We start from the raw sequence: 56,878 nt of genomic DNA, 5'->3' as shown, positions 1-56,878 counted from the left end.
GTCAGGATCTGCAGCAGCACATCCTCAACCACATGTGGGAGCCGGTCTATCTGCCCTACCGCCGGGTATGACGGGCGTAAGCTTGCACTTGCAATAGTTGCAATAGAAGAGGGGTGGCCATGGCCACCCCTCTTTGTTTTGTCACCTGAGCGGTCAGCTATCTTGTCAGCCGCGCAGCGGCAGCCAGTGCCCCGCCTTGCTGCGGCAGGCGGTGTCCTGCCACTGCTGGCTGGCCTGGCCTATATAGAGCTGCTCGCGATAGCCGCGACACCAGAGACCGTTGGGATGGCGAAAGGTGCGCAGCGGCGTGACGCTGCCCGAGTGGCGGCTGGCGGGGTTGAACCAGGTGAGGCTCTGACCCTTGGGACGGGTTTGCAGCGCCTCGGCCAGCGCCTGGTTGGCCAGCGCCACGTCCTGCTTGTCCATCTGGTGGTAGAGCGGGGCGGCGCTTTGGCTGGCGCAGGCGGACAACCACAGCGCCAGGCAGATCAGCAGATAACGGCTCATGGTTGCTCCTTGCTGTTGAACCCCTGCTGGATCAGGGCCTGCTCCTGTGCATCGGTCAGGGTCTGGCCGCGATCGTCGACCGTACCATCCCCCCGCAGCTTGTTACCGTCAGCATCGACGGCATCCATGCCGTTGTCGTCGACCGTGCCGTCGCCCCGGATCTCGTTGCCATTGGCATCGACGGCATCCATGCCGTTGTCATCGACCGTACCATCGCCCCGGATCTCGTTGCCGTTGGCATCGACGGCGTCTACCCCGTTGTCGTCGACCGTGCCGTCACCCCGGATCTCGTTGCCGCTGGCATCGACGGCGTCCACTCCGTTGTCATCGAGGCCGTTGCCCAGGCCTCGTCCACCACCGTGACGATCGCCGCCAGCGTGACGTTCCCCGCCGCCATGCTGTTCGCCACCGGCATGGCGATCCCCTCCGGCATGTTGCTCGCCGCCGGCGTGCTCCCCACCGCCGTTGTCGTCACTGCCATGGCTGCCGCCGTCGCTGTCACTGCCGCCGCCACCGCTGCTGCCGCCGTCGCTGTCACTGCCACCACCGCCACTGTTGCTGCCGCCGTCGCTGTCACTGCCACCTCCACCGCTGCTGCTTCCACCTCCACTGCTACTACCGCCGCCACCACTGCTGCTTCCACCACCACTGTCACCCCCACCGCTATTGCCGTCGCCATCCTTGTTGTGAACGATCAGCCCATTGGCGATATAGCTGTGGCTGCCATCCAGGATCAGGTTGAACAGTGCCGTGGTGGGCGAGGCATCAATCCAGCAGAGGGACTCCACCAGCAGCAGGGCGGGCTGCGGAGCCAGCGCCAGGTTGCCTGCGCTGCCGTGCTCAGACCAGCCCAGCAGGTGCATGCCGGTAAAGAGCGGCAGCACGGCTAGGGTCGGGTTTTCGGTGCGGGTCATGGCCGGCGCGATGGCCGCCCAGCCGCGGGTGGTCAGGAAGGGGTGCTCGGCAGTGAAGAAGGGAGCCAGCCGGTTGATTCCATAGAGACGGCGCTCTCCCAGCAGCACCCGCTCGACCGCGAGGATGAGGTTGCTGCGGCCATATTGATCCCGCACCCGTTCACCGGCCTGCAGGGTCTCGATGGGGCGCTCCTCTCCGTCGGCCATCAGGATGCGGGTGCCGGTCACGAAACAGGACTTGGCATAGGCCTGATTCACCTGCCACTGATGGTGGCTGAAGTCATAGCTCAGCGGGGTGGCAAACAGGGCCAGGGCGATGGCCGAACCCACCAGCAGTCGGCGCTGGCTGGGCTTGAAAGCGGGCAGTGACATGGGGGACTCCTTGTCCGGCTGGGTTCACGTCATCAAGTATAGGGCGGGCTGATGGAGGGGCAGGGGAGCCATTGACAAACAAAACAGCATGGAAAAACGATTGGCGCCGGCCATAAAAGTGCGTAAAATCGCTTCCTCGATGCTTGTAGCAACGAATCCCGCCTAAAAAGCCAGTTTCATGCCCTCCCCAAGCAGTAAGAGGCAACAAATGATGCCGAATGGCTCATTCAGTGCCTTGAAAAAGTCTTGTGATAACTGAAAAGTGTCAAATATCCCTGTCAGTTATCAAAAAATTAAGGACATCCATGTTTTCCTTAGTCAAGCAAAGCGTCGCCGGGCTGCAAATCCTGTTTGTCGCCTTCGGTGCCATGGTGCTGGTGCCCCTGCTCACCGGACTGAACCCCTCCATGGCCCTGCTTGGTGCCGGTGTAGGCACCCTGCTGTTCCAGCTCTGCACCCGCCGCCAGGTCCCGATTTTCCTCGGTTCCAGCTTTGCCTTCATCGCCCCCATCATTTACGCCACTCAGACCTGGGGACTGCCCTCCACCATGTTCGGTCTGTTTGCCGCCGGTTTCATGTACTTCATCCTGGCCGCGCTCATTCGTGCCCGCGGCATGGGCTTTGTGCACAAGCTGCTGCCGCCTGTGGTGATCGGCCCGGTGATCATGGTGATCGGCCTGTCGGTGGCCCAGGTGGCCTGCAACATGGCCATGGGTCGTGCCGGCGGTGAGCAGGTGATGCCTGCCTCGACGGCGCTGACCCTGGCCGGCATCTCGCTGGCGGTCACCCTGATTGCGGCGGTGTTCTGCAAGGGCTGGATCAAGCTCATCCCCATCCTGTGTGGCGTGATTGCGGGCTATGTCTCTGCCGTGCTGATGGGGCAGGTGAGTTTCGACGGCATGGTCAACGCCCCCTGGCTGGCGCTGCCCCACTTCGTGACCCCGGAGATCAACTGGGCTGCGGCACTGTTCATGCTGCCGGTAGCCATCGCCCCCTGTATCGAACACATCGGCGGCGTGCTGGCCATCGGTGGCGTGACCGGCAAGGATTACACCAAGAACCCGGGTCTGCACCGTACCCTGGCCGGTGACGGCATCGGCGTCTGCTTCGCCGGCTTCATCGGTGGTCCTCCCGTCACCACCTATGCCGAAGTGACCGGCGCCGTGATGATCACCCGCAACTTCAACCCGGTCACCATGACCTGGGCCGCGGTGTTCGCCATCATTCTGGCCTTCTTCGGCAAGTTCAACGCCCTGCTCACCTCCATCCCGATGCCGGTGATGGGCGGCATCATGTTGCTGCTGTTCGGATCCATCGCCGCCATCGGTCTCAAGACCCTGGTGGAGTCCAAGGTCGATCTGGGGCTGTCGCGCAACATCGCCATCGTGGCGGTGACCCTGACCGTGGGTGTCGGCGCGCTGGAGATGAAGATCGGTGACTTCGCCCTGGCGGGCGTGGGTCTGGCCTCGGTGGCCGCCATCCTGCTCAACCTCATCCTGCCCCAGCACTCCGAAGAGGGTGCCATGGAAAGCGCCAAGGATTGAGTCAACGGACGGCGTATCCCTGTCTTGCAGAGGCCACCTCAGGGTGGCCTCTCTCTTTTCCGCCATCTGATACATCGCTGGGCCGGTGGAGTTTTAATACGTATAAAGTCAATAACTTGCTCACCGGCAGGCGTTGTCGTCCGAGAGTATCCGCCAGCCTCAAAATGGGGGTTGATTGAAGCCTGTCTGGCCAGGGCACCATTTGACGGATCCCTGTTCCTGACCTTTGCTAAAGGTCAGGTTTGACACTGTGCTGTGCGGATCAGTATGAAAAAAGAGGCGTTTACGCCCCCCATCATGGGATGCATCTTCCTCTCTTCTTATGATGCTGTTCTTGCCGTTGCACCCTGCGAAACCACCCCATCTGCTTGCCGCCGACATGACGAAGGCGCGGCAAACCGTGCAAGCCGGCACGATCCGATAAGGGTCGTAAGGGTCCGCACATCGACTGGTGCGGACATTGAGGGACGAGCTGTGAGCAAAGTGAGGTTGCAATGAAATATCAACTGTTGTGGAAAAGCGCCCTGTTCTCGGCCTCTTCGGTGCTGGCGCTGGGAGCCGTACAGGCGGCACCCTTGAACGTGATGACCGAGGATTATCCGCCGTTCAACATGCAGGGGGAGGGGGGCAAGATAGTCGGCCTCTCCACAGAGGTGGTGGAGGAGCTGTTCAAGCGGGCCGGGGTCGAATACAAGCTGAGCATGATGCCCTGGAAGCGTGCCTACGAAGATACCCTCAGCACGCCCAATACCGCCCTGTACTCCACCACGCGCACGCCGGAGCGGGAAAACCTCTTCAAGTGGGTCGGGCCGCTGGTCAACAACAACTGGGTTTTCTTTGCCAATCCGTCTTCCACCATTACGGTCAACTCCTTGGAAGATGCGAAGCAGTATTCGGTTGGGGGCTACAACGGTGATGCCGCTGCCGAATATCTCAAGGCGCAAGGGTTTGGCAAGCTGCAACTGGCGGCCAACGATACCGCCAACGTGAAGAAACTGGAGGCTGGTCGCATCGATCTCTGGGCGACCGGGGAGTACCTGGCCCCCTATCTGGCCGCCCAGGAGAAGACGTCCAGTCCCAAGCCGGTGTTTGTGTTCAAGGAAACCCAGATGAGCCTGGCTTTCAACAAGGAAGCCCCGGATGAGCTCATCAACAAGCTCAACGAGATCCTGGCCGCCATGAAGGCGGATGGCACCATCGACAAGATCAATGCCAAGTACCATTAAGTTGTAACAAGACGTCGTTGCCGATATCGGGAGGGAACCATGGGTTGGAATAGTCTGACGTTCAGGATTGCCGTGCTGACCTCCCTGTCGGTGAGTCTGCTGCTGGTGTTGTTTGGTGGATATAACTACAACGCCGCCAGGGAGGAGAGCTACCGCCGACAGGCCGAGATGGTCGAGCAGGCCATCAGCCGGTTGCAGCTCTCCTTGCCTGGTCCGCTGTGGAATTACGAATCGGCTTTTGTCGAGGCATCCCTCAAATCCGAGCTGGCCACGGATGCGCTTAGCAGCCTGCTGGTGGTCAACAAGGACAAGCTGGTAGCGGGGTTTGTCCGTGATGATGCCGGTGAAATTCAGGCCGTGGCAAAGCTGCCCGCCGATCTGGGCAGCCACGCCAGTCATGAGCTGGTCTACGACGACAACGGCCAGCTCAAGACGGTGGCCAATCTGCTGGTGGTCAGCAGTGATCGGGCCATTTTAATCCAGTTGCGCCATCTGCTCATCACCACCGTCTGGCAGATAGTGGTGCTGGACGTCGGCATCATCCTGTTGCTGATGGTCTTGATCCACCGCAATGTGCTGCGTCCCTTGCGGCAGATGAACTCCGCAGTCTTCGATCTGGCCCAGGGAGATGGAGATCTGACCCAGCGCCTCAAGATCCGCCGGCATGACGAGATGGGGGCACTGGCTGGCAACATCAATCAATTCATTGCCAAGCTGCAAGGGACAGTGTCGGAGATAAACACTCTGTCGGCAGGCGTCTTGCAGACGGCGGAGCTGTGTGATTCGCTGGCGACCGATACCCGGCGCGGCAGCGCTGAACAGCAGTCAGAGCTGGATCAGGTCGCGACCGCCATCACCCAGATGAGTCATGCGGTACAGGAAGTGGCGGGCAATGCGGTCAAGACATCCGGTGCGACCGATGAAGCCAGCCTCTATGTGGAGCAGGGTTACAAGCTGGCCGGTCAGGCCAATGAAGCCATTCATCAGCTGGTCGGCGAGGTGGAGCGGGTCGCCAACCTGATCCGCTCCTTGTCGAGCGAGAGCAGCAGCATCGGCAACATCATCGAAGTGATCAACGGCATTGCCGAACAGACCAACCTGCTGGCCCTCAATGCCGCCATTGAAGCGGCCAGAGCCGGGGATCAGGGGCGCGGGTTTGCCGTGGTAGCCGATGAGGTGAGAACGCTGTCCGGCCGTACACGCCAGTCGACCGAGGAGATCAGTGCCAGTATCGCGCGCTTGCAGCAGGCGACCCACAATCTGGTGTCAGGCATGCAGCAAAGTCAGGACAAGGCCTCTCAGGCGGGGGCACAAGCCGCCGACGTGCAGCTCTCGGTTGAGAAGATAAAGACCCAGGTCGGCCTTATCCGTGAAATGAACATGTATATCGCCCAGGCCTCGGAAGAGCAGCACTCGGTGGCGGAAGAGGTCAGCAACAGCGTCAATCGCATCGCCGGGCTCAACAACGACAGTGCGGCGCGGGTGGGGCAGGTAGCTGATGCCAGCAGTGATTTGCGCCAGCTGTCGGCTCAGTTGGACAGTCTGCTCAAACAGTTCAGGGTGTGAGCTCCGGGCGTCAGCGATCTGGCCGTCCAGGCAGAGGAGTGGATGATGGGAATAACCAGGATGCTTGTCCTGTTCTGGGCTCTGTGGGCAGGAGGATTGCAGGCCGGGTCCGTCAGGTATCAGGTCGAAGGGCGGATGTTCGAAGGTTATCATCTGGCGGGGGCCAGTCAGCAGTCAACCCTGGTGCTGCTGGTTCATGACTGGGATGGGTTGACCGAGTATGAAATGAAACGTGCCGACATGCTGGCGGCCTTGGGTTACCGGGTGTTTGCCGCCGACCTGTTCGGCGTTGGCGTGAGACCCACTGCGGTGGAGGATAAAAAGCGGCTGACAGGGGCGCTATACCAGGACAGGGCGAGCATGCGGGCCCTGCTCGCCGGGGCGCTGGCCGAGGCCACGAGGTTGGGAGGGAAACCGGAAAAGGTCGTGGCGCTCGGTTACTGTTTCGGAGGGGCCGCCGTGCTGGAGCTGGCCCGCAGCGGGGCGGATCTGCACGGTACAGTGAGCGTGCATGGCGGGTTGGAGACGCCGCCAGGTCAGAACTACCAACGGGTAAGGGGACGTGTGCTGATACAGCATGGCAGTGCTGACGAGGCGGTCAGCCTGGGGCAGTTTGCCGCCTTGATCGGCGAGCTGGAGAGGGCCGGCATCAGCCATGAAGCGACCAGTTACAGTGGCGCCCCTCACGCATTCAGTGTGTTTGGATCAGACAGGTACCACGCCGAAGCCGATGCCCTTGCCTGGCAACGCCTGGTCGGTTTTCTGGCAGAGATCTCCGCAAAGTAACCCTGTGCGCTGGTTTGCAAGCCATGGCATTGCCATGGCTTTTTGCTGTCTGTTGATCATGACTGATGGCGTGCCAGTACGCTCACCCACATGGCCCCGTCCCCCACGTGATAGCGTGCCAGCAGGGTCAGGGCGCCGCTGATCGGGTCGATGCGATGCACCGCCAGCTGGTGGGAAGCCTGCCCGGCCGCCAGCAGCCAGTGGCCGCTCTGGTCGATGGCAAAACCGCGGGGCATGGTCTCGGTCGGGAAGTGGCCGACCACGCCGAGCTCGCCATCCGGCGCGATGGCGAACTGGGTCAGCAGGCTGCTGGCCCGCTCGCTGCTGTAGAGAAAACGCCCATCGGGTGTCACGTGCAGATCCGCCCCCCAGCGCTCCCCCTGATAACCGGCTGGCAGCATGGAGAGGCTCTGACAGAGCCGGATCCCGCCATCGGCGGTGGGTCGGTAGCGGTTGATGGTGCAGTCGAGCTCGTTGAGGCAATAGAGGTCGCCATTGCTCGGGTGCTGCGTCAGATGGCGCGGCCCGGCACCGCTGGCGGTCACCAGATCTCCCAGCGGATGGGGGCGCAGCCTCCCCTCCTTGCAGAGCAGAAAGCGGCGGATGCAATCCTCCTTGAGGCAGGCGACCAGCACCTCCTGCTCGGCCTGCTTATTTGCACGCAGCAGGGTGACCGAATGGGCGGCCTGCAAGCCGTCGAGCTGCTGGTGGGGGGGCTCTGCCCGGCCGTCGGCGCCGATGGCGGAGACGGTAACCTGATTGAAGGCATAGGAGGCCGCCAGCAGGAAGCGGCCGTCGGCCGAGATGGCGGTGTGGGAGGCGCTGCCCGCCAGCGGTGCCGAACCCTGCGTTTCCAGCCGGCCATCGGCCTCGATGCGATAGCTTATCAGGGCGAAATCGGGGCGCACGGCGGCATGGAGCCAGCGCCCGTTCGGGCTGATCACCAGCGGCTGGACCTGGCCCGGGGTGTCGACCACCTGCAATGGCGTGAGTTCCCCAGTATCGGCCAGGGCAAACACGTGGATCTGCTGGCTGGCGGGGCTCGCCACATAAACGACCTGCTGCATCTGTTTTTCACTCCTTGTGATGGGCAACCGCAGGCCATCTTATCCTCTTTCGCGCCCGGCTGGCGCTACTCTTTTGCCCGGCCCGGGCAGACCACCTGACGGGCCTTGAGATGGTAGAGCTCCACCTGCGGGTGGCTGAAAAAGCCCACTTCCCACGGGTTCTTCTGCACGAAGTCGGCGCGGATAGGTTCGAACAGCGGGTGATCCTGCGGGATCTGGTAAGCATCGGCGGCGATGATGGTGTAGTTCCACTCGATGGCGCGGGTGTAGGTGAACACCGCCCGCGAGTCGATGGCGAAGTGGCAGCGGCCGTCGCGTTTGAGCAACTGCGACTTGAAGGTCTCGGGGAAGGTGATGAAGAAGATGTCGTCCTCATCGGAGGAGAGAAACGCCAGTACCGTGGTGTGGGGCTGGGACTGGGCCCGGGTCACCAGCACCCCGATCTTGTTCTCAACCTCACGCAAGTCAGGCACCGGCAGGCCGGTGAGCGGGGTGACCGGCAGCTCGCTAGCGGGACGTTCATCGGCCGGATGTTGATAGCCCGGCTGGGCGAAGCCGTAGACCACCCGGTTGCCGTACCAGAGTTCGAACTGCAGCGGGGTGACCTGCACCCTGTCCGGAGCGGTGCGGGCGATCACCCCTTTGTAGGAGACGCGATAGACGCTCAAGGAGGCGTCGTACTCGTCGACCCCGGTGCGGTTGTCCAGATGCAGGGTGATCTTCTCCCCCACCGCCAGCTGGTGCCCCTTGGGGAAGGTCAGCAGCAGCTCGTTGTCTGGCTGGATCTCGACCCCGCAGATGTAGACGCCGGTCTCCTTGCTGGCGGGGTCGACATAGGTGGCGGCCACCCCGAGCAGGGGAGAGCCGAGAAAAGAGAGCAGAGAGGGTTGGGAACTCATGGCGCACCTTGGCAAATGTGGGGGATCGGCTCCTCAGTGTATGGCGGCCGACCGGGATTGGCAGGCCCCTCATCCGGGGAGGCAAGCGTTTCAGGCTAGCGACAAACCGTGCCCCATTCTGGCCGGCCCGTCACAAAACCAGCGCAAGCGGTGGGCCACCGACACAAAAAAGGCCCCTTGCGGGGCCTTCGAATGAGATAAGGGGCTGCCTTAACCGGGCTGGGGGCCCGGCAGGGCGGGAGGTTGGGTGGAGTCGGACTCCACCTTCTGCTCTTCATCCTTCATGTTCTTGATGTAGACATCCATCTGGTTGAACGCGATCTCGATGCCGTTTTCGCGGAACAGCTGGTCTATCTTGCGGTTCAGCTCGTCCACCGCCGGGTTGCGATCGCCGAGCTCGCTCACGAAGAAGCGCAATTCGTGATCCAGGGTGCTGGCACCGAAGGTGAGGAAGTAGACGATGGGCGCCGGATCCTTGAGCACGCGGCTGTTCTCGTCCGCCGCCTGCTTGAGCAGGGTACGAGTCAGCTCCAGGTCAGAACCGTAGGCCACACCTACCCGTACGATGACCCGGGTGACCGTATCGCTCAACGACCAGTTGATGAGCCGCTCGGTCATCAGCTGCTGGTTGGGGATGATCACCTCCTTGCGGTCGAAGTCGGTCAGGGTGGTGGCGCGAATGCGGATCCGCGAGACCGTGCCGGAGAAGGAGCCGATGGTGACGGTGTCACCGATCCGCACCGGACGCTCGAACAGTATGATGATGCCGGAGACGAAGTTGGAGAGGATCTCCTTCATGCCAAAACCGATACCGACTGACAGGCCACCCGCTACCCACTGCAGCTTGTCCCACTGTACCCCCATCATGGAGAGGGCGGTCAGCGAGCCGACCCCGATCAGCACGTAGTTGAGCATGGTGGTGATGGCGTAGGCCGTGCCCTGGGCCAGGTTCAGCTTGGAGAGCACCAGCACCTCCAGCAGACCCGGCAGGTTGCGGGCCAGCGACCAGGCACCGCCCAGCAGCAGGAAGCCTATCAGCACGTCGCTCAGGCTGATGGGGAACAGCACGGCATTGGCCCCTGTCCCTTCAGTGCGGTGCCACAGCACCATGCTGTCGAGGTAGGAGAAGACCGCCACCAGATCGGACCAGAGCCAGTAGAAGGCGACGCCGAAGATCAGCAGCAGCACGGTACGGGTCAGACGCAGCGACTGCTGGCTGACATCCTCCAGATCCATGGGCTGCTCTTCGATGGTGTCTCCCCCTTCCGCATCCTCCTGGGCCTTGTGTTCGCGTTTGGCCACCGCACGGCGATAGGCCAGGCGACGGGCCGCGAGCTCGAGGCCGCGCAGGGCGGTACGATAGACCAGGCTCCAGAGGATGAGCAGGTAGAAGGACTCGATCAGCCTGCCGGTGAGTTTCAGGGCCGTGTAGTAGTAGCCCAGTCCCACCAGCACTATCAGCGCCACCGGTGCCAGCGCCAGGGCGATGGCGGTGATGGACTGCTGCATGCTCGCTTCGCCCTTGATGCGGGCGCGGGAGATGGGGAACACCAGGTAGGCGGCCAGCCCCAGCAGGGCCAGGGTCAGCGCCTGACCCACCACGTCGTTGCCAAGGGAGGAGGGTTCCACCACCGCCTTGGTCGACAGCATGATGAGCGGCAGCAAGGGCACCCAGAGGTAGCGCATGCTGGTGCGCTTGGCCTGCAGATCGGCTTTCGGAATGCGGAAGTGGCTCTCGGCGATGCCGCCCGGCCGCATCACCGCCAGATAGACGCTGAACACCAAATAGCCGAGCGCCAGGTTGAGGGTGATCTGGAAAATCAGCTTGGAGCTGAGCAGACCGCAGTCAGTCAGCAGCAGGCCGGCAGCCAGGATGAACAGGCTGCCCGGCAGGCGTTGCAGCACGGTATAGCAGAGGGCTGCCGGGGTGTGCCACTGGCTGTCCTGGCGAAAGCGCCCCAGATCCTTGGTGATCTTCTTCTGCCGCTCGATCAGCGTCGGGCGCTTCCAGATCAGCAGGCCACCTATCAGCAGCAGCGGCAGGGCCAGCAGGGTGATGGGCAGCAAGGTCTCACCCCAGCCGCTCCAGTCCGGTTTCAGCACCCAGTCGGAGGCCTGCTTGTAGGCCTGGGCCGGCCAGCTGATGAACCACTTGCCATCGATGGGCTTGTTGCTGCTCACCCAGAAGATGTGCTGCTGCAGGGTAAATTCGATGGAGGAGTAGATCCGCGCCAGCTGCTGCTGGGTCAGCTGCAGACTGATGGCGTTGGTCAGCTGGGCATCCAGCTGGCGGTTGAGCTGGTCGAGCAGGCTGATGCGGGTGTCGAGCAGCTTGGAGAGGCTGGCTCTGTCCTCCTCGCTCACCGGCTCGCTGCTGCTTGCGATCAGGTTGTCCAGATACTGGGTCTTCTGGAACAGCTGGTCGCGCTGCTGGCTCAGTTCGAACTGGGCCAGGTGCAGGTCGGCGATCTGTTCTTCCAGGTTTTTCACCAGGGTGGAGGGGGAGGACTCCAGCTGCTGGTAGAGCTGATAGAGGATGCGCGACAGCAGCAGGTTGCCCTTGAGCATCTGCACCTGTTCGTTGAGGTTGCGCTCGGTCTGGGTGCCGCGCTCCAGCCAGCTCTTGGCCTGCAGGTTCTTCTGCACCAGCGAGTTGAGGCTGGCGGTGGCGCTGACCAGTTGCTGGCTGAGCTGGTGGTTGAGCTCCTGCTCCTTTTGCACCAGCGGGCTGTCGGCGGCGGCCACCAGCTCACCGGTCTGTTCGGCGGTCTTCTCGGTGTCGCCCAGGCGCTTGGCACTGCTCTGCTCCTGCAGCAGTTGCAGCTTCTGCTCTTCGCTCGCGAGGCGGGCGGTCTGGTAGTCGCGCTGTTTGACAGCCAGATCCTGCATGCTGGTGCGGTTGTCCAGCTCCTTCTGCAGGTTGGCCAGCTGCAGATCCAGCAGGGCCAGCTCGGCATTGAGCTTCATTTTCTCGGCGCTGCTCACCCCGTCACCGGCGTTGAGACGGGTACGGATCTCCTGGCTGCGCTGATAGGCGCGGCTCATGCTGGCCTGGGCCCGCTCCGGCAGGGTCTGCAGGTTGGTGAGCTGGCTGCCGATGGTGCCGAGGGCCTCCTGGGCATCCTGCATGTTGGCCATGACGTCGGGCTGGCGACTCTCCAGCTCGCTCAGGCTCATGCTGGCGTATTCGCTCTTGATCTGCTCGGCGCTCTTGCCCTGGGTCAGGGCATCCAGTCTGGCGCTGATGTCGCGCAGCTCGGCCGGCAGGGAGCGAACGCGCTCGTTCTGGCTTCTGGCCTTGCTCTTCTCTTTCTCGATGCTGTCGAGCAGGGAGAGGGTGTCGGTCAGGAATTTCTGGTCGGCCTGCTGGCTGACGGTGAGGGTGTCCGACTTGCCGAGGGCGTCGAGCGCCCGTTGTACGCTGGCGCGTTGGGGCACGTCCTGCGCCATGGCTTGCGGGGCGCAGAGACTGACGAGTAAGCAGAGCAGCGGCAACAGGGTGGCCGAGGCTCTTTTGAACGGTATTGAGAGCATAAAACTTCCGGGTTATTACGCGATATTCGGGAGATGTCCCACTTGGATTAAATCCGCGTGGATTCTAACACCGGGCAGAAAGGGGCAGCAGGGGGGCAAGATAAAAAAAACGGCGCCCGCGGGCGCCGTTTTCAGCTTGTTCAGTTCCGATTAAAGAACGTGAACGGAAGCGGTATTGGTGGTGCCGCTCGGTACCAGGGCACCGGAGACCATGACAACCACGTCACCCTTCAGACCCATGCCGCTGGCCAGGGCCGCTTCTTTGCCGATGCGATAGAAATCGTCGGTGGAGGCGATGCTGTCAACCACGTGAGCAACCACACCCTTGGTCAGCACCAGCTGGGCAGCGGTCTTCTTGTTGGTGGTGATGGCCAGGATCCAGGCTTTCGGGAAGTACTTGCGGATGGCCTTGGCAGACTTGCCGCCTTCGGTGGCAACCACGATCAGCGGGGCGTCCAGCTTCTCGGAGGTCTCTACCGCGCCTTTGCAGACCGCTTCGGTGATGCGCAGCTTGTTGCTGTCGTTGGCAGCAGACAGGTTGGACGGCATCACGGCATCGGTACGCTCGCAGATGGTGGCCATGATGGTCACGGCTTCCAGCGGGTATTTGCCCTTGGCGGACTCACCGGACAGCATGACTGCGTCGGTACCGTCCAGGATGGCGTTGGCCACGTCGCCGGCTTCGGCGCGGGTCGGACGCGGGTTCTTGATCATGGAGTCCAGCATCTGGGTGGCGGTGATGACCACTTTGCGGGCTTTGTTGCACTTCTCGATGATCATCTTCTGGGCGAAGATAACTTCTTCAACCGGGATTTCGACACCCATGTCGCCACGGGCAACCATGATGCCGTCGGAGACAGCCAGGATCTCGTCGAAGTTGTCCAGGCCTTCCTGGTTTTCGATCTTGGAGATGATCTGGATGTTCTCGCCACCGTGGGCTTTCAGGTGCTCACGGATTTCCAGCACGTCTTCTTTCTTGCGAATGAAGGAGGCGGCAACGAAATCAACACCTTGCTCGCAACCGAAGATCAGGTCGCGCTTGTCTTTCTCGGCCAGGGCCGGCAGCTTGATGGAGACGCCCGGCAGGTTGATGCCTTTGTTCTCGCCCAGATCGCCGTTGTTCAGTACTTTACAAACAACTTCGCGCTCGGTGATCTCGATGACGTCCAGACCGATCAGGCCATCGTCAACCAGGATGCGGTTGCCGACGCGCAGGTCGTTGGCGAAACCGGCATAGGTCACGGCGACTTTGTCTTTGTTGCCAACCACGGTCTGGTCGGTGGTGAAGGTGAAGGTCTGGCCAGCGACCAGAGCCACGTCGTTGCCGCCTTCCAGCTTGATGGTACGGATTTCCGGACCCTTGGTGTCCAGCAGGATGGCTGCGTGCTTGCCGGTTTCGGCCATGACAGCGCGCAGGTTGCTGATGCGACCACCGTGCTCGGCGTAGTCGCCGTGGGAGAAGTTCAGGCGCATGACGTTCATGCCGGCGTCCAGCATCTTGGCCAGCATTTCTTTGGATTCGGTCTTGGGACCGATGGTGCAGACGATTTTGGTCTTTTTCATGTCAGTCTTCATGGTTAAGGAGTTTCCGCCGTGCAATATACACCAGTTTTTGGATACTTTTTATGATCCAGAAACAACGTTTTGACCAGATAACGTTTTCTTTTCAGGGATAACGTTTTCCTCCCGGCTACTTTTTAGGGCATAAATTAACTGGTCAGCGCAGATTTGGCATAAATGTCGCCATATGTATCTCGGCGCCGGCCCGCCTCGTCAAATGTTGTAAAATGACGATCCCGTCCCTTCATCAAACCGTCATCGGTCCCCGACAAGAATAGACACTCTGCTGCCACCGGAGTGCTGCAAGATGGCCCCTTATCTGTTGCTGTTGTCCGTCGCCCTGCTGGGCGTGCAGGCGCTGCCCGCCAGCTGCTGGCCAGCCGATCCCGCTCCCCGCGATGGCACGCTGCGCGCGTTCGAGCGCCTTGAAATGCACCAGGCCCAGGCCGCTACGGCCCGTGCGCAGCCAGGCTTTCCGTGCCCCAATCCCCCGCTTGCCGGGGCATATCGGCAGCCCTGAGCGGCAGACGCAGAGACGAAAGAGGGAGGCCTGGCCTCCCTCTTGTGTTGGGTGCGTCACCTTGCCTTGGCGGCTCAGTTTATCTTGCCCATCTCGATGGCGAAGCTGGTGGCCAGCTGGGCGAACTTGAGAGCGTGGGCAGCCGAGGGATCCGAGTTCTGCAAGGTGTCCCGGGCGGTGTGGATGTTGGGGTTGTAGTCGTTGAAGCGCGACTCGAACGGCATGGCGGCCGGGTAGCCCTGATTGTGCCAGGAGGCGTGATCCGAGCAGCCGTAACCGCAGCTGTCGTAGCCGTAGCGGATCTGGGGCAGATAGGCGTCGAGCAGCTGGGCCAGATAGCCGGTCAGCCCCTGGTCGGTGTAGTCGGTCATGAAGACGATATCTTCCGCCGACCCCTGGTAGTTGGTCATGTCCAGCTGCAGCGCCGCCAGCACCTTGGTGTTGGCCGCCTTGTAGCGGGTGGCGATGTCCTTGGAGCCGCGCAGCCCCACCTCTTCCGCCGCATAGCCGATGAACTGCAGGGTGCGCTCCGGCTGGCGGCCCTGCTCGGCGATGACCCGCAGCACCTCGGTCAGGGTGGCGATGCCGGAGGCATCGTCATCGGCGCCCGGCGCCAGGGTGCGGCTGTTGGGGGCCGAGCCCGCGGTGGAGTCGAGGTGACCGCCGAGCACCACCACTTCGTCCGGGTAGCGGCTGCCCTTGAGGGTCAGCACCACGGACTGCTGCGGATAGCCGCTGTGCTTGACCCGGCTGACGCTGGCCCAGGGCAGGGTCGCGCTCAGGGTCTGCCACTGGCCGGCCACCCAGTCCGCCGACTGCACCCCCGTGGTGGTGGTGTAGTAGCGGTTGCGCCAGCTGGCGAGCTGGCTGATGGTACCGACTATGTTGCCCTGATCCAGATAGGGCAGCAGCCGGTTGACGCTGGCTCCCTGGGTCAGCGGCGGGGCGCTGAACAGGTTCTGGCTGATGGGCTGGGCCATGCTCTGCAGGGCGTCGGCCAGGGTACTGTGCACCACGTAGCCGCCGCAGCGCTGGTGACCTTCGTGCATCAGGTGGGAGAGGGTGCCGAGCTCGCTCGCCTCGACCTGGGCCAGCTGGATGGGGGCGCCGCTGGCGCTGAACAGGGGGGCCAGCTTGGCCTTCACCTGTTTGAGTTCGACGCCGCTGTCGGCACCGACCGTGATCCAGACGGGCTCGGCGGCCTGTACGGCGAGGGGCAGCAGGGGGAGCAAGAGGGCAGTCAACAAGGGTTTCATGGCGGATCCTTCCAGATTGGTTGTGGGCACATGTGCCAAATGGGTGTCATAAGACGACTGGCCCAGTCTAGCCAAGGAGGCAGACCTCGGAATTTGACCATCTGGCGCGACCCTACCCCCGTCCGGTGGGGGCCGCTGCAGGATCTGCTGTCTACTGCGGGCCGGCGAGGGTGGCTGGCGGAGCTTTGTGCTGGTGAGGGGGATGTGCGCAGCGTGCTCGCGGCAGCAGCGGCGCTCGGCCCTGACCTGGGGGGCTGACAAAGGGAGTCAAACTATGCCATATCGGCGCGAAACGCCGGCGGGAATGGGTGAGGAGGGGCCTGGGTGCCCAAAAGCGCGGGTATACAAAGAGGCATAAAAAAGAGGGGCTGTGCCCCTCTTCTGCATCTGAATGCGGGTTCAGGCGGTCGCCTGAGCCAGAATGCCGAGGGCTATCTCCCGCTCCCCCATGATCACCTTGTCTGCCCCCTGCCTGGTGAGGAAGCTCACCTCGTCATCGCTGTGGGCACGGGCGATCACCCGGATGGCAGGGTTGATGAGCCTGGCCTGGGCGATGGCCTCGCCGGCTTCGAAGCTGTTGGGGATGGCCACCAGCAGCCAGCTGGCGTCGGTGATGGCGGCGCGGCACAGCACCTCGTCATCGGCCACGTTGCCGTTGACGTGGGGAATGTTGGCCTGGCGCAGGCTCTCCAGCCGGTGCGGATCCTGCTCGATCACCACCAGCTCGCGCCCGGCCTGCTGCAGGCCACTCACCAGCAGGCGACCGACCCGGCCATAGCCCGCCAGTATGGTGTGGCCTTTCATCTCCACCGGCGGGCATGTGCACTCGGCCAGCACCTGGGTGTTGTCGGCGTCCGGCTGTTTCTCCAGGTAGCGCTCGACGGCGTTGAACACCAGCGGGTTGAGCATGATGGAGAGACTGGCGCCCACCAGGATCAGGTCACGGGCTCCTTCCGGCACCAGTTTTAGCACTATGGCTAGGCCGATGAGGATGAAGGAGAACTCGCCGATCTGGGCCAGGCTGGCGGAGATGGTGAGGGCGGTGCGCTTGCTATAGCGAAACAGCCGCACGATGGCGTAGGCCGCCGCCGACTTGCCGAACATGATGATGAACAGGGTGGCCAGCACCGCCAGCGGCTCGGTCAGCAGCACCGCCGGGTTGAAGAGCATGCCCACCGAGACGAAGAACAGCACGGCGAAGGCGTCCTGCAGCGGCAGGGTGTTGTTGGCGGCGCGGTGGCTCAGCTCGGAGCGGTTCATGACGATGCCGGTGAAGAAGGCGCCAAGGGCGAAGGAGACGCCGAACAGCTTGACCGCGCCGAAGGCGATGCCAAGGGAGCAGGTCAGAACCGCCAGGGTGAACAGCTCGCGCGAGCCGGTGCTGGCGGTGTGGGTCAGCAGCCAGGGGATGAAGCGGCTGCCCACCACCATCATCAGCGCCACGAACAGGCTCACCTTGCCGAGGGTCCAGCCCAGATCCAGCGCTATGCTCTGCCAGCTCATGGCCTGCTCGCCGAACCGGATGTCGGCGATGATGGGCAGCATCACCAGCGCCAGCACCATCACCAGATCCTCGACGATGAGCCAGCCGATGGCGATGCGCCCCTGCAGGGTCTCCAGATTCTGGCGGCTCTCCAGCGCCCGCAGCAGCACCACGGTACTGGCGGTGGAGAGAGCGAGGCCGAACATCAGACCGGCGACCGGATCCCACCCCAGCAGCGAGGCGAGCCCCATGCCGAGCAGGGTGGCGACTGCGATCTGGGCGATGGCGCCCGGGATGGCGATCCGCTTTACCGACATCAGATCGCGAAAGGAGAAGTGCAGCCCCACTCCGAACATCAACAGGATGACCCCCAGCTCTGCCAGCTCGGGCACCAGCTTCATGTCGGCCACGTACCCCGGGGTGAAGGGGCCCGAGATGACGCCGGCCGCCAGATAGCCCACCATGGGGGAGATCTTGAGGCGCTGGGCCAGCATGCCGAGGATGTAGGCCAGCACGAAGCCGCCGACCAGGGTGGTAATCAGGGGAAGGGAGTGGTCCATGTCGTCACCTCGCTAATGGCAGTCAGGGGGCTACCAGATCACCGCGCGGGCGAAGAGGGCAGCTGTCAATGAGCAGGGGGCGAAAGAGACAGATGCTGGTCCCGTGCACGGGGCGTGTCTGAGGGACAACAGTTGCCGTTTCTGTTGAAAAATAATACGTTTTTGGCGTAAAGGCAATCTTTATCCACATTTAAAGGAATTTTTGAGATTAAAAGTGGATAAGTGATACTTTTAAGGTGAGCGGCTCTATTTTTATTGACCTGGCTTGGCAGCATTAATCAATCGGTGATGATTTTTGTGGCCAGGGCGAGCGCAGCCTGGCCTCACAAAAAAAGCGGCCGACCGGCCGCTTCGTTGCATTGAGGGTTGGGTGCATACCTCTGGGCTCACTTACCCTTGGCGATCCCCTCCCGGCGCGGATCGGCGGCGCCAAGCCAGCCGCTGGCGTTGCGCTGCACCCCCTGCAGGCCCGAGGTCTGCTCGCTCAGCACCACCTCGTGTCCCTTCGCCTTGAGCGCCTCGACCACGGCGGCCGGGGTGCGGCCCGCCTCCAGCTCGGTGGGGCCGTTGCGACTGCCGAAGTTGGGCAGATTGATCGCCTGCTGCAGGTTGAGCCCCCAATCCTGGGTGCCCAACAGCGTCTTGCCCACGTAGTTGATGATGGCGGAGCCCCCCGGGGAGCCCAGGCTCATCTCCAGCTCGCCGCTGCTCTTGTCGAACACCAGCAGGGGGGACATGGAGGAGCGCGGTCGCTTGCCCGGCTCCACCCGGTTGGCCACCGGCAGCCCGGCGGCGTCCAGCGAGGTGAAGGAGAAGTCGGTGAGCTGGTTGTTGAGCAGGTAGCCGTTGACCATCAGCCGCGAGCCGAAGCCGTCTTCAATGGAGCTGGTCATGGAGACCGCCATCCCCGTCTTGTCGACGATGGAAATGTGGCTGGTGGAGGGGAGCTCAGGGGTCGCATCCTGGCCGCGAGCCGGCGCCAGCGGCGGGGTGCCCGCGTTGGCCAGCCCCATGGAGCGCTCGCCGATCAGGGCGCCGCGCCGGGCCAGATAGTGCTTGTCGAGCAGGCCGCTGACGGGGACCGCTACATAGTCGCTGTCCGCCACGTACTGGTTGCGGTCGGCAAAGGCGAGCCGCGCCGCCTCGCTGTAGAGGTGGATTGCCTCGGCAGAGGCGGCCGGCTGGCCCTGCTCCCCTGGCACCGGCTTGAGGGCCGCCATGTCGCGGCTCTCCAGCATGCCGAAGATCTGGCCGAGCGCTATGGTGCCGGACGAGGGGGACGGGAAGCCGCACACCCGGCTCTGGCGATAGTCAAAGCAGAGGCCGTCGCGCAGCTTGGCGCGGTAGCTGGCCAGATCGACGGCGCTCAGCACACCCGGGTTGGTCGGGTGGGCGTGCACCTTGGCCACCATGGCCTCGGCCAGCGGGCCGCGATAGAAGGCGTCCGGCCCCTCGCTTGCCAGGGTGCGCAGCACCTTGGCAAGCGCCGGGTTGGTCAGCCGGCTGCCCGCCGCTCTGGGGCTGCCGTCGGCCTGATAGAAGTAGGCCCGTGCGTCCGGGTCCTTTGCAAGATAGGGGTCCTTGGCCAGCAGCGCGGCCAGCCGCGGGCTTATCACGAATCCCTGCTCCGCGAGGGTGATGGCGGGCTCGAACAGCGTAGCCCAGGGCAGCTTGCCGTAACGCTGGTGGGCCAGCGCCAGTGCCCGCACCGTGCCGGGGGCGCCCACCGAGCGCCCGCCCACCACGCCGTCGTAGAAGGCCATCGGCTTGCCATCCTTCATGAACAGCTGATCGGTGGCGGCGGCGGGGGCCGTCTCTCGGCCATCCACGGCGGCTACCTGTTTGCCGTCCCACACCAGCATGAGGGAGCCACCGCCGATGCCGGAGGACTGCGGCTCCACCAGGGTCAGCACCAGCTGCACCGCGATGGCGGCGTCCACCGCGCTGCCGCCGGCCTGGATCATCTGGTAGCCCGCCTCCACCGCCAGCGGGTTGGCGGCGGCCACCATGAAGTCGTGACCCTGCCAGCCCTGCTTCTCTTGCCAGCCGCTGGCGGCCTCCGGCGCGATCAGGGTGTGGGCGGGGGGCGTTTGCGGGCTCTGCTGAGCGGTGCAGCCGGCCAGCAGAGCGAGGGCGATGGCCAGCCCCAGCGTTTTGCGCAACATGACACTCTCCTTGTCTGTTTTATGAGCATGAGGGGGGGACTATGTCACGATTGGCGCTAATGACTCAAGTTGTTGAATCAGATCAACAAGTTACTCATCTATCAACAAGTCGTACCGGCGCCCGCCCATAAAAAAACCGCCCGGAGGCGGTTTTTTGCAATCAGGCTGAGCCAATTCGCTTAGATGGACTGCTCTTCACCGCCCAGGGCGGCGAACAGGGCCGGGATGAACTGGGCCAGCTCGGCGGTGACCAGGGCAAAGTCGGCATCCAGACGGGCGGCCGGATCTTCGCTGGTGACGTCGTCGTTCTGCTCGCGCAGCTCTTCGCTGAACTTGAGGCGCTTGATGGAGAGGTCATCCCCCAGCACGAAGCTCAGGGTCTCACCCCAGTTGAGGGCCAGTTTGGTGACCAGCTTGTCGTTGGCCAGGTGGTTCTTGATCTCGTCGCTCATCAGATCCTGCTGCTTGCAGCGGATGATGCCACCGTGTTCCATGGCGCTGCGCAGCTCGGCCTCGTCCTCTAGGGTGAAGGAGGCGGGCAGGTTGCCCTCGTTCAGCCACTCGGTCATGGTGATCTCGGGCGGGTTCTTGAGGGCCACCGGCACCACCGGCAGGGTGCCGATGGACTTGCGCAACAGGGCCAGCAGATCGTCCGCCTTCTTGGCGGAGCCCGCGTCCACCACCATCAGGTTGTCGGCCGGATTGATCCAGGCGAAGGTCTGGCTGGTGCGGCTGAAGGCGCGCGGCAGCAGGGTGTGCATGATCTCTTCCTTGAGCGCTTCCTTCTCTTTCTTCTTGAGGGCACGGCCCTGTTCGAACTCGATCGCCTCTACCTTCTCCGCCAGCATCTCCTTGACCACGGTGCCGGGCAGCATCTTCTCTTCCTTGCGAGCGCACAGCAGGATGTGGCCGGCGGCGGAGTGGGTCAGGGTGGAGCCGAATTTGCCAAGGGGCTTGACCCACCCGAACCGGGAGATGTCCTGGCTGCCGCACGGGGTGAAGGCACAGGCTTCCAGCTGGGTTTCCAGCTGCTCGACGGTCAGCTCGAAGGGGCGGGTAAAGCGATAAATCTGCAGGTTTTTAAACCACATGGCGTCCTCGGTCTCATAGATTGTCCGGCGGGCATTGTACTAGAGAGGCGCTTTGTGATCAGCCAATCATTCTTGCTAAATAAAGGGCGATCGACTTCACAGGGAGTCATATCCGTCCCCAAAGCCGTCATCAAACTCCCCTAGACTGCGGATGTTAAGGTTGTTAACAAGGATACCAATATGCTGAGGGCGAGTCGGTCCGACGACATGGACGAGATTGTCGAGATCTGGTTGCTGGCCTCCCTGCAGGCCCATGATTTTGTCGATGCCTCCTGCTGGTGGCAGGCGCAGGAAGATCTGCGCACCCGCTATCTTGATCGCGCCCGCATCTGGGTATTCGAGGAGCGCGGCGAGCTGCTCGGCTTCATGGCGCTTGTGGATGACTACTTGGCTGCCCTCTTTGTGCGCCCCGACCGTCAGGGGCGGGGGGTGGGCCATGCCCTGCTGCAGGAGGCCAAGTCCAAGGGGGCCAGGCTGCATGCCCGGGTCTTCGTGGAAAACGATCAGGCGGTGCGCTTCTATCGTCGCCACGGTTTCGTGATCGAGGGGGAGCTGGCCGACCCGCTCACCGGTCATCCCCAGTACCAGATGTGCTGCGAGCCCGCCTGAATCTGACGCCAGCACCCGCTCCGGCTTGAAAAAAGGGAGGCATATCCTCATCTTGTCTGCATCGGGTGCTGCTGGCACCACCTCCATACGAGCCGTTTTTTCATGAAGATCCTGCATACCGCCGACTGGCACCTTGGCCACCAACTCCATGGCCATGACCGCCGTTTTGAACACGATGCCTTTCTCGACTGGCTGGCCGACACCATCAAACGCCGTGACATCGACGCCCTGCTGGTGGCGGGCGATCTGTTCGACACCGCCAATCCCCCCGCCAGCGCCTGGCAGCAGCTCTACCGCTTTCTGGCCAGGCTGCGCGCCGAGCACCCGGCACTGGAGATGGTGCTCATCGGCGGCAACCACGACTCCCCCTCCAAGCTGGATGCCCCCCACGAGCTGCTGCGCGCCTTCGACCTGCATCTGGTGGGCAGCATCAGTCGGGACGACGAGGGGCGGCTCGAGACCGAGCGCCTGCTGGTGCCGCTGCGAGGCAAAAACGGCGAGGTGGCCGCCTGGTGCGCCGCCGTGCCGTTTCTGCGCAGCAGCGATCTGCGCCCGGAAGGGCTCAGCGAGGGGCAGGACAGACTGATCGAAGGGGTACGCCAGGTCTATGAGGCGGTGCTGAGCGAGGGGCGGGCGCGCTGCAATCCGGATCAGGCCCTCATCGCCATGGGCCACGCCTATCTGGCGGCGGGCCAGCTCTCCGAGCTCTCCGAGCGGCGGGTGCTCGGCGGCAACCAGCACGCCCTGCCTGCCGAGCTGTTTGCCGCCGCCGACTACACGGCGCTGGGCCACCTGCACCTGGCCCAGAGCCCGGCCGAGGGGGTGCACTACAGCGGCTCGCCGCTGCCGCTCTCGCTGGCCGAGGCGAACTACAACCATCAGGTGCTGGAGGTGACGTTTGAGGGGGGCAAGCTGGCCCGCCTTGAGCGGATCCCGGTGCCCCGCGCGGTGGAGATGATCCGGCTGCCCCAGAGCGGCCTCGACGAGGCGCTCCAGGCCATCGAGGCGCTGGACCTGCCCGCTTGCCCGCAGCAGGCCCAGCCCTTCCTCGAGGTGCGGCTGCTGCTGCCCAAACCCGAGGCCCGCATCCGCGAGCGCGTGCTGGCCGCCATCGGCGACAAGCCGGTGCGCCTGGCCCGCATCACAACCAGCTATCAGGGCTCGGGGCAGGGGCTGGCGGACGGCGCCGGCCAGCGCCGGCTCGATGAGCTCTCCCCCACAGAAGTGTTCCGCCTCTGTTATCAGCGTCAGTTTGACGGAGAGCCGGAGGCTGAGCTGGTGGCGTCGTTTGAAGAGATCCTGGAGCAGGTGAAGGAGGCCAATGCATGAAAATCTTGTCGCTGTCAGGGGAGAATCTGGCCAGCCTGACCGGCCCCTTCACTATCGACTTTACCAAAGGGGCCCTGGGCGCCACCGGACTGTTCGCCATCACCGGCAACACGGGAGCCGGCAAGAGCACCTTGCTCGACGCCATCTGTCTGGCGCTCTATGACGAAATGCCGCGCTTTGTCGCCAACCGCAAGAACGTGGCCGAAGTGGGCCGCGCGGACGACGAGGAAAAGCTCAAGGCCAACGACGTGCGCGGCATCCTCAGCCGCGGCCACGCCAGCGGCTTTGCCGAGGTGCAGTTTCGCGGCTGTGACGGTCGCACCTGGCTGGCCCGCTGGGCGGTGCGCCGGGCCCGCAACCGCGCCGAGGGGCGCTTTCAGGCTCAGGAGCGCAGCCTGACCGACGTGGCGTCGGGCCAGGTGTTCAGTGGCAGCAAGCGGGAGCTGCAGGATCGTATCGACGAGCTGGTGGGGCTCTCCTGGGAGCAGTTTCGCCGCGCCGTCATCCTGCCGCAGGGGGAGTTTGCCGCCTTCCTCAAGTCGAGCGCCGACGAGCGTTCGGCCCTGCTCGAACGGATGACCGGCACTGAGCTCTACTCCGCCATTTCGATCCAAACCCATGAACGGGCGCGGGAGGAGCAGCAGCAACTGGCCGCCATCAGCCAGCGGCTCGGCGACGTGGCGCTGATGGACGAGGCTACCCGCGAGCAGTGGGTGAGCCAGCAGGTCAGCCTCGCCACCAGCCTCAAACACGAGCAACAACAACAGCAACTGATGCAGGACTTGCGCGACCTCAACGGCCGCATCGCCGCCCAGTTGCAGGCTTGTCAGGAGGGGGAGGCGGCCCTTGCCGCCGCAGAGGTGGCCCACGGTGCGGCCGCCCCCGAGCGCGAGGAGTTTGCCCGCGCCGAGCAGGCCCAGGTGGCCCGCGCCGATCACGACGAGCTGGCTCGCCTCACTCTGGAGGTGCAGCAGCAGGAGAAACTGCTGGCCGAGCTCGGCCCCGAGCTTGGCAAGCTGGAGGAGCAGACCCAGCAGAGCGCCCTCACCGAGCAGCAGCTGCTGGCTGAGAAGATCGCCGCCGAGCGCGAGTGGGGCGCCCTGCAGCCCGAGCTCAAGCGGGCGCAGGAGCTCGATACCCGCATTAGGGAAAAGCAGCAGCAACTGCAGAAGATCCAGCAGGAGGGAACGCAGGAGCGGGAGGTGCAGCTCACCCTGGAGCAGGGCTGGCACCAGCAGCGCCAGCAGGTGGATCTGCTCAAGGCCCAGCACCAGCAGTGGGGCGCCTGGCTTGAGGAGCACAAGGAGCTGGCGCCGGTGGCCCGCCAATGGCAGCCCCTGCTCACCGCCATGCAGGATTGGGCCGAAGATGCCGACAGGCTGCAGCAGCTCCTTACCCTGCGCGAGCACAAGCTGCGTGCCCTCAGGCAGTTGCAGCACCAGCTTGAGCAGGGGCAGCAGGAGCGCGACTACTGGCAGCGCGAGCAGGAGCGGCTGCAGCAGCAACAGCACGAGCTGCAGGAGCAGCAGTGGGAGGGGCGACTGGCCAAGGCGCAGGAGCAGTGGCAGCAGCAGACCGAACAGCTGGGTCAGCTGCGCCAGTTGCTGGAGCTGGCGGACTATGGCCGCAATCACGGCGAGCAGCATGGTCGCCTGCAGCAGGAGATCGCCCAGCTGGAGCAGGCGCTCGGCAAGCTGGCCATCCTCGGCGACGAGCTGGCGCCGGCCCGTGAGCGGCTTGCCCTGCAGCGGGACGAGGCGCGCCACGCGCTGGAGCAGTCCCGTGCCATCGCCAGTTTCGAGCAGCATCGCCACATTTTGCGCGACGGTGAACCTTGCCCGCTGTGCGGTGCCGAGGAGCACCCCTATCACCAGAGCCAGCCGCAGGTGGCGGGCATTCTGGGTCAGCTGGCGGAGCGCGCCCGCGGCCTCGAGCTCGAGTGGGAGCGGTTCAATCACCAATACATCCAGTGCGAGAGCGAGCGCCAGGAGCTGGCTCGCCAGCTGGCGGTGCGCCAGCAACATCTGCCTGAGCTGGAGACGCGCGCCGAGCAGCTGACCTTGCGCTGGCAACAGCTGGGAGGCGATACCCTGCTCGGCCATCCGCCGCCGCTAGGTCAGAGCCCAATTGAGTGGAACGAATTGATGAGTACCCTGCTGGGCCGTGGCCAGAGCCTGGAGCAGGGGCTGGCCCACAGCCAGCAGCAACTGCGTGAGGCCCAGCAGGGGCAGCAGCAGTTGCAGGCCGTGCGCCAGCAGTTGAGCCAGCTGGCCAGCCAGCACCAGCAGTTCGAGCAGCAGTGGCAGGAGGCCGACCGCCAGCGCATCGCCCTGGAGGGGGAGGTGAAGGCCATGGGCGAGCAGGAGGCGACCCTGCGCCAGCGCCTCGAGCAGGGGGGCAACCGGCTCGACGAGCAGATGGGAGGCCAGCCCTGGCGCCAGTGGCTGGGCAGCCAGCAGTGGCTCGAGTGGCAGCGGGCCTGCGAGGCCTGGCTGCACGGCCAGAGCGAGTGGGAGCGGCTGGCTGGCGAGATTGCCAGCCTCACCCCGGCCCTGAGCGCCCAGGAGGCGCGCCTGCAGACCCAGCGCGAGCTGCTGCACAAGCTCGAGCGCGACTACAAGGAGCATGAACAGCAACGGCAGGGGCTGGTCACCAGCCGCGCCACTTGCTTGGGGGGCGAGGAGATTGCCCTGGTCGAGCATCGCTGGCAGCAGCGGCTGCAGCAGCTGGCCAGCGAGCTGGAGGCGATGCAGGGGGCGGCCCGCGCCCTGCGTGAGCGCCAGACCGAGCTCAAGGCCCGTCTCAGCCATCTGGAGCAGGAGAAGCAGGTGAGCAGCCGGCGGCGGCGGGAGGTGCTGGGGCGCTGGGCTGCCCACGCCAGCAGCCTCGGCATCGCCGAATATGACCTGCGCCGCCTGCTGGCCATGAGTCCGGATGAGCTCAAGGCGCGCCGCGCCGTCTTGCAGGCGCTGGAGGATGCCCGCGCCGAGGCGCGTACCCGTTTGACCGAGCGGCAGCGGGCGCTGGCGCTGGAGGAGAGCAAGCGGGATCGTTATCGCGAGCATCACCCCGAGCTGGCTGCACTGGCGCCAGAGGAGCTCGACAGCCGGCTGACGGCGTTGGAGGCGCACTGCCGCGCCCTCGACGAGCAGCTGTTCCAGTGCAAGAGCACGCTGGCCCAGGCCGAGGCGGCTGCCCTCAAGGCGGGCACCCTGCAGGAGGAGCTGGCCGCCCAGCAGGCGGTGGCGGATCACTGGCAGCGACTCTCCGATCTTATCGGCTCGGCCAGCGGTGCCAAGTTGCGAACCTTCGCCCAGAGCCTCACCCTGGAGCGGTTGCTGCTGGAGGCCAACGCCCAGCTTGCCGAGCTCTCCCCTCGCTATCGACTGGAGCGGGTGCCCGGCACCGATCTGGCGCTGCAGGTGGTGGATCTCGACATGGGGGACGAGGTGCGCTCGGTAGACTCCCTCTCCGGCGGCGAGAGCTTCCTGGTGTCGCTGGCGCTGGCGCTGGCCCTCTCCAGCCTGTCGTCGCGCCAGACCCAGGTCGAATCGCTTTTTATCGACGAGGGCTTCGGCACGCTCGATCCCGATAGCCTGGATCTGGCGCTCTCAAGCCTGGACTCCCTGCAGGCGGCCGGCCGCCAGATCGGGGTCATCTCCCACGTGCAGACCCTGGTGGAGCGGATCGGCGTGCAGGTAAGGGTGGAGGCCCTCGGCGGCGGCGAAAGCCGGGTGGTGCTGCCTGGATGACAGCGCGTTATCCATGACCATTCATGAACAAGAAGGCCCCTGTCAAAGGGGCCTTCTTGTTGGTGTGCAACCCGTCTCGCTGGCTATTTGCGCTCGGGCAGCATATTGGTCAGGGTGTTGTCCTTGAGTACGTGGTGGTGGTAGATGGATGCCGCCGCGTGCAGGGCAATCAGGGCATAGCCAATGTTGGCCAGCGTCTCGTGCAGCTCCTTGATGGTGCCCTTCAGGCTGTCGTTGGGGGCGATGAGGGCGGGAAGCTCAAGGCCGAAGAAGGGGATGGGCTTGCCACCCGCGCTCAGCAGCAGCCAGCCCAGCAGCGGGGTGAGGATCAGGAAGCCATAGAGCGCCAGGTGGGCAAGTTTGGCCAGCTTGAGCATCAGGGGGGAGAGCTCGGGCACGATGCGCGGTGAGGGGCTGCTCGCGCGTACCAGCAGGCGCACCACCACCAGCGCCAGGATCAGCAGGCCCACCATGAAGTGAAACTCCTTCATCAGGTCGCGGCCGGCCGACCCTTTGGGGAAGATGTCCCTGAACTCCATCAGCGCATAGACGGCGATCATCAGCAGCAGGGTCAACCAGTGCAGCCCTATGCTCAGGCTGCCATAACGTTGTTCGGTATTTTTCAACATGTTCATATCCTTCTCGGGGCTTGCATTGCATCACGGGTGGTCTCATCGGGTGGGCGTCCTGCCTCCGGGCCACTTTTTCCATGTTACTGCGAAGATGTGTCAAAACCTTGATCTCTGTGTGTTTTTAACATGTTATTTGTAACAGGCCGGCAGCGCGCCGGTCGAAGAACTGGTTTCGCTCATCCAGGAGAGGCTGCTAGGGTGGCGAACGGTTGATGCAAAGCCGCAGAGCAGAGTGTGCAGCGGCCGGGAACCGGGCACCCAGCCCAGTTCAATGAGGGCTTTACCCCTCTTCTCCCCTCATTTACCTTTAATAAAATCCTCAACAGGTGAAGGGAATTACCTTGACCATCACAGATCCCGTGATCCTGACCGAGCTGCAGCAGATCCTGTTTCGCTCCTTCGACGTGATCCCGTTTCCGATCCTGATCTCGGAATCGGCCTGCAGCGAGACGCTGGACAGCATCCCCACCCGGCTGTCGGAGATCCCCGCCCGCCATCACAGGTTCGTGAACCGGGCTTTCGTGGCGCAACTGGGTTACGACCTGACGGATCTGCCTGACATGGCCAGCTGGTTTGCCACCGTCTATCGCGATGAAGAGAGCAGGGCCCAGGCGATTGGGCGCTGGAACCAGGCGGTGATGAGCAGCCTGGCAAGCGGGGCTGCGGTGGCCGAGATGAATGCCCTGCTTTACTGCAAGAACGGCCAGCAGCGCTGGTTTACCATCACGGCCCAGTTGAAAGCCGATGCCATGCCGGGCTGGCACATAGTAACCTTGCGCGACATCCACGATCTGCACTGCATGATAGAGGAGGTGAGCCGGATCTCCTGCACCGATCCACTGACCGAGCTTGGCAACCGGCGGGCTGCAGGCCAGCAACTGCAGGCGCTCTGGCTGCAGGGAGAACCCTTCTCGGTGATCCTGGGCGACATCGATCACTTCAAGCAGATCAATGATCGCTACGGGCATCCCGCCGGGGATGCGGCGCTGTGCGAGGTGGCCCGCATCATGACCGGCCAGCTGCGAGCCGGTGAGCACCTGGCCCGCTGGGGCGGAGAGGAGTTTCTGCTGATCCTGCCCGGGGTGGATGCGGAGTTGGTAGTCGAGCGGGCCGAGCAGTTGCATCGGCAGTTTGTCGGCCATGTAGTCGCGTGGGAGGGGCAGAACTTCTCCCTGACGATGAGCCTGGGCTGTGCCACCCGAAACGAGGGCCAGAGCAGCGACAACCTGCTGCAGGTGGCTGACAAGGCGCTCTATCAGGCCAAGAGCAACGGGCGCAACCAGGTGGTCTTCGGCAAGGAGTAGCTGGAAGGCGCCCATAAAAAAACCGAAGCCTGGGCTTCGGTTTTTTGTTGCAGCGATGGGCGTTCGGCCCATGCAGCCTTATTTCTTGATGCGGATCACTGGGGTCTCGCCCACGGTCACGGCACCCGTCATCTTCACCAGCTCTTTGATCTCGTCCATGTTGGAGATGACCACCGGAGTCAGGGTAGATTTGGCTTTGGCTTCCAGAACGGCCAGATCGAACTCGATGATGGTGTCACCGCGCTTGACCTGTTGACCTTCCTGGGCGATGCGCTTGAAGCCTTCGCCTTTCAGCTCAACGGTGTCGATACCGAAGTGAACGAACAGCTCGATACCAGAGTCGGATTCCAGCGAGAACGCGTGGTTGGTCTCGAAGATCTTGCCGATGGTGCCGTCGCACGGAGCAACCATCTTGTTGCCGGCCGGCTTGATGGCGATGCCGTCACCGACGATCTTCTCGGCGAAGACCACGTCGGGCACATCTTCGATCGGTACGATTTCGCCTGACAGCGGGGCAAAAATTTCGATGCCGCCGGTATCAGAGCTGTCATCGGAAACCAGTTTCTTCAGTTTATCAAACAGACCCATAGTAAAAGCTCCTAGAGATGATTGTCGCTGTTTGCAGCCGATCTTAGCAGACTGCCTTCTGCTTAATAAAGTTATCTACACAGGCTTCGATTTCGGCGGCGGTGGCAAAGCTCAGCGCTTGATCAGCCATGGCCTTCACATCTTCGAAGTTGGTGTTGCGGATAAGCTTCTTGATACGCGGTACAGAGATGGCGCTCATGGAGAACTCATCCAGACCCATACCCAGCAGCAGCAGGGTGGCACGCTCGTCACCAGCCAGTTCACCACACATACCGGTCCACTTGCCTTCGGCGTGGGATGCATCGATAACCATCTTGATCAGGGTCAGGACGGAGGGTGACAGCGGGTTGTACATGGCGGAAATCATCTCGTTACCACGGTCGACGGCCAGGGTGTACTGGGTCAAATCGTTGGTACCGATACTGAAGAAATCCACTTCCTTGGCCAGATGATGAGCCATCACGGCAGCAGCCGGGGTCTCGATCATGATACCCACTTCGATGGATTCATCAAAGGCTTTGCCTTCGGCACGCAGTTCGGCTTTCAGCGTCTCTACGGTGGCCTTCAGGCTGCGGAACTCTTCGACGGAGATGATCATCGGGAACATGATGCGCAGTTTGCCGAAGGCAGACGCACGCAGGATGGCCCGCAGCTGGGCGTGCATGATGTCGGCGCGATCGAAGAAGATCCGCACGGCACGCCAGCCCAGGAAGGGGTTCATCTCTTTCGGGAAATTCATGTAGGGCAGTTCTTTGTCGCCGCCGATGTCCATGGTGCGCACGATGATCGGCTGATCCGGCATCGCTTCGGCCACTTCTTTGTAGGCTTTGAACTGCTCGTCTTCGGTCGGCAGCGCGTCACGGTCCATGAACAGGAACTCGGTACGGTACAGACCCACGCCTTCGGCGCCGTTGCGGATGGCACCCTCGGTATCCTTGACGGTACCGATGTTGGCGCACACTTCGACCTGATGGCCATCCAGGGTGATGGCGGGCAGATCTTTCAGCTTGGCCAGCTCGTCTTTCTCGGCCTGGAACTGGGCCTGGATCTCTTTGAACTTGGCCAGCTGTTCGGCAGTCGGGTTGAGGACGATCTGGTTGTTGATCGCGTCCAGCACCAGCACGTCACCATTCTTGACGCGCTCTGTGATGTCGTTGGTGCCCACGATGGCCGGCAGCTCCAGGGAGCGGGCCATGATGGAGGTGTGGGAAGTACGGCCACCGATGTCGGTGACGAAACCCAGCACGTATTTCAGGTTGATCTGAGCGGTTTCGGACGGGGTCAGGTCTTTGGCGACCAGGATCACCTCTTCGTCGATGGTGCTCAGGTTGACAACGGCGATGCCCAGTACGTTCTTGACCAGACGGGTACCGATGTCACGGAAGTCGGTGGCGCGCTCACGCAGATAGGGGTCATCCAGTTCGGCCATCATCTTCGCGTACTGCTCGATGACCTCGTAGATGGCCTTGTCAGCGGTGGCCTTGTTGTCTTTGATGAAGGATCTGATATCCCCTTCCAGCTCTTCATCTTCGAGCAGCATGATGTGGCCTTCGAAGATGGCCTCTTTTTCTTCACCGAAGGTGCGACCGGCCATCTCTTTGATGGCTTCCAGCTGTGCGGCTGACTTGGTGCGGGCTTCGAGGAAGCGGTTGATTTCGGCATCAATCTGTTCGGCAGCGATTTTGCCCTGATTGATAACGATTTCATCTTCTTTCAGAAGAAGCGCCTTGCCGAATGCGATACCGGGGGACGCAAGAATGCCAGATATCATAATCCTTCCTATTAAAACGACTGTGGGGGAGGAATAAAGCTGGATTACTCCAGCTCGTCCATCAGGGCAACCAGCTTCTCAACGGCTTTCTGAGCGTCCGGGCCGTCGGCCTGGATGGTCACGTTGGTGCCTTTGGTCAGGCCCAGGGTCTGCAGTTTGAACAGGCTCTTGGCGCTGGCGGATTTGCCACCGGAGACCACAGTGATCTCGCTTTGGAATTCTTTGGCTTCTTTCACGAACTGAGCTGCCGGACGGGTGTGCAGGCCGTTTTCAGCAGTAATAACAACAGACTTCTCGTACATGGTTTCACCCCATATTATTGATATTTTTTGGTGTGAGGGATGCTTTTGACGCTTCCTTCTCGCACCGTGTCAGTATGGATATGTTGTAAAGTAACGAAATCAGACCTGCAATGGTTTAATCCAGGTCAATTTTCTGTGCAGTATTCGGTGTCTGCCTCAACTCTTTTCCGTTATCGCGCTACAAGCCGCGTCAATGCTGGCCTGAAATTATTTTATAACGAAAAATAACACTTTGTTACTTTGTGATACCTAGTCGGCAAACACCTCGTGACGCGGCACAGGATATGAGATTTATCACAGAATGTCTGCTTTTTTCGTCACTGGTTTGCTTGTTATTTTACCCCGAAAAATAAGGGGTCGACTGGCGCTGCCAAGTGCTCAGTCTAGCCCATAAAGAAACGGCGCTCCTGGGAGCGCCGTTGTTTTGAAATAATCCGATCACTTACTGCTGCAGCTCTTGTTCGCTGAACACCCCGGCAAACAGGGCGCTGGAGAGGTAACGCTCGGCAGCGCTCGGCAGGATGACGACTATGGTCTTGCCTTCAAATTCCGGCAGCTCGGCGAGGCGAGCTGCGGCCACCACGGCGGCACCTGAGCTGATGCCGGCCAGAATGCCCTCCTCTTCCATCAGGCGGCGAGCCATTTCGATGGCGTCATCGCTGCTTACCTGCTCGACACGGTCCAGCAGGGTGAGATCCAGGTTGCCCGGGATGAAGCCGGCACCTATGCCCTGGATCTTGTGGGGGCCCGGTTTGATTTCAAGACCGGCCAGACGCTGGCTGATCACCGGCGATTCGCTCGGTTCGACGGCGACGGAGACCACCGCCTTGCCCTTGGTCTGTTTCAGGTAGCGGGAGACACCGGTAATTGTGCCGCCGGTACCGACGCCGGCCACGAACACATCCACTTCGCCATCGGTGGCATCCCAGATCTCGGGACCAGTGGTCTTCTCGTGGATTTCCGGGTTGGCCGGGTTTTCAAACTGTTGCAGCAGCACGTATTTGCCGGGCTCGGACTCGAGGATCTCGTTGGCCTTGGCAATGGCGCCCTTCATGCCGAGCGGCCCTTCGGTCAGCACCAGGTTGGCGCCGAGTGCCTTGAGCAGCTTGCGGCGTTCCAGGCTCATGGTGGCCGGCATGGTCAATGTGATGGGATAGCCACGGGCGGCGGCCACGAAGGCCAGAGCAATACCCGTGTTGCCGCTGGTGGGTTCGATGATCTCCTTGCCCTTGGTCAGAACGCCGCGCTTCTCGGCATCCCAGATCAGGTTGGCGCCGATACGGCACTTGACGCTGAAGCTCGGGTTTCGGCTCTCAATCTTGGCCAGCACGCGGCCCTTGGTAACACGGTTGAGACGAACCAGAGGGGTGTGACCTATGGTCTGGCTGTTGTCCTCAAAAATTTTGCTCATGGTGCTATCCCTGTTTGTTACGGCGATGAAACAAGATTACCCTGTGGTTTCTGAATGAGAAGTGACGATTTGTTATAACAATATGTTATTACAAGATATAGAGCTTATTCTTTCTTATTGAGACCTCCCTCGCGAAAAGGTCTCTCGTCGTCAAAGGAATGGACGTTATGGGATTTGCAGGAAGCGATCGCTATCTCGCCTCGGAGGCGCTCAAGATGGCGGTCAATGCCGCCATCGTGCTGGAAAAGCCGCTGCTCATCAAGGGTGAACCCGGCACAGGCAAGACCGAGCTGGCAGAGGCCGTGGCCAGCCATCTGGGCACCGAGCTTATCGCCTGGCACATCAAATCCACCACCAAGGCCCAGCAGGGGCTATATGAGTACGATGCGGTGGCCAGGCTGCGCGACTCCCAGCTCGGCGACCCCAGGGTGGGGGAGATCAGCCACTACATCCGCCGCGGCAAGCTGTGGCAGGCTTTCACTGCCGACCAGCGTCCGGTGCTGCTTATCGATGAAATCGACAAGGCGGACATCGAGTTTCCCAACGATCTGCTGCAGGAGCTCGATCGGATGGAGTTCGACGTCTACGAGACCGGCGAGCGGCTCAAGGCCCGCCAGCGGCCAGTGGTCATCATCACCTCCAACAATGAAAAAGAGCTGCCGGATGCCTTCCTGCGCCGCTGCTTCTTCCACTACATCCGCTTCCCCGTCAAGGCCGAGATGCAGGCCATCGTCAAACTTCACTACCCCGACCTCAAGGAGAGCCTGCTCGGTGAGGCGATGGATCTCTTCTTCGAGCTGCGGGAAGTAGAGGGGCTGCGCAAGAAACCCTCCACCTCGGAACTCTTGGACTGGATCCGGCTGCTGTTGGCCGACGACATCGCCCCCGAGGCGATGCGCGCCCGCGAGCCAGGCAAGCTGGTACCCGCCCTCTACGGTGCCCTGCTCAAGACCGAGCAGGACCTGTATCTCTTTGAGAAGCTCGCCTTTCTGGCCCGCCGTGGTAGCTAGATGCTGATCGACTTTTTTACCCACCTGCGCCGCCACCAGCTCCCCTGCAGTCTGCGCGAACTTCTGGACTTGCACGGGGCGCTGGCAGCCCGGCTGGCCAGCCTCGACATGGATGAGTTCTACCAGCTTGCCCGCTGTCTGCTGGTAAAAGACGAGGCTCACTACGATCGCTTCGATCGCGCCTTCGCCGAGTATTACGAAGGGCTGGCCGCCATCCCCCTGCTGCCGGAGAGCCTGCCGGATGAGTGGCTGCGCAAGGAGTTCGAGCGGCTGTTGAGCGCCGAGGAGAAGGCGTTGCTCCAATCCCTTGGCGGGCTGGATCAGCTGCTGGCGACCCTCAACCAGCGCTTGAACGAGCAGAAGGAGCGTCACGCCGGCGGCAACAAGTGGGTCGGCACCGGTGGCAGCAGCCCGTTCGGCCACGGCGGTTTTCACCCGGAAGGGATCCGCATGGGGGGAGAGGGCCAGCATGGCAAGGCGGTCAAGGTGTGGGAGGCGCGCCATTATCGCAACTTCAGCGACGATTCCCCTCTGGGACAACGGGCCATCCAGCTGGCGCTGCGCAAACTCAGGCGCTGGGTGCGCCAGGGCAACCCCGATGAGCTGGATCTCGACGACACCATCCGGAGCACGGCCAGGCAGGGCTGGCTCGATGTGAAGCTCAGACCCGAGCGCCACAACGGGGTCAAGCTGCTGGTCTTCTTCGACGTGGGAGGCTCCATGGATGCCCACGTGGCCGAGGTGCAGCGGCTCTTTTCTGCTCTGCGCCACGAGTTCAAGCACCTGGAGTACTTCTATTTTCACAACTGTCTCTACGACTTTGTCTGGCGAGACAACGCCCGCAGGCACGAGGAGCGCTTCGACACCCTGCGCCTGCTGCGCACCTACGGCAGCGACTACAAGGTGATCCTGGTGGGGGATGCCACCATGGGCCCCTACGAGATCACCTGGCCTGGCGGCAGCGTCGAATATTGGAACGAGGAGGCCGGTCAGGTGTGGCTGGCCCGCTTGCAGCAGCATTTTCCCAAGCTGGTGTGGATCAATCCCACCCCGCGGCGGGAGTGGCTCTGGCACCCCTCCATCAAGTTGATGAACGAATTGATCGGCGGGCGCATGCACCCGCTGACTCTGGCGGGTCTGGCTGCGGCCATCGACCAGCTGTGACCCTCTCTACCCGAACAGACCAACAAGCCGGGAGTGAACCCGGCGAGGAGCAAAGATGACCTCTATCGTGATCAGTGGCTCAGGCCTCTATACCCCTCCCTTTGCCGTCAGCAACGAAGCGCTGGTGGCCGCCTTCAACCAGTACGTGGATCTCTACAACGAGGAGAACGCTTCCGCCATCGACGCCGGCCAGCTGCCCGCCAAACAGCATTCGAGCAGCGAATTCATCGAGAAGGCCTCCGGCATCAAGAGCCGTTATCTGGTGAGCAAGGAGGGGGTGCTGGATCCCGACATCATGCAGCCGCTGCTGCCCGAGCGACCCGATGACAAGCCCTCCATCATGGTGGAGATGGCGGTGGCCGCCGCTGAGCAGGCGCTGATCGCCGCCGGTCGCGAGCCGGGGGAAATAGATCTGGTGATAGTGGCCGCCTCCAACATGCCGCGCCCCTATCCAGCCCTCTCCATCGAACTGCAGCACTATCTGGGGGCGGGCGGCATGGCCTTTGACATGAACGTGGCCTGCTCCTCCGCCACCTTCGGCATCAAGACGGCGGCGGACATGCTGGCGGCTGGTACCGCCCGACTGGCGCTGGTAGTCAACCCGGAGATCTGCTCTGGGCACCTCAATTTTCGCGACAGAGACAGCCACTTCATCTTCGGTGACGCCTGTACCGCCGTGCTGCTGGAGCGGGAGGCCGATTGTCAGGTGGCCAACCCCTGGCAACTGGTTGCCAGCAAGCTGGTGACCCAGTACTCCAACAACATCCGCAACAACTTCGGCTTTTTAAACCGGCTCAGCCCGCGCACCCGTTACGGCGATGACAAGCTGTTCCGCCAGCAGGGGCGCAAGGTGTTCAAGGAGGTGCTGCCGCTGGTGTGCGACCAGATCGCCGGCCAGCTCGATGAGCAGGGCTGGACTGCCGAGAGCCTGAACCGGCTCTGGCTCCACCAGGCCAATCTGACCATGAACCAGTTCATCGCCCGCAAGCTGCTCGGCCACGATGCCAGCCAGCAGGAGGCGCCGGTGATCCTCGACAGCTACGGCAACACCAGCTCGGCGGGTTCCATTATCGCGTTCCATCTGTACAATCGCGACCTTCCCGCGGGGGCCCGCGGCGTGCTCTGCTCGTTTGGCGCTGGCTATTCGATCGGGAGCCTGCTGTTGCGGCGCCTGTGAGGGGCGGGGTCATCTCCCCGCCGTCATGACGATAAGGTTTGGGTGGAATCATGCAGAGGATCACGGGGCGCTGCGCCCTTCACTACGGGGTGACGCTGTCACTGTTTTGTCTTTACGGGCTGCAGGTCTGCCCATTCCTGGAGAGCCTGACGCTGCCCCAGCTGCTGGGGCCCGCGCTGGTGACCTTTGGCATCATGTTTGTCCTGCGCGATCAGCTGCTGCGCAAGGTGACGCTGTCCGGTCAGGGGCTGGGAGGCTTCGGGCTGGAGGTGGGCTTCTACCTGCTGGGGGCCTTGCTGCTCTCTGGCTACAACGGCATCCGGTATGATTTTCCGCTGGAAAGCCACCTCAAGATCCTGCTGGGAATGAGCACCCTGGGCTTTCTGGTGGCGGCGGATCTCTCGCTGCAGCGGGACTGGCAGCGTGCCAAGCTGCGGGAGCATCAGGCCTGTCTGGTGCTGAACCAGCCGCTGGCCATGCCGGTTTCCCGCAAGTTCTCCCTGTTCGCCTTCACCACCCTGACCCTGCTTGGCGCTGTGTTCTTCCTGCTGTTCAACAAGGATCTGGAGTGGCTGGTTACAGTGGACAAGAGCCTGCCGCGGCTCGATGCCCAGCACTACATCTTGCTGGAGATCGCCTTCGTGATGATGGTGACCTTCGGTTATCTCTGGCTCATCATTCGCGGCTATGGCCGCAACCTAACTTTGTCACTGATGCATCAGACTCGAGCCATGGCGCAGGTGCAGTGCGGCGATCTGGAGGCGCGGGTGCCGGTGATCCGTGACGATGAGTTCGGCCTGATTGCCGCCGGCACCAACCAGATGATCGGCGAGCTGAAGGCGCGCCAGGACGAGCTCAACCTGACCCGGGACGTGGCCATCCTGGGGCTCGCCTCGCTGGCGGAGACCCGCGACAACGAGACCGGCGCCCACATCATCCGCACCCAGTTCTACGTCAAGGTGCTGGCGGAGCAGCTGAGCCGCAGCGACTGGGAACGTTATCCGCTGGACGATGCCACCATCGATCTGCTGTTCAAGTCGGCGCCGCTGCACGACGTGGGCAAGGTGGGCATTCCCGATGCCATCCTGCTCAAGCCGGGCAAGCTGACGGACGAGGAGTTCGCCATCATGAAGCGCCACCCCCAGATTGGCGCCGATGCGCTGGCGAGCGCCGAAGCCCAGCTCGGTTCCAACTCCTTCCTGCGGCTGGCGCGGGAGATCTCCCTCACTCACCACGAGAAGTGGGATGGCAGCGGCTATCCGGCTGGGCTGGCGGGGGAAGCGATCCCCTTGTCGGGGCGGCTGATGGCGCTGGCGGATGTCTACGACGCCCTCATCTCAAAACGGGTCTACAAGCCCGCCTTCAGCCATGAGCAGGCCAGAACCATCATAGTGGAGGGGCGTGGCCGCCATTTCGATCCGGCCATCGTCGACGCCTTCCTCGCCTGCGAGGAGGAATTCCGCCAGATTGCCCTCAGGCACAAGGATCACGACTGACAAAAAACCACCCGAACGGGTGGTTTTTTTATGGCTGGCTCACTGGGCCGGCTCGATGGCGAGCACTAGACAACTGGGCTCGCTGATGCGAAAGCGCACGTTGCAGTCAAACAGCCTGACGCCGTACTCCTTGTCATCCGGCTTGCCCTTCTTGTAGGCGGGGCGGGGATCCTGGGCCAGCACTTCGCTCACCAGCAGGCGCAGCTCGGGGTGGGCCTTGAGCCAGGGCTGCAGCTGCAGCTCCGCCTCGGGGCTGAAACTCACCACCAGCGGTGGAGTGGGGGCATCGGGGGCGAAACCGCCGCGGGCATCCGGCAGGCTGTCGGCATAGGGGACATAGGGCTTGATGTCGACGATGGGGGTGCCATCGAGCAGGTCCACCGCCCCCAGCTCGAGCCAGAGCTTGCCGCGCGCACGGCCGACCTCGTGCAGCTCGACTACCGAGAGGCCGAGGGGGTTGGGACGAAAGGTGGTGCGGGTGGCAAACACCCCGACCCGCTCGTTGCCGCCCAGGCGCGGCGGGCGCACCGTCGGGTGCCAGCCCTGTGCCATGGTCTGGTGAAACACGAAGCTGAGCCAGAGGTGGGAGAACTGCTCGATGCCGCGCAGCACGTCCGGTTGATCGTAGGGGGGCAGCAGCTCGAGGCGGGCGCGGGCCGATTTGACCAGACCGGGCTGGCGCGGGATGGCAAACTTCTCCTTGTAGGGAGAGCGGATGATACCCAGGGTGTCGATTTCGAACTTCATGGCGGATCCTGACTGAAAACCTCGGCAATGTAGCACAGCGGCCCTCAAAACGCAGGCGTACCCGCTTGCCGTGATCTTGCTCCCATCCCGGCCGCCCGAAGGCTGTATCGCGCCGCCAACTTGCGTAGGGTGAGCGCAGGAAGAGTGAAAGGTCCGTCCGCCGGCAGGGCGGGCCGGCACAACCGGCGTGGCCATCGAGGATGGGCCGCGCCGCACAGGAGAGACAGGGATGAAACTGCTGATCATCGGCGGCACCGGATTTCTGGGTCGCCATCTCGCCTCACTGGCGCTGGACTGGGGCCACGAGGTGACCTTGTTCAATCGTGGCCGGCGCCAGCATCCGGACTGGCGCGAGCTCACCCAGCTGCAGGGGGACCGGGATCGGGACCTGACCCCGCTGCATCACCATCAGGATGGCTGGGATCTGGCCATCGACACCTGCTGCTATCGCCCCGAACAGGCGGCGAGCCTCTCGGCCGCCCTGCTCGGGCGCTGCGAGCGGCTGATCTTCATCTCCACCATCAGTGTCTATCGCGACTTCGCCCAACCCGGGCAGGACGAGTCGGCGCCGCTGCACGAGATTGCCGAGGGGGAGCAGCCGGAAGATTACGGTCCCCTCAAGGTGCTGTGCGAGGCGACCTATCGTGCCCGCTGGGGCGAGCGGCTCTGCATCTTGCGCCCAGGCGTCTTGTGCGGCCCCCATGATCCCACCGGCCGGCTGGCCTGGTGGGTCACGCGGGTGCAGCGGGGCGGCCCCTGGCTGCTGCCGGGGCAGGGGGAAGATCGGTTGCAATATCTGGACGTGCGCGACTGCGCCGAGTTCGTGCTGCGGGCCGCCGAGCAGCAATTGAGCGGCATCTTCAATCTGGTCAAGCCCGGTATCGCGCTGAGCGACTGGGTGGATCGCCTGGCCGCCAGGCTGGCCCCCGCGACCCCGATCCTGCCCGAATGGGCGCCGTGGCCTGTGCTGCTGGCCGCCGGGGTGGAGCCCTGGCAGAGCTACCCGACCCTGTTGCCCAAAGCACAACCCGAGTATGCCGGCTATGGCCTCATCAGCGCCGAGGCGGCCATCGTACAGGGCCTCAACTTTCGGCCGCTGGAAGAGACGGTGGCGGATGTGGCCGAGTGGCTAGCCGGCGCGCCGGACGCCGCGGTGGCCGCCGGCATCACCGCCGAGCAGGAGGCGCGGCTACGTCAGCTGGTCCGCTAGAGGTCGGCAAGTGCGGCAGCAAAGCAAAAGGGCATCGAGAGATGCCCTTTTCTGTCTGATGTGAGCGGCGTTACTCGGCGCGCATGGCGGCGCCGGCGGCGGTCAGTTGCTCGCGCAAGATGGCGCGATGACAGCTGGACTCCTGCTCGCAGTAACAGCCCACCGACAGGTTGGTGGTGTGGGAGAGGGCGGCCAGCAGCGCCAGATCGTGCCTGGCGGCGGGAGTGGCCAGCTCCGCCTTGTACTGTTTGCAGAAGGCGCTCCACTGGGCGGGCGTCTCGGCAGCCTGACCCAGCTTCATGGTGTCGTTGCTGGGGGCGAGATTGGGGAACCAGACGTCGTACCAATCCTGGCTGGCAAACTCGGTTTTGGGCACGCCGCGGGGCGGGCGGCGCACTGTGCCGATCCGCAGCCCCTCGTCGGGCAGGCGGGGTGTGCCGAGGCGAACGATGGCCAGTGCCATGCAGGCTCCTTGCAGTTGACGCTTATTTCTCGGTGGCGACTTTCAGCGCCTGACCGTAGCAGATCACCTGTTTCAGGCAACCCGGGGTGTCGCTGAATTCGGCGCACTTGTCGAAGGTGACGCCGTTGCCGCCCATGTCGGCCACGCGGCGGCGGGCCAGGGTACGGGCCTCACCGGCGTTGGGGATCGGCTGCTTGGCATCGCTCTGGCAGGATTCCCCTTCGACGGTGCCGAGGTAGAGGTAGTTGAGATCGGCCAGCTGGCCCTGTTCATAGATCTGAACGCTGCCTGGCTTGAAGTACTCGTCGAAGTTCTCTTTGTCCAGATTGCTGTTGAAGGCAAAGTCGGCGCAGCCGGAGGCAATCAGGGGCATCATCAGGATCAGGCGTTTCATCGTCTCGTATCTTGTGTCGGTGATGAGGACAGTAGCAAGGCGCAGGCGCTCCATGTCGGCATCTTGTGGAATAGCGAAGGGGCCATTATAGGGGCCAGTCGACGGTGGCGACCAGCCCCATTTTTAGCCGTATGGGCGGGGTGTGACAAGGATCCGGCCCTGTGTTGCCCGTGCGGCTTCACGCTGCCGGCAAAGATGACTGGCCTGCTGTCATGAGAGAGGGGCGCACCGGGCGCCCCTCTCTCGTTGCTCATCAGGCCGGCGCCAGCCGCTGATGCAGGCTGCGGTAGTAATCATCGGCCAGCAGCGCCTGATGGGGGGCGCAGAGGCGGATCTGCCCCTCTTCCATCAGGGCGATCCGGTCCATCTGCTCCAGTCCCAGCAAACGGTGGGAGATGAGCAGCAGGGTGCGATCCGCCCCCAGCCGGAACAACAGTTCCATGATCTCCCGCTCGGTCTGGCTGTCGAGCCCTTCGGTCGGCTCATCCAGCAGCCAGAGCGGCGCGTCGTGCAGCAGGGCGCGAGCGATGCCGATGCGGCGACGCTCGCCACCGGAGAGCGGCCGGCCGCCATCCCCCAGCCAGGCATCGAGCCCGCTGTCGCTGTGGCCGTTGTCATCTTCCAGCAGGTTGGCAAGGCCGACCTGGGTCAGCACCTGCACCAGCTGCTCGTCACTGGCATGGGGGGCGGCCAGCTTGAGGTTGCCGCGCAGGGTATCGGCAAACAGGTGCACCCGCTGGCTCACCACCGAGAGAGAGGCGCGCAGCGCCCCTTCGCTGTAGTCGGTGAGAGGTTTGCCATCGAGCAGGATCTTGCCGGCCTGCGGGTGCCATTCGCGGGTCAGCAGTCCCATCAGAGTGGACTTGCCACAGCCGGTCTGGCCCAGCAGCGCCAGCTTCTCGCCGGCCTGCAACTGCAGGGTGCAGCCGCGCAGCACCGGCTGCGGGTTGCCTGGGTAGCTGAAATAGAGGTCGCTTATCTGCAGTGCACCCTGTTGCGCGTGGCGCTCTTCGTTGCCCCACTCGGGGGCCTTGGCCTCTTGCAGGATCTCGTTGAGGCGGCGGGCCGAGGTGAGGCTGGTGGAGAGGTGCTGGAAGGCACCGGCCAGCGGCATCAGTGCCTCGAAGCTGGCCAGGGTGGCGAACACCATCAGCGCCGTGATGGGATCCGGCGCAGCGCCAGCCACCCCGTGGCCGGCCAGCCACAGCATCAGGGTGAGGGTCCAGCCGCTCAGCAGTTGCACCGAGCCGTTGGCCAGCCCGCTCACCCGGGCCATGCGGGCCTGGGCCTGGATCAGCGCCTGCTCGGCCTGCTGCAGCTCGTCACGCGCCCGAGGGGCGGCGGCAAACATCTGCAGCTCGGCCTGACCGTCCAGATAGTCCACCAGACGGGTACGCAGGCTCGATTTTTCCGCTATCAGCGCCTGTCCGGGCTTGCGGCCGAGGAAATAGAACACCAGCGGCAGGGCAATCATGCCAAACAGCAGGATGGCACCCAGGGTGAGGGCCAGCTCGCTGTCAAAGAAGGAGAGAAAGAGCACCAGACCGGCGGTGCTGAGCAGGGCCGCCCCTATGGGGGTGACCAGCCGCAGGTAGACGTGGTCCATGGCGTCGATGTCGGCCACCAGCCGGTTGAGCAGGTCCGCCTGGCGAAAGCCAGCCAGGGCGCCGGTGGAGAGCGGCGAGAGCTTTTGCCAGAACCAGACCCGCAGCCGGGTCAGTACCCGGAAGGTGGCGTCGTGGCTCACCACTCGCTCACCCCAGCGGCCGGCAGTGCGGATGATGGAGAAGAAGCGCACCCCGCCGGCCGGCGTCATGTAGTTGAAGTGATCGCGGGTGGCCGCCGTCAGCCCCGCCACGGCGGCGGCGGAGAGAAACCAGCCGGAGAGCGACAGCAGTCCCATCCCGGCCGCCAGGGTGACCAGGGCCAGCAGCAGACCGATGGAGAGGCTGAGCCAGTGCTGGCGATAGAGGCGCAGAAACGGCAAGAGATCAGTCATCGAGAGAACCCTCGTTACGTTGGGAGAGCAGGCGGGCAAACGGCCCCTGCGCGGTGCTGAGTTGCTGGAAGTTGCCTTGCTCCACCAGCTTGCCACGCTCCAGCACCAGGATCTGGTCCATCTTGGTGAGCTGATCGAGGCGGTGGGTGATCATCAGCAGGGTCTGGTTGGCGATGACCTGCTCCAGCGTGGTCATGATGGCTCGCTCGGAGTGGCGATCCAGGCTGGCGGTCGGCTCGTCCAGCACCATCAGCTGGGTGGACTTGAGCAGGGTACGGGCCAGCGCCAGACGCTGGGCCTGCCCGACCGAGAGGCCGCCGGCCTGATCCCCCACCGCATAGTCGAGCCCCTTCTCCATGGCGAACTCCCATGCCTGGGCCCGTTTCAGGGCCTCTTCCAGTTCGTCGTCACTGGCGGCGGGCTTGGCCAGCAGCAGATTGTCACGCAGCGAGGCGTGGAACAGCTGGGGGTTCTGGGAGAGCCAGCCCAGCTGCCTGCGCCACTGGCTCATGTCGAGGCTGGCCAGCTCCTGGCCGTTGACCTTGAGCTCGCCGCGATAGGGGGCAAAGCCGAGCAGGGCGTTGACCAGCGAGCTCTTGCCGGCGCCGCTGATGCCGATGAGGGCAGTGCGTGAACCCGCTTCCAGGGTGAAGTTGATGGGGCCGACCAGCACCTTGCCCTCGGCGCTCAGCACCTCCAGGGCGCGGGCTTCCACCCTGATTGGGGAGTCGGCATGGAACGGCGCATTGCCTGAGGCGGGTTCACTCACCTCGGCCTCGAGGAACTCCAGCAGCTGTTCTGCGGCGCCGATGGCCTGCGCCTTGGCGTGGTAGTGGGCACCGAGCTCGCGCAGCGGGGCGTAGAACTCGGGAGCGAGAAACAGCACGAACAGGCCGGTAAAGAGGGTCACTTTGGTGCCATAGTGGCCGAAGTTCAGGTGATCGATATAGGAGAAACCGAAGTAGACGGCCACCAGCGCCACCGAGAGGGCAGCGAAGAATTCCAGTACGGCGGTGCTGAGGAAGGCAAGGCGCAGCACCTCCATGGTGCGTTCGCGAAAATCTTCCGAGGCATCGCGAATGGCATCCCCTTCCGCCTTGGTGCGCATGAAGAGCTGCAGGGTGCGCAGCCCCTTCAGGCGATCGAGGAAGTGGCCGGAGAGACGGGCCAGCGCCTGGAAGTTGCGGCGGTTGGCATCGGCGGCGCCGACCCCTACGAGGATCATGAAGAGGGGAATGAGGGGCGCCGTGCCCAGCAGAATGAGGCCGGCGGCCCAGTTGACCGGGAACACGGCCACCAGGATCACCACCGGAATGAACACGGCAATCGCCATCTGCGGCAGGTAGCGGGAGAAGAAATCCTGCATGTTTTCAATCTGCTCCAGCAGCAGACTGGCCCAGCTGCCGGCCGGTCGACGCTGGATGTAGGCCGGTCCCAACCGGCCGAGGCGGGTGAGCACCAGCTCGCGGATGGCCTGGCGCACCGCGCTGCCTGCCTTGAAGCTGGCCACCTCGCGGCCATAGGCCAGCACCGCCTTGCCAAGGGTGACCAGCAGCAGGGTAATGAAGAGGGGAATGGATCCCGCCGGGGTGGCGTCTTCGATGATGAAGCCGTGCAGCAGGGTGGCCAGCAGCCAGGCCTGAGCCACCATCAGGATGCCCTGCCCCAGGCCAAAGCCGATGGAGAGGCCGATCCAGCGCCGGCCGTGGCTCGATTGATTGCGCAACCAGCCATAGAGTCGTTTTTGCGTTTTTTTATCCATTACCACCATCCTCGCGTCGAGTGGCGCAAGACTATCCTCGCCCCCCAGGCTTGGCAACCTTGTAAATTCCGGCCGGTGAAAACGATTGATGGAAAAAGCGGCGCGCTGCTCATTAGTTGGTCGAACAGATTGATTTATGGTAAAAAACTGTATCGGGGTGATTGCGCTCGGCGGCAAAATGCATATAGTAGAGGCCCTGACGCGGGTGTAGTTCAATGGTAGAACGGTAGCTTCCCAAGCTGCATACGTGGGTTCGATTCCCATCACCCGCTCCAAATTCCTGATAATGGCCAAGGCCGTTGTCACCTCAGCCGAAACGGCTGTCTGTCGTGGGGTTTCCCCATCACACCAAGCAAGTTTTGATGCCAAGCGGGCATCGTATAATGGCTATTACCTCAGCCTTCCAAGCTGATGATGCGGGTTCGATTCCCGCTGCCCGCTCCAGCCTTGATGCAAAAAGCCCACTCCTGCGAGTGGGCTTTTTGTTATCCGTTTCTGGGCGAGGCTCACTGCCTGACCGGCACTCCTGAAATAAGCAGTAATGAAAAAGGCGCCATCGGCGCCTTTTCAACTCGGGAGGAGGGAGGATTACTCCTGCTCCAGCTCGCCGCAGAAGCGATAGCCTTCGCCGTGGATGGTGGCGATGATCTCGGGGGTGTCGTTGACGCTCTCGAAGTGCTTGCGGATGCGGCGGATGGTGACATCCACGGTACGGTCGTGGGGCTTGAGCTCACGGCCGGTCATCTTCTTGAGCAGCTCGGCGCGGGTCTGGATCTGGCCCGGGTTTTCGCAGAAGTGCAGCATGGCACGGAACTCGGAGCGCGGCAGCTTGAACATGTCGCCAGCCGGGCTGACCAAGGCGCGGCTGTTGATGTCCAGAGCCCAGCCGTTGAACAGGTAACGCTCCACCAGCTTCTTCTCTTCGCCACCGGCGGCCACGTTCATGGTGCGGCTCAGCAGGTTGCGGGCACGGATGGTCAGCTCGCGGGGGTTGAACGGCTTGGTGATGTAATCGTCGGCGCCGATTTCCAGACCCAGGATCTTGTCCACTTCGTTGTCGCGACCGGTCAGGAACATCAGGGCGATGTTGTCGTCCTCACGCAGCTCACGAGCCAGCAGCAGGCCATTCTTGCCCGGCAGGTTGATGTCCATGATCACCAGGTTGATGGTGTGGGCAGTCAGGGCCTGATGCATCTCGTCGCCATTGTTGGCTTCGAGCACGATATAGCCCTCAGCCTCGAAGATGCTTTTCAGGGTATTGCGAGTGACCAGTTCGTCTTCGACGATCAGAATGTGTGGTGTTTGCATGAGTATTCCCAGATTCTTATCAGTTAATTATCTAAATTTTAACACTCTTTGGCGTTACCCGACCGGTCCTGAAAATTAATTACGTCATCCTGGGTATGAATATCAGGTCGGATTATCGCGAATTTGGCATCAGCGTTGGCAAACATCCCTGTGCCACACATAGGCTCTCAATAAGTCTGAGCGAGAGAAGCCTGGAAAGGTAGTCCATTACAAAAGTGGCTGCATTTTATCAGTTAACAGGCGCATAACAACACTCTTTGCCGTCAGATAGCAACTTTTTAACTCTGGTTTGATATAGGTCAAACCCTGAGTTCACAGCATGATACTTGGGGTTGCCCCCATTTTCGCCCCTATAAAATGTAATGGAATGTAACATGTGGTTGACATGAATTTGTGGGAAAACTACAGAAAAATCTGCTTTATTGCACCCTTTTCGGCGCCGAAATGGCCTGCCTACGCCATAGTGACGGCCTGGAATCCATCCAGTCGCCAGCTGGGAATGCGTCGTAATACCCTGCGCCAGAGGGCCTTGTGGCGAGCCATTGCAGCCATGCCTGGCTGGCAGGTGATGGGACCTTGCCGGGGCAGTTCGCTGGATGAAACATGGCAGGAGTCGTCGCTGCTGCTGGCCTGCCCGCGCAGCGAGGCCATCCAACTGGCAGCCCGTTTTGGTCAGAATGCCATCTACTGGGTGGAACAGGGGGAGCTCTGGCTGCTGCCGGTTTTGCTGGCAGGGGAGCCACACCATCTGGGCAGAATTGAATCCCACTGGATTGTCAGGGGCTCTGCTTGATGAAAGAATGAGCGAATTCATGTCCATGGAAGGAGACTTATGATGCTGGATCTACTGCCCGATCTCTGCGACGAGTACGGCGATGCCCTGCAGGTGGCGGAGCCGCTGTTTCAAAATTTTGGTGGCAAGGCGCTGTTTCACGGCCAGGCGGTCACTCTCTCCTGTTACGAGGACAACAGCCTGGTGCGGGAGCTGGTCAACCGGCCCGGACAGGGGCGGGTGATGGTGATCGATGGCGGTGGCTCCCTGCGCCGCGCCTTGCTCGGCGATCAGCTGGCGATCAAGGCGGCGGAGCAGGGCTGGGAAGGAATCGTGATCTACGGTGCCGTGCGCGACGTGGGCACGCTGGCGACGCTGGCGCTGGGGGTCAAGGCGCTGGCACCCTGCCCGGTCAAAACCGAGAAGCGGGGGCTGGGTGAGTTGGATGCCGTGGTGTCGTTTGCCGGGGTGACCATACATCCGGGTGACTACGTCTACGCCGATCTCAACGGCGTGCTGGTGAGCGCCACCCGGCTTATCTGAATCCGTTAGAAGTTGAAGCCGACCCCGACACTGAGGGATTGTTCGGTGCGAAAGGCGCTGACGCCGTAGTTGGCGGTGATGGCCAGTTGCGGGGTCAGCAGCAGGCTGGTGTTGAGCTCCAGCAGGGTGCTGGGCTTGTTCACCTCCAGCTGTTTGAGCTGGCTGCCGATGTTGAGCATGGGGGAGAGCTGGTAGCGCACCCCCGAGCTCAGGTTGTAGCCGGATTGCTCACTGCTGGGGCCGATGGCTGGGCCTGCTTCCATGTAGAGGCTGACGCCATCGTGCAGCGGATATTGATAGCCGGTATTGATGAGCCAGAGATCGAAACTGTCGTTGTGATGAGTCTGACTGCCGAGCAGCACGCCTGAGTAGCTTTTGACGTAGAGCTGGCTGTCGGTGTCGTTCTTGAGGAAATCCCAGTCGGCGGCCTGGGCGGTGAGGCTGAGGCATGAGACGAGTGCGATGACGGATGATTTGACCATTCTTTTCCCCTCCCTGGGTCCGGAACAGGAATACAAGCATGGCACATGCCAGCTGTTAGTAAAGGGAACCCCGATCACAATAAAACAGTTTTGATTTGCTCCGCTCTCATGATACACAGGCCCCCATCATCCTGTTTCTTCCCCTATTTCGCTGATATCGAGAGGTGAATCCATGAACAAGAAACTGACTCTGCTGGCCGCGCTGGCCCTGGGGGGCTGCGCCATGGCCACTGGTTCCAAACTGACGCAACTGCAAGCCTCCACCTGGCAACTGCAAGGGGCGAGCGGCGACACCTTTACCCTGCAAGTCGCCGGTGACAAGGTGGCGGGCAAAGGCGGCTGCAACCGCTATTTCGGCAGCATCACCCAGCAGGGTGACGGGGTACTGGCGCTGGGCCCCATGGGCTCGACCCGCATGATGTGCATGGGCGAGCTGGCCGGCAAGGAGATGCTCTACCTGCAGAAGCTGGAGAAAGTGGCGAGCTTCCAGATCAGCGGCCAGCAGCTGGTGCTGAGCGACGCCAACAAGGCGGCACTGCTCACCTTCGATGCCATGCCTGTCGCCAAGTAACTGACGTTTTTGTCAGAGGCTGTCGTAGCGCGCAGCTGGATGCAGAAAGGGACGCCACGGCGTCCCTTTTGCTATTTGCACTCCCTTTTGCAACGGGGCGCGGATCGGCTAGCCGCCACGCTGGAACTTGAAACGCTTCTTGCGCCGGTAGGGATAGACATCCTCGAACACCCCCTCCTTGATGTTGCTCTGCAGCATCTTCCAGTAGTTGGCGTCGAACATCTCCTTGTGCAGCGCCAGCATGATCTCGCGCACCTGCGGCTTTTGCAGCAGGAAGGTGGCGAACTCCTCGGGGAAGATGTCGTTGGGGGCCACCGAATACCAGGGCTCGGCGCTCCACTCGTCCTCGGGGTAGCGCGGTGGCGGGATCTGGCGGAAGTTGCACTCCGTCATGTAGCAGATCTCGTCATAGTCGTAGAACACCACCCGGCCGTGGCGGGTGACGCCGAAGTTCTTGAACAGCATGTCCCCCGGGAAGATGTTGGCTGCCGCCAGCTGCTTGATGGCGTTGCCATACTCCTCCAGCGCGAGCCGGGTCTGCTGCTCGTCCGCCTTGTCCAGATAGAGGTTGAGCGGGATCATCTTGCGCTCTGTGTAGAGGTGCTTGATCACCAGCTTGTCGGCGGTGATGGTGAGCGCCGAGGGGGCCACCGCCTTGAGCTCGGCCAGCAGCTCCGGCGAGATGCGATCGAGGGGAAACTCGAAGTTGGTGAACTCTTGAGTATCGGCCATCCGTCCCACCCGGTCGTGCTGCTTTACCAGCCGGTACTTCGCCTTCACCTGCTCGTGGCTCACGTCCTTGGGAGGCGTGAACTCGTCTTTTATCACCTTGAACACCACGTCGTAGGAGGGGAGGGTGAACACGCTCATCACCATTCCCTTGATGCCCGGCGCGATGACGAACTGCTCGCGACTCTGGGCCAGATGGTGCTGATAGTGGCGATAGAGCTCTGTCTTGCCGTGCTTCTGGCAGCCGATGGCGTTGTAGATCTCGTAGTCCGGCTTGTGAGGCATGATCTGGCGCAAGAAGGCGACGAACAGCGCCGGCACCGGGGCATAGACCATGAAGTAGGCGCGGGCGAAGCCGAACACGATGGAGGCGAGATCCGGCTCGAAGATGACGGTATCCACATAGATGCTCTGGCCGGTGCTGAGCAGGGGCAGGATGAAGGGAAAGACCTGCTCCCTTGCCCGGATCAGCCCCACCAGATAGGCCCCCTTGTTGCGGTAGAAGACCTCTCTCAATAGCTCGATGGCGAAAGGCTCATCGTGCAGAATATGCGGGCCGTTCTCGGCAAGATGACGATGGATATCGACAATATCCCGCTGTTTGTCCTCATAGGGCAGGGTGAAGCTGTAATCCCCCAAGAGCTGGCTCAGGGTCTGCGGAAGGTGGGCGAGATCGGTGCGATAGATTCGCAGCAACGCGCCCAGATCGGGCTTGTCACCGCGGCTGACGAAGGGGTGGATGTAGAGGTTCTCGTCGCGGATGTTGCGATGGCGAAAGATGCGGCGGTAGACGGAGTTGAAGAAGGACTCCGCCACCTCGAAGTTCTCGCACTTGGGCAGCAGGTCGCTGAAGGCCCCCTTGACCCGCTTGAGCAGCTCCTGGGTGGCGTGGTGTTCTCCCATCATCTGGCGAATGGAGCCAGCCGTCGCCCCCACGTGGTGATCATAGAGGCGGATGCGCTCGCGCCCCGCCAGCTGCACCCCCAGCCAGTCGCTGTTTTCAAAACGGCTCTTGCTGCCCTGGGTGATTTCGAGAAACCGGCTGTAAAACGACTCGAAGCGTTGCAGAATCGTCTCGGCGACGGCCTGTTCCAATGGCTGCTGCATCTCTCTCTTCCTTGTGATCTGTCGGGCCGATGGCGCCTGGGATTGGCTGCAATTTGTCCACATTCCTGGCCACTATGGCAATATTCAAACGTCTGTTCAAGTGGCAATTTTCGGGTGAAAACGGTAGATTGCGCCCCTGTTTTGCCGACGTTCCGCTGTGGTTTGCACGTTCGGCCCTGCTCAGGAGAAGACCCGATGAAACTCTATTTTGTGCTGGTGGCCCCCGCCCGCCCTGCCAACGTGGGCGCCGCCGCCCGCGCCATGAAAACCATGGGCTTTGATGCCATGCGACTGGTGGCAAGCCGGGTGCACGAAGAGGAAGAAGCGAGCTGGGTGGCCCACGGTGCACAGGAGATCCTGGCCCAGGCCGAGGCGTTCGACACCCTGGAAGAGGCGCTGGCCGACATGGATCTGGTGGTGGCCACCACTGCCCGCCAGCGCGGCCGTTATCAGCACTACCTCACTCCGGCCGAGATCCGTGACCAGATCAAGGCCAAGCCTTCCCTGGACAAGGTCGCCATCGTGTTTGGTTGCGAGGAGTCGGGCCTCTCCAACGAGCAGCTGGCCCAGGTCGATCTCATCAGTTACCTGCCGCTCAAGGTGAGCTACCCGTCCCTGAACCTGGGTCAGGCGATCATGCTGTACGCCTACGAGCTGAGCCAGTTGCTCGATGAGCCCGAGGTGCTAGCAGAAAATATTGATAACGCCGGACAGGTTCGGGTGCTGAAAAGCAAAACAGCAGAAATTCTTGGTGTTCTCGGTGTTTCGCAGGATGAAAAACTGCATCAATGGGTGATGGACCGAGTGCCCATGCTGCCGCAGCGGGATTTGAACATGCTCCATCTGCTCTGCAAAGACCTTGCCCGCAAACTTGGCAAAGAGGTTTAGGTTGACAGCCCGGCGCCCGGCGCGGTATTGCTAAAAACCAGCTTCGTTCAAGAGTGTTCGTCATGCAGTTATTCACCAGCGTCATCATCACCACCACCATTATTACCGGTACCACCACAGGTGGCACTGGGGCCGGTTGATGCGCTGACGAACAAGCACAGAAATCAGAAAAAGGCCCGTACCCACCCAGTACGGGCCTTTTTTGTTGGGTTGTTTTCAGACAGTTTTCAGACCGATTAGCGGATCAATTTGCAGGGAATACAGGGAGATAGCGATGAGAGTGTTGAAGTTTGGCGGGTCGTCACTGGCCGATGCAGAGCGTTTTTTACGGGTCGCCGATATCGCGGTGAATACCCACGGCCAATCCCAGGTTGCCCTGGTGCTGTCGGCACCAGCCAAGGTGACCAACCACCTGGTGGCCCTGGTGGAGCAGACCAGCCGCGGCATGGATGCCAGCAGCACCCTGTTCGAGATCAACGGTATCTTCTCCCGCCTGCTGGCCGGCTTGAAGGCAGCCTACCCGGCGCTGGATGACAAGGCGCTGCAGGCCCGTCTCACCAGCGAACTGGATCAGGTGGAGCGGCTGATGCAAGGCATCCGCCTGCTGGGGCTCTGCCCGGACAACGTGCAGGCTCGCATCCTGAGCCGGGGCGAGAACCTCTCCATCGCCTTCATGCACGAACTGCTGCGGGTGCGCGGCCTTGAGCTGGACCTCATAGTGCCGGAAGAGCTGCTGGTGACCGACGGCGGCTACCTCGAGGCTCACGTCGACATCGAAGCCTCCCGCCTGCGCTTCGCCGCCAAGGGCCTGCGCTCCGACTGTCTCTACCTGATGCCTGGCTTTACCGGTGGCAGTGACAAGGGCGAAACCGTGCTGCTGGGTCGTAACGGGTCGGATTACAGCGCAGCCGTCTTGGCCGCCTGCGTCGATGCCGAGTGCTGCGAGATCTGGACCGACGTCGAGGGCTGCTACAACTGCGACCCGCGCCTGGTGCCGGACGCTTACTTACTGAAAACCCTCTCCTACAAGGAGGCGATGGAGCTCTCCTACTTCGGTGCCAAGGTACTGCACCCGAAAACCATCGCGCCGGTGGCCCAGTTCCACATTCCCTGCCTCATCAAGAACAGCTTCAACCCGCAAGGGCCGGGCACCCTTATCGGCGTCGAGCAGGGGGATGACGACCTCAAGGTGAAGGCCATCTCGGATCTCTCCGGCATGTGCATGTTCAACGTCTCCGGCCCCGGCATGAAGGGCATGGTCGGCATGGCCGGCCGTATCTTCTCCGCCGTATCCCGTGCCGGGGTCAGCATCGTCCTCATCACCCAGTCATCCTCCGAGTACAGCGTCAGCTTCTGTATCCACAGCTACGACTGCGACAAGACCCGCAAGGTGCTGGAGCGCGAGTTCGAGCTGGAATTCAAGAACCAGCTGCTGGATCCGCTGGAGATCATGCAGGATCTGGCGATCATCTCCCTCATCGGTGACGGCATGCGCACCAGCAAGGGGATGGCGGCCCGCTTCTTCACCTCGCTGGCGCAAGCTTCCATCAACATCGTCGCCATCGCCCAGGGCTCGAGCGAGCGCTCCATCTCTGCGGTGGTGCGGGATCGCAAGGTGGCCGAAGCCATCAAGGCCTGCCACCAGAACTTCTTCGGCAGCCAGCAGTTCATCGACTTGTTCGTGGTCGGCGTCGGCGGTGTCGGTGCGGCCCTGGTGGATCAGATTGCCCGCCAGCAGCCGGTATTGGCCGAGCAGGGCACTGGCCTGCGGGTAGTGGGCATCGCCAACAGCCGCCAGATGGCGGTCAACAAGGATGGCCTGAATCTCGCCAACTGGCGTGAACAGCTGGTGGAAGCCCGTGACAGCTTCAGCCTGGAGGCGGTGAAGAAGCTGGTGGAAGAGAGTCACCTCATCAACCCGGTGATCGTCGATTGCACCTCCAGCGAGGCCATCGCCGTGCAGTATGCCGACTTCCTCGCCGCCGGTTTCCACGTGGTCACCCCGAACAAGAAGGCCAACACCGGGTCGCTCGATTACTACAAGGCGCTGCGCCGCACCGCCCGCCAGACCCGTCGCAAATTCCTGTACGAGACCAACGTGGGCGCCGGCCTGCCGGTCATCGAGAACCTGCAGAACCTGATCAAGGCCGGCGACAAGCTGCGCGCCTTCGACGGCGTGCTCTCCGGTTCGCTCTCCTTTATCTTCGGCAAGCTGGACGAGGGGATGGCCTTCTCCGATGCCACCAAGATTGCTCGTGGCAACGGCTTCACCGAGCCGGATCCGCGCGACGATCTCAACGGCATGGACGTGGCCCGCAAGCTGCTCATTCTGGCTCGCGAGGCCGGCATGGCGCTGGAACTCTCCGATGTGGAAGTGGAGCAGGCCCTGCCGCCGGGCTTTGACGTGAGCGGCGATGTGGAAGCCTTCATGGCTCGCCTGCCGGAGGCTGACGGCTGGTTCCGCGACCAGTTTGCGGCCGCGCAAGCTCAGGGCAAGGTGCTGCGCTACGTGGGCTCCATCGAGGGTGGCAAGTGCAAGGTCGCCATCAAGGCGGTCGGCGCCGACGAGCCGCTGTTCAAGGTCAAAGACGGGGAGAACGCGCTCGCCTTCTTCTCTACCTACTACCAGCCGATCCCGCTGGTGCTGCGCGGCTATGGCGCCGGCACCGAAGTGACCGCCGCGGGCGTCTTTGCCGACGTGCTGCGCACCCAGAACTGGAAGCAGGAGTTGTAAGCATGAGTTCAGACATGTACCAGAGCAGCAGCGTGGTGGCCTATGCCCCCGCCTCCAGCGCCAACCTGAGCGTGGGATTCGATGTACTGGGGGCGGCGCTCGCCCCCGTGGATGGTTCCCTGCTCGGGGATCGCGTCCAGGTCAAGGCCGCCGATGTGCCGTTTGCCCTCTCCTCCGTGGGCCGTTACGCCCACAAGTTGCCGGCTGACCCGAAAAAGAACATCCTCCATGACTGCTGGCTCGCCTATGGCGAGGCGCTGGAGAAACGGGGCCTTGGTCTCAAGCCGCTCGAAATGGTGCTGGAGAAGAACCTGCCGGTGGGCTCGGGCCTGGGTTCCAGCGCCTGCAGCGTGGTGGCGGCACTCGAAGGCCTCAACGCCTTTCACGGCGCCCCCCTCAATGAACATGACCTGCTGCTGCTGATGGGGGAGATGGAAGGCAAGATCTCCGGCTCCGTCCACTACGACAACGTCGCCCCCTGCTATCTGGGGGGCATGCAGCTGGTGCTGGAAGAGCACGGCGTCATCAGCCAGGGCATTCCGGTGTTTGAGCAGTGGTACTGGGTGGTCTGCTACCCGGGCACAGTGGTCTCCACCGCTGCCGCCCGCGCCATTCTGCCGGCCCAGTATCGCCGCCAGGATTGCCTCACCTATGGCCGCCGGCTGGCCGCCTTCGTGCACGCCAGCTACACCGGGCAGGAGGGGTTGGCGGCGAGTGTACTCAAAGACGTGATTGCCGAGCCCTACCGCGCGGCGCTCATTGAAGGCTTTGCCGAAGTGCGGGCCCAGGCCGCCCAGAACGGGGCGCTGGCCACCGGCATCTCGGGCTCCGGCCCCAGCGTGTTCGTAGTGATGAAGGATCTGGCCCAGGCCGAGCGGATGAAAGATTGGATGGACGCACATTTCGTGCAGAACGAAGATGGATTTGCCCGGGTATGCAAACTCGACATGGCCGGGGCACGGGTAACAGGAAGCGAGCTATGAATCTTTACAATATCAAGGACAAGAGTGAACAGGTGAGCTTCGCCCAGGCGGTGCGTCAGGGTCTGGGCCGCGAACAGGGTCTGTTCTTCCCCGAGCAGCTTGAGCCGCTCGCCGATGTGGATGCCCTGCTGGATCTGCCGCTGGTGGAGCGCTCCGCCCGCATCCTCAGCCACCTGCTGGGGGACGAGGTGGCCGCGCCTCAGGTACACGAGCTGGTCAAGGCCGCCTTCACCTTCCCGGCGCCGCTGGTGAAACTCAAAGATGGCACTTATGCCCTCGAACTGTTCCACGGCCCGACCCTGGCGTTCAAGGACTTCGGCGGCCGCTTTATGGCCCAGTGCCTTGCGGCGTTTAGAACCAACGACAAGATCACCATCTTGACCGCCACCTCAGGCGACACCGGCGCCGCCGTGGCCCACGCCTTCTACGGGCTGGAGGGGATCGAGGTGGTGATCCTCTACCCCAAGGGCAAGATAAGCCCGCTGCAGGAGGCGCTGTTCTGCACCTTGGGTGGCAACATCCGCACCATCGCCATCGACGGCGACTTCGATGCCTGCCAGGCGCTGGTGAAGCAGTCCTTCGATGACGAGGAGCTGAAAAAGGCCATTGGTCTGAACTCCGCCAACTCCATCAACATCAGCCGCTTGCTGGCCCAGGTTTGCTACTACTTTGAGGCGGTGGCCCAACTGCCGAAAGCCGATCGTGCCAAGGCAGTCATCAGCGTGCCGTCCGGCAACTTTGGCAACCTCACCGCTGGCCTGATTGCCAAGGCGCTGGGGCTGCCGGTGAAGCGCTTTATCGCCGCCACCAACGCCAACGATACCGTCCCGCGCTACCTGAAAACCGGCCAGTGGGATCCGCACCAGACGGTCGCTACCCTGTCGAACGCCATGGATGTGAGCCGCCCCAACAACTGGCCGCGAGTAGAAGAGCTGTGCCGTCGCAAAGGCTGGGCGCTGGAGACCCTGGGGTCAGGCATGCGTGACGATGCCCAGACCCGTGATGCGCTCAAACGCCTGCACCAGCTGGATTACCTGTGCGAGCCCCACGGCGCCATTGCCTGGGATCTGCTGGGCGAACAGCTGGCCGAGGACGAAGTGGGGGTGTTCCTCTGTACCGCCCATCCGGCCAAGTTCAAGGAGTCGGTGGATGAGATCCTGGGGCTGGACGTGCCGCTGCCCGGACCCCTTGCCAAGCATGCCGCGCTGCCGCTCTTGTCCCACAATCTGCCGGCGGAGTTTGCCCCGCTAAGGGCCTTCCTGCTCGGTTAAGTTGATTGCCAATCCCCCGACCTCGGGGGATTTTTCTATCCGTTGTTTTCTATACCGTTGCTTTCTATCCATGACAGGGCGGGCAAGCCGCCTCATAAGGAGTGAAGATGAATCAGCATCCCCTTCGAACTCTTATCGAGACCTGCGACGCCGCCATCTCCCGGCGCGATTTCGACTCCCTGATGGCCTTCTACGCCGAGGACGCCGCCCTGGTGGTCAAGCCCGGCATGGTGGTGCGCGGCATTCCCGCCATCCGCCGCGCCTTCACTGCCATCTCGGATTACTTTCAGGGGCAGCTCAAGGTGGAACAGGGCGCCATGGAGGTGATCGAGGGGGCCGACAATGCGCTGGTGATCATGGAGACCCGGCTCAATTACCCTGATGGCCAGGGGAGCCTGACTGAGGAAACCCGCCGCGCCACCTACGTGTTTCGCAAAGAAGCCGATGGGCAGTGGCGCTGCACCATAGACAATTCCTATGGCACAGCGCTGCTGGCAGCGGTGGACCCCGCGCCTTCTGCCTGAACGCTCCCAGGGGGTATCCCAGAGCGGGGGCTGCTACAAGCCCCCGAATGGCAGGCAATCAACAAGCTGCTGATATAGAAACAGTTGTTAGAGGTTGCTGTGGTGCAGCGCCGGTTTGTTACAGGTTTTCTCCGCCATAGTGGCGGCGCGCAGAAGAATAAAAATCGTGGGAAAAAGCCGCCGATGAGGAGTCCCTTGACCAGCCGCTCGGTGGCTGTTAATCAGGGTGCTGCATGAAGCCATCATGGACGAACAAGGTCGGCACCCTGCTCAGGGTTGGCGGCCGATGGCCGGATAATAACGGATCAGGGAGCAAACCATCATGTGGCCGTACCGAAGAGTCGTAACGCAATCCCTTAAAACCCCTCTGGCCATCGCCAGGGTGCTGGTTTATATCGCACTGTTAATCTTGTTGCCGCTGCCCTTGAGCATCTTCTCGGATTCTCTGGTCGGTGGCGCAATTGTTGTTCCTTACGCTGTCTCTGTGCTGCCTGTCAGTATCGGGCTGATCATCATCTCCGGCTTTATGGCCATTCTGATCGCCAGGGTAGAGGCGCTCAAGAACCGCTGATAGCGAGCACCGGCGCAGATAGTGACTCGCCAAACAGGATAAACAGGAAATAAAAATCCCCCGAGCGCGGGGGATTTTTATTGCTTCGATAGCGTGCTGCTTAATTGGCTTTGCCAATCACCTGAGGGCTAGCTTCGCAGAAGTCGTAACCGTCGCAGTACTGCACCTGATAGACATACTCCTTGCCGGGGATCAGAGGATTCTGGTCGCCATTGATGTCGATAT

48 protein-coding genes, 2 tRNA genes and 1 other annotated feature (2 of these 51 cut by a window edge) are annotated in these 56,878 nt (G+C 62.6%); of the genes, 26 read left to right on the top strand and 24 right to left on the bottom strand.

Features of this window, described 5'->3' with window-relative positions; all coding sequences use genetic code 11:
- On the top strand, positions 1-71 hold the 3' portion of the coding sequence (locus G5134_RS12190; RefSeq protein ID WP_010633297.1) for an NAD-dependent malic enzyme. It extends 1,645 nt beyond the left edge of the window; 71 of the gene's 1,716 nt are visible here — the last part of the coding sequence; its start codon lies beyond the left edge, outside the window; it ends in the stop codon at positions 69-71.
- Between the two features lie 94 nt (positions 72-165).
- On the opposite strand, the gene G5134_RS12185 is transcribed toward G5134_RS12190, so the two are convergent.
- Together G5134_RS12185 and G5134_RS12180 are read right to left on the bottom strand one after the other, a co-directional pair.
- Complete coding sequence (locus G5134_RS12185; protein WP_065016898.1) at positions 166-507, bottom strand: RT0821/Lpp0805 family surface protein; 342 nt, start codon at positions 505-507, stop codon at positions 166-168.
- Entirely contained in the window at positions 504-1,793 is a 1,290-nt protein-coding gene (locus G5134_RS12180) for a hypothetical protein (RefSeq protein ID WP_065016899.1), read from the bottom strand. Before G5134_RS12180 ends, G5134_RS12185 begins: the two co-directional genes overlap by 4 nt.
- A 305-nt stretch (positions 1,794-2,098) precedes the next feature.
- Between G5134_RS12180 and G5134_RS12175 the strand changes: the two genes are divergently transcribed.
- The 4 genes from G5134_RS12175 to G5134_RS12160 all read left to right on the top strand — a co-directional run bounded on the left by G5134_RS12175 (position 2,099) and on the right by G5134_RS12160 (position 6,915).
- Positions 2,099-3,337 (top strand): uracil-xanthine permease family protein, encoded by a 1,239-nt coding sequence (locus tag G5134_RS12175; RefSeq protein WP_019839748.1) that lies wholly within the window; start codon positions 2,099-2,101, stop codon positions 3,335-3,337.
- A 494-nt stretch (positions 3,338-3,831) separates the two neighbouring features.
- A complete protein-coding gene (locus tag G5134_RS12170) occupies positions 3,832-4,563 on the top strand; it encodes a substrate-binding periplasmic protein (protein ID WP_017781973.1) in 732 nt (243 codons plus the stop codon).
- Positions 4,564-4,602: 39 nt separating this feature from the next.
- Complete coding sequence (locus G5134_RS12165) at positions 4,603-6,129, top strand: methyl-accepting chemotaxis protein (RefSeq protein WP_041202920.1); 1,527 nt, start codon at positions 4,603-4,605, stop codon at positions 6,127-6,129.
- A 45-nt stretch (positions 6,130-6,174) separates the two neighbouring features.
- On the top strand, positions 6,175-6,915 hold the full coding sequence (locus G5134_RS12160; protein WP_065016900.1) for a dienelactone hydrolase family protein: 741 nt from the start codon (positions 6,175-6,177) through the stop codon (positions 6,913-6,915).
- Positions 6,916-6,971: 56 nt separating this feature from the next.
- Here the strand turns inward: G5134_RS12160 and G5134_RS12155 are convergent, their stop codons facing one another.
- From G5134_RS12155 to pykF, 4 genes are all read right to left on the bottom strand, one after another.
- On the bottom strand, positions 6,972-7,982 hold the full coding sequence (locus tag G5134_RS12155) for a beta-propeller fold lactonase family protein (RefSeq protein ID WP_065016901.1): 1,011 nt from the start codon (positions 7,980-7,982) through the stop codon (positions 6,972-6,974).
- 65 nt (positions 7,983-8,047) lie between these two features.
- A complete protein-coding gene (locus tag G5134_RS12150) occupies positions 8,048-8,881 on the bottom strand; it encodes a hypothetical protein (RefSeq protein WP_421232035.1) in 834 nt (277 codons plus the stop codon).
- A gap of 210 nt (positions 8,882-9,091) precedes the next feature.
- The gene (gene mscK, locus G5134_RS12145; protein WP_421232034.1) at positions 9,092-12,415 is read right to left on the bottom strand and encodes a mechanosensitive channel MscK; all 3,324 of its coding nucleotides are present in this window, start codon (positions 12,413-12,415) and stop codon (positions 9,092-9,094) included.
- Positions 12,416-12,565: 150 nt separating this feature from the next.
- On the bottom strand, positions 12,566-13,978 hold the full coding sequence (gene pykF / locus G5134_RS12140) for a pyruvate kinase PykF (protein WP_019839755.1): 1,413 nt from the start codon (positions 13,976-13,978) through the stop codon (positions 12,566-12,568).
- A 304-nt stretch (positions 13,979-14,282) separates the two neighbouring features.
- On the opposite strand from pykF, the gene G5134_RS12135 reads away from it, so the two are divergent.
- Positions 14,283-14,495: a hypothetical protein gene (locus G5134_RS12135; protein ID WP_421232033.1), complete on the top strand. Its 213-nt coding sequence runs from the start codon at positions 14,283-14,285 to the stop codon at positions 14,493-14,495.
- Between the two features lie 74 nt (positions 14,496-14,569).
- Here the strand turns inward: G5134_RS12135 and G5134_RS12130 are convergent, their stop codons facing one another.
- The 4 genes from G5134_RS12130 to rdgC all read right to left on the bottom strand — a co-directional run bounded on the left by G5134_RS12130 (position 14,570) and on the right by rdgC (position 21,050).
- On the bottom strand, positions 14,570-15,751 hold the full coding sequence (locus tag G5134_RS12130; RefSeq protein ID WP_005303156.1) for a M28 family metallopeptidase: 1,182 nt from the start codon (positions 15,749-15,751) through the stop codon (positions 14,570-14,572).
- Between the two features lie 399 nt (positions 15,752-16,150).
- Positions 16,151-17,794 (bottom strand): YbaL family putative K(+) efflux transporter, encoded by a 1,644-nt coding sequence (gene ybaL, locus G5134_RS12125; RefSeq protein WP_123245583.1) that lies wholly within the window; start codon positions 17,792-17,794, stop codon positions 16,151-16,153.
- 386 nt (positions 17,795-18,180) lie between these two features.
- Complete coding sequence (gene ggt, locus G5134_RS12120; RefSeq protein WP_421232032.1) at positions 18,181-19,959, bottom strand: gamma-glutamyltransferase; 1,779 nt, start codon at positions 19,957-19,959, stop codon at positions 18,181-18,183.
- A 179-nt stretch (positions 19,960-20,138) separates the two neighbouring features.
- On the bottom strand, positions 20,139-21,050 hold the full coding sequence (gene rdgC / locus G5134_RS12115; protein ID WP_005303149.1) for a recombination-associated protein RdgC: 912 nt from the start codon (positions 21,048-21,050) through the stop codon (positions 20,139-20,141).
- Positions 21,051-21,230: 180 nt separating this feature from the next.
- Between rdgC and G5134_RS12110 the strand changes: the two genes are divergently transcribed.
- From G5134_RS12110 to G5134_RS12100, 3 genes are all read left to right on the top strand, one after another.
- On the top strand, positions 21,231-21,659 hold the full coding sequence (locus tag G5134_RS12110) for a GNAT family N-acetyltransferase (protein WP_094698356.1): 429 nt from the start codon (positions 21,231-21,233) through the stop codon (positions 21,657-21,659).
- 102 nt (positions 21,660-21,761) lie between these two features.
- Positions 21,762-22,988: an exonuclease SbcCD subunit D C-terminal domain-containing protein gene (locus G5134_RS12105; protein ID WP_139431347.1), complete on the top strand. Its 1,227-nt coding sequence runs from the start codon at positions 21,762-21,764 to the stop codon at positions 22,986-22,988.
- Positions 22,985-26,740 (top strand): AAA family ATPase, encoded by a 3,756-nt coding sequence (locus G5134_RS12100; RefSeq protein WP_065016908.1) that lies wholly within the window; start codon positions 22,985-22,987, stop codon positions 26,738-26,740. The genes G5134_RS12105 and G5134_RS12100 overlap by 4 nt, the downstream gene beginning before the upstream one ends.
- 83 nt (positions 26,741-26,823) lie before the next feature.
- Here the strand turns inward: G5134_RS12100 and G5134_RS12095 are convergent, their stop codons facing one another.
- Complete coding sequence (locus tag G5134_RS12095; protein ID WP_065016909.1) at positions 26,824-27,369, bottom strand: cytochrome b; 546 nt, start codon at positions 27,367-27,369, stop codon at positions 26,824-26,826.
- 344 nt (positions 27,370-27,713) lie between these two features.
- Here G5134_RS12095 and G5134_RS12090 point away from each other — a divergent pair, with 344 nt between their 5' ends.
- Entirely contained in the window at positions 27,714-28,676 is a 963-nt protein-coding gene (locus G5134_RS12090; protein WP_065016910.1) for a GGDEF domain-containing protein, read from the top strand.
- A 78-nt stretch (positions 28,677-28,754) separates the two neighbouring features.
- Here G5134_RS12090 and crr read toward each other — a convergent pair whose 3' ends face one another.
- The 4 genes from crr to cysK all read right to left on the bottom strand — a co-directional run bounded on the left by crr (position 28,755) and on the right by cysK (position 32,748).
- Positions 28,755-29,264 carry a PTS glucose transporter subunit IIA gene (crr, locus tag G5134_RS12085; protein WP_005303134.1) on the bottom strand — a complete coding sequence of 170 codons (510 nt, stop codon included), beginning with the start codon at positions 29,262-29,264 and terminating at the stop codon, positions 28,755-28,757.
- A 43-nt stretch (positions 29,265-29,307) separates the two neighbouring features.
- On the bottom strand, positions 29,308-31,035 hold the full coding sequence (ptsI, locus tag G5134_RS12080) for a phosphoenolpyruvate-protein phosphotransferase PtsI (RefSeq protein ID WP_005303130.1): 1,728 nt from the start codon (positions 31,033-31,035) through the stop codon (positions 29,308-29,310).
- Positions 31,036-31,079: 44 nt separating this feature from the next.
- Positions 31,080-31,337 carry an HPr family phosphocarrier protein gene (locus G5134_RS12075; RefSeq protein WP_005303128.1) on the bottom strand — a complete coding sequence of 86 codons (258 nt, stop codon included), beginning with the start codon at positions 31,335-31,337 and terminating at the stop codon, positions 31,080-31,082.
- Between the two features lie 442 nt (positions 31,338-31,779).
- Positions 31,780-32,748: a cysteine synthase A gene (cysK, locus tag G5134_RS12070; protein ID WP_010633318.1), complete on the bottom strand. Its 969-nt coding sequence runs from the start codon at positions 32,746-32,748 to the stop codon at positions 31,780-31,782.
- A 167-nt stretch (positions 32,749-32,915) separates the two neighbouring features.
- Between cysK and G5134_RS12065 the strand changes: the two genes are divergently transcribed.
- The 4 genes from G5134_RS12065 to G5134_RS12050 are packed head-to-tail and all read left to right on the top strand — an operon-like array spanning position 32,916 to position 37,595.
- On the top strand, positions 32,916-33,758 hold the full coding sequence (locus G5134_RS12065) for an AAA family ATPase (RefSeq protein WP_065016911.1): 843 nt from the start codon (positions 32,916-32,918) through the stop codon (positions 33,756-33,758).
- Entirely contained in the window at positions 33,759-34,922 is a 1,164-nt protein-coding gene (locus G5134_RS12060) for a vWA domain-containing protein (RefSeq protein ID WP_017765112.1), read from the top strand.
- 55 nt (positions 34,923-34,977) lie between these two features.
- A complete protein-coding gene (locus G5134_RS12055; RefSeq protein ID WP_065016912.1) occupies positions 34,978-36,099 on the top strand; it encodes a beta-ketoacyl-ACP synthase III in 1,122 nt (373 codons plus the stop codon).
- A 50-nt stretch (positions 36,100-36,149) separates the two neighbouring features.
- Positions 36,150-37,595 (top strand): HD domain-containing phosphohydrolase, encoded by a 1,446-nt coding sequence (locus tag G5134_RS12050; protein WP_065016913.1) that lies wholly within the window; start codon positions 36,150-36,152, stop codon positions 37,593-37,595.
- 39 nt (positions 37,596-37,634) lie between these two features.
- On the opposite strand, the gene tsaA is transcribed toward G5134_RS12050, so the two are convergent.
- The gene (tsaA, locus tag G5134_RS12045; protein ID WP_065016914.1) at positions 37,635-38,342 is read right to left on the bottom strand and encodes a tRNA (N6-threonylcarbamoyladenosine(37)-N6)-methyltransferase TrmO; all 708 of its coding nucleotides are present in this window, start codon (positions 38,340-38,342) and stop codon (positions 37,635-37,637) included.
- Between the two features lie 229 nt (positions 38,343-38,571).
- Here tsaA and G5134_RS12040 point away from each other — a divergent pair, with 229 nt between their 5' ends.
- The gene (locus tag G5134_RS12040) at positions 38,572-39,552 is read left to right on the top strand and encodes an NAD-dependent epimerase/dehydratase family protein (RefSeq protein ID WP_214454916.1); all 981 of its coding nucleotides are present in this window, start codon (positions 38,572-38,574) and stop codon (positions 39,550-39,552) included.
- 70 nt (positions 39,553-39,622) lie between these two features.
- Here the strand turns inward: G5134_RS12040 and G5134_RS12035 are convergent, their stop codons facing one another.
- The 4 genes from G5134_RS12035 to cydD form a co-directional block, all read right to left on the bottom strand.
- Positions 39,623-40,015, bottom strand: coding sequence for a DUF488 domain-containing protein (locus G5134_RS12035; RefSeq protein ID WP_065016916.1), 393 nt, complete (start codon positions 40,013-40,015; stop codon positions 39,623-39,625).
- Between the two features lie 22 nt (positions 40,016-40,037).
- Positions 40,038-40,409 carry an Rcs stress response system protein RcsF gene (rcsF, locus tag G5134_RS12030; protein WP_010633326.1) on the bottom strand — a complete coding sequence of 124 codons (372 nt, stop codon included), beginning with the start codon at positions 40,407-40,409 and terminating at the stop codon, positions 40,038-40,040.
- Positions 40,410-40,662: 253 nt separating this feature from the next.
- On the bottom strand, positions 40,663-42,408 hold the full coding sequence (cydC, locus tag G5134_RS12025; protein ID WP_065016917.1) for a heme ABC transporter ATP-binding protein/permease CydC: 1,746 nt from the start codon (positions 42,406-42,408) through the stop codon (positions 40,663-40,665).
- Positions 42,401-44,170: a heme ABC transporter permease/ATP-binding protein CydD gene (cydD, locus tag G5134_RS12020; RefSeq protein ID WP_065016918.1), complete on the bottom strand. Its 1,770-nt coding sequence runs from the start codon at positions 44,168-44,170 to the stop codon at positions 42,401-42,403. Before cydD ends, cydC begins: the two co-directional genes overlap by 8 nt.
- A 201-nt stretch (positions 44,171-44,371) precedes the next feature.
- Here cydD and G5134_RS12015 point away from each other — a divergent pair.
- Both G5134_RS12015 and G5134_RS12010 read left to right on the top strand, forming a co-directional pair.
- Positions 44,372-44,445: transfer RNA gene (locus tag G5134_RS12015), tRNA-Gly, on the top strand.
- 94 nt (positions 44,446-44,539) lie between these two features.
- A tRNA-Gly gene (locus G5134_RS12010) sits at positions 44,540-44,614 on the top strand.
- Positions 44,615-44,758: 144 nt separating this feature from the next.
- Here the strand turns inward: G5134_RS12010 and arcA are convergent.
- A complete protein-coding gene (gene arcA, locus G5134_RS12005; protein WP_010633329.1) occupies positions 44,759-45,478 on the bottom strand; it encodes a two-component system response regulator ArcA in 720 nt (239 codons plus the stop codon).
- A gap of 376 nt (positions 45,479-45,854) precedes the next feature.
- On the opposite strand from arcA, the gene G5134_RS12000 reads away from it, so the two are divergent.
- Together G5134_RS12000 and G5134_RS11995 are read left to right on the top strand one after the other, a co-directional pair.
- Positions 45,855-46,271 carry a DUF3293 domain-containing protein gene (locus tag G5134_RS12000; RefSeq protein ID WP_065016919.1) on the top strand — a complete coding sequence of 139 codons (417 nt, stop codon included), beginning with the start codon at positions 45,855-45,857 and terminating at the stop codon, positions 46,269-46,271.
- Between the two features lie 42 nt (positions 46,272-46,313).
- Positions 46,314-46,793, top strand: a complete 480-nt coding sequence (locus G5134_RS11995; protein ID WP_010633331.1) for a putative 4-hydroxy-4-methyl-2-oxoglutarate aldolase — start codon at positions 46,314-46,316, stop codon at positions 46,791-46,793.
- Positions 46,794-46,798: 5 nt separating this feature from the next.
- On the opposite strand, the gene G5134_RS11990 is transcribed toward G5134_RS11995, so the two are convergent.
- On the bottom strand, positions 46,799-47,275 hold the full coding sequence (locus G5134_RS11990) for a hypothetical protein (protein ID WP_017765734.1): 477 nt from the start codon (positions 47,273-47,275) through the stop codon (positions 46,799-46,801).
- Positions 47,276-47,447: 172 nt separating this feature from the next.
- Here G5134_RS11990 and G5134_RS11985 point away from each other — a divergent pair, with 172 nt between their 5' ends.
- Positions 47,448-47,846, top strand: a complete 399-nt coding sequence (locus tag G5134_RS11985; protein ID WP_124250451.1) for an META domain-containing protein — start codon at positions 47,448-47,450, stop codon at positions 47,844-47,846.
- A 108-nt stretch (positions 47,847-47,954) separates the two neighbouring features.
- Here the strand turns inward: G5134_RS11985 and aceK are convergent, their stop codons facing one another.
- A complete protein-coding gene (gene aceK, locus G5134_RS11980; protein ID WP_024941288.1) occupies positions 47,955-49,682 on the bottom strand; it encodes a bifunctional isocitrate dehydrogenase kinase/phosphatase in 1,728 nt (575 codons plus the stop codon).
- A gap of 195 nt (positions 49,683-49,877) precedes the next feature.
- Here aceK and G5134_RS11975 point away from each other — a divergent pair, with 195 nt between their 5' ends.
- The 6 genes from G5134_RS11975 (at position 49,878) to G5134_RS11950 (ending at position 56,653) form a co-directional block, all read left to right on the top strand.
- Positions 49,878-50,570: a tRNA/rRNA methyltransferase gene (locus G5134_RS11975; protein ID WP_010633333.1), complete on the top strand. Its 693-nt coding sequence runs from the start codon at positions 49,878-49,880 to the stop codon at positions 50,568-50,570.
- A gap of 72 nt (positions 50,571-50,642) precedes the next feature.
- Positions 50,643-50,776: a sequence feature (Thr leader region), on the top strand.
- A 68-nt stretch (positions 50,777-50,844) separates the two neighbouring features.
- Positions 50,845-53,304, top strand: coding sequence for a bifunctional aspartate kinase/homoserine dehydrogenase I (gene thrA / locus G5134_RS11970; protein ID WP_065016921.1), 2,460 nt, complete (start codon positions 50,845-50,847; stop codon positions 53,302-53,304).
- A gap of 2 nt (positions 53,305-53,306) precedes the next feature.
- The gene (gene thrB, locus G5134_RS11965; RefSeq protein WP_017765729.1) at positions 53,307-54,287 is read left to right on the top strand and encodes a homoserine kinase; all 981 of its coding nucleotides are present in this window, start codon (positions 53,307-53,309) and stop codon (positions 54,285-54,287) included.
- Complete coding sequence (thrC, locus tag G5134_RS11960) at positions 54,284-55,558, top strand: threonine synthase (protein WP_421232031.1); 1,275 nt, start codon at positions 54,284-54,286, stop codon at positions 55,556-55,558. Before thrB ends, thrC begins: the two co-directional genes overlap by 4 nt.
- Before the next feature lie 107 nt (positions 55,559-55,665).
- Entirely contained in the window at positions 55,666-56,082 is a 417-nt protein-coding gene (locus tag G5134_RS11955; RefSeq protein ID WP_421232030.1) for a YybH family protein, read from the top strand.
- A 322-nt stretch (positions 56,083-56,404) separates the two neighbouring features.
- Positions 56,405-56,653, top strand: a complete 249-nt coding sequence (locus G5134_RS11950) for a hypothetical protein (RefSeq protein WP_126881392.1) — start codon at positions 56,405-56,407, stop codon at positions 56,651-56,653.
- Positions 56,654-56,753: 100 nt separating this feature from the next.
- Here the strand turns inward: G5134_RS11950 and G5134_RS11945 are convergent, their stop codons facing one another.
- Positions 56,754-56,878, bottom strand: the 3' end of a protein-coding gene (locus G5134_RS11945) for a hypothetical protein (protein WP_421232029.1). 778 nt of this gene lie beyond the right edge of the window; only the last 125 of its 903 coding nucleotides appear in the window; the start codon falls outside the window, past its right edge — the gene reads right to left on this strand; the stop codon is at positions 56,754-56,756.

The sequence above is a fragment of the Aeromonas sp. 600276 genome, assembly GCF_049175815.1.
Lineage (GTDB): Bacteria > Pseudomonadota > Gammaproteobacteria > Enterobacterales > Aeromonadaceae > Aeromonas > Aeromonas dhakensis.
Note: the sequence above shows the minus strand (reverse complement) of the source record. Positions and strands in the feature narration are given on the sequence as shown.

Bases quoted from the DNA above. Each gene is read 5' to 3' on its own strand.
- ybaL (WP_123245583.1), bottom strand. From the start codon at position 17,794: ATGGACCACTCCCTTCCCCTGATTACCACCCTGGTCGGCGGCTTCGTG.
- thrC (WP_421232031.1), top strand. From the start codon at position 54,284: ATGAATCTTTACAATATCAAGGACAAGAGTGAACAGGTGAGCTTCGCC.
- G5134_RS12155 (WP_065016901.1), bottom strand. From the start codon at position 7,982: ATGCAGCAGGTCGTTTATGTGGCGAGCCCCGCCAGCCAGCAGATCCAC.
- G5134_RS12165 (WP_041202920.1), top strand. From the start codon at position 4,603: ATGGGTTGGAATAGTCTGACGTTCAGGATTGCCGTGCTGACCTCCCTG.
- tsaA (WP_065016914.1), bottom strand. From the start codon at position 38,342: ATGAAGTTCGAAATCGACACCCTGGGTATCATCCGCTCTCCCTACAAG.
- G5134_RS12130 (WP_005303156.1), bottom strand. From the start codon at position 15,751: ATGAAACCCTTGTTGACTGCCCTCTTGCTCCCCCTGCTGCCCCTCGCC.
- G5134_RS11950 (WP_126881392.1), top strand. From the start codon at position 56,405: ATGTGGCCGTACCGAAGAGTCGTAACGCAATCCCTTAAAACCCCTCTG.
- G5134_RS11975 (WP_010633333.1), top strand. From the start codon at position 49,878: ATGAAACTCTATTTTGTGCTGGTGGCCCCCGCCCGCCCTGCCAACGTG.
- cydC (WP_065016917.1), bottom strand. From the start codon at position 42,408: ATGACTGATCTCTTGCCGTTTCTGCGCCTCTATCGCCAGCACTGGCTC.
- G5134_RS11985 (WP_124250451.1), top strand. From the start codon at position 47,448: ATGAACAAGAAACTGACTCTGCTGGCCGCGCTGGCCCTGGGGGGCTGC.
- G5134_RS12050 (WP_065016913.1), top strand. From the start codon at position 36,150: ATGCAGAGGATCACGGGGCGCTGCGCCCTTCACTACGGGGTGACGCTG.
- G5134_RS12075 (WP_005303128.1), bottom strand. From the start codon at position 31,337: ATGTACGAGAAGTCTGTTGTTATTACTGCTGAAAACGGCCTGCACACC.
- G5134_RS12105 (WP_139431347.1), top strand. From the start codon at position 21,762: ATGAAGATCCTGCATACCGCCGACTGGCACCTTGGCCACCAACTCCAT.
- G5134_RS12160 (WP_065016900.1), top strand. From the start codon at position 6,175: ATGGGAATAACCAGGATGCTTGTCCTGTTCTGGGCTCTGTGGGCAGGA.
- G5134_RS11990 (WP_017765734.1), bottom strand. From the start codon at position 47,275: ATGGTCAAATCATCCGTCATCGCACTCGTCTCATGCCTCAGCCTCACC.
- G5134_RS11995 (WP_010633331.1), top strand. From the start codon at position 46,314: ATGCTGGATCTACTGCCCGATCTCTGCGACGAGTACGGCGATGCCCTG.
- G5134_RS11955 (WP_421232030.1), top strand. From the start codon at position 55,666: ATGAATCAGCATCCCCTTCGAACTCTTATCGAGACCTGCGACGCCGCC.
- G5134_RS12060 (WP_017765112.1), top strand. From the start codon at position 33,759: ATGCTGATCGACTTTTTTACCCACCTGCGCCGCCACCAGCTCCCCTGC.
- G5134_RS12135 (WP_421232033.1), top strand. From the start codon at position 14,283: ATGGCCCCTTATCTGTTGCTGTTGTCCGTCGCCCTGCTGGGCGTGCAG.
- G5134_RS12185 (WP_065016898.1), bottom strand. From the start codon at position 507: ATGAGCCGTTATCTGCTGATCTGCCTGGCGCTGTGGTTGTCCGCCTGC.
- cydD (WP_065016918.1), bottom strand. From the start codon at position 44,170: ATGGATAAAAAAACGCAAAAACGACTCTATGGCTGGTTGCGCAATCAA.
- pykF (WP_019839755.1), bottom strand. From the start codon at position 13,978: ATGAAAAAGACCAAAATCGTCTGCACCATCGGTCCCAAGACCGAATCC.
- crr (WP_005303134.1), bottom strand. From the start codon at position 29,264: ATGGGTCTGTTTGATAAACTGAAGAAACTGGTTTCCGATGACAGCTCT.
- aceK (WP_024941288.1), bottom strand. From the start codon at position 49,682: ATGCAGCAGCCATTGGAACAGGCCGTCGCCGAGACGATTCTGCAACGC.
- G5134_RS12150 (WP_421232035.1), bottom strand. From the start codon at position 8,881: ATGAGTTCCCAACCCTCTCTGCTCTCTTTTCTCGGCTCTCCCCTGCTC.
- G5134_RS12095 (WP_065016909.1), bottom strand. From the start codon at position 27,369: ATGTTGAAAAATACCGAACAACGTTATGGCAGCCTGAGCATAGGGCTG.
- cysK (WP_010633318.1), bottom strand. From the start codon at position 32,748: ATGAGCAAAATTTTTGAGGACAACAGCCAGACCATAGGTCACACCCCT.
- G5134_RS12175 (WP_019839748.1), top strand. From the start codon at position 2,099: ATGTTTTCCTTAGTCAAGCAAAGCGTCGCCGGGCTGCAAATCCTGTTT.
- rdgC (WP_005303149.1), bottom strand. From the start codon at position 21,050: ATGTGGTTTAAAAACCTGCAGATTTATCGCTTTACCCGCCCCTTCGAG.
- thrA (WP_065016921.1), top strand. From the start codon at position 50,845: ATGAGAGTGTTGAAGTTTGGCGGGTCGTCACTGGCCGATGCAGAGCGT.
- G5134_RS12065 (WP_065016911.1), top strand. From the start codon at position 32,916: ATGGGATTTGCAGGAAGCGATCGCTATCTCGCCTCGGAGGCGCTCAAG.
- mscK (WP_421232034.1), bottom strand. From the start codon at position 12,415: ATGCTCTCAATACCGTTCAAAAGAGCCTCGGCCACCCTGTTGCCGCTG.
- G5134_RS12170 (WP_017781973.1), top strand. From the start codon at position 3,832: ATGAAATATCAACTGTTGTGGAAAAGCGCCCTGTTCTCGGCCTCTTCG.
- G5134_RS12055 (WP_065016912.1), top strand. From the start codon at position 34,978: ATGACCTCTATCGTGATCAGTGGCTCAGGCCTCTATACCCCTCCCTTT.
- thrB (WP_017765729.1), top strand. From the start codon at position 53,307: ATGAGTTCAGACATGTACCAGAGCAGCAGCGTGGTGGCCTATGCCCCC.
- ptsI (WP_005303130.1), bottom strand. From the start codon at position 31,035: ATGATATCTGGCATTCTTGCGTCCCCCGGTATCGCATTCGGCAAGGCG.
- G5134_RS12110 (WP_094698356.1), top strand. From the start codon at position 21,231: ATGCTGAGGGCGAGTCGGTCCGACGACATGGACGAGATTGTCGAGATC.
- G5134_RS12100 (WP_065016908.1), top strand. From the start codon at position 22,985: ATGAAAATCTTGTCGCTGTCAGGGGAGAATCTGGCCAGCCTGACCGGC.
- G5134_RS12180 (WP_065016899.1), bottom strand. From the start codon at position 1,793: ATGTCACTGCCCGCTTTCAAGCCCAGCCAGCGCCGACTGCTGGTGGGT.
- arcA (WP_010633329.1), bottom strand. From the start codon at position 45,478: ATGCAAACACCACACATTCTGATCGTCGAAGACGAACTGGTCACTCGC.
- G5134_RS12040 (WP_214454916.1), top strand. From the start codon at position 38,572: ATGAAACTGCTGATCATCGGCGGCACCGGATTTCTGGGTCGCCATCTC.
- ggt (WP_421232032.1), bottom strand. From the start codon at position 19,959: ATGTTGCGCAAAACGCTGGGGCTGGCCATCGCCCTCGCTCTGCTGGCC.
- rcsF (WP_010633326.1), bottom strand. From the start codon at position 40,409: ATGAAACGCCTGATCCTGATGATGCCCCTGATTGCCTCCGGCTGCGCC.
- G5134_RS12035 (WP_065016916.1), bottom strand. From the start codon at position 40,015: ATGGCACTGGCCATCGTTCGCCTCGGCACACCCCGCCTGCCCGACGAG.